The sequence below is a fragment of the Burkholderia sp. Ac-20365 genome (assembly GCF_017104715.1).
In the GTDB taxonomy this organism is placed as follows: Bacteria; Pseudomonadota; Gammaproteobacteria; order Burkholderiales; family Burkholderiaceae; genus Paraburkholderia.
Genome location: NZ_JAAGPI010000049.1, coordinates 1 through 57,238 on the forward strand (window position 1 = coordinate 1; position 57,238 = coordinate 57,238).

Sequence of the window (57,238 nt, forward strand, 5' to 3'; positions counted from 1 at the left end):
GACGGCGACCGGCTGCCCGTCGGCGCGCCGCGCGCGGGCGTGGGTTCCGGCTTTTCGCCCGATGCGCCCGAGTTCGGCGTGAAAGCGCCCGCCTGGTGCAAGTTCGTGCTGGTCGACGAACCGGTGCGGCGTGGACGTCATCCGTCGGGCGTCGCGTGGGCGCCGCCCATCCGCGTGCTGCCCGGCCCCGAGTACGACACCTTCACGGAAGACGCGCAGCAGACCTTCTGGAACGACGAGTGGCTCGTCACGCCGAACAGCAACCGGATGGGCTACCGGCTGTCGGGCAATCAGTTAAAGCGCACGCAAAAGCGCGATCTGCTGTCGCACGCAGTGATGCCGGGGACAATCCAGGTGCCGCCGAACGGCCAGCCGATCATCCTGATGAGCGACGCGCAGACCACGGGCGGCTATCCGAAGATCGGCGCGGTGATTCACGCCGACTTGTGGAAGCTCGCGCAGATCCGCCTGAACGGCGCGGTGCGCTTCATTCCGACCACGACCTACGAGGCGCGCCAGGCGCTGATCGAAGAACGCAAGTACCTGCGGCAGATCGATGCCGCAATCGGCATGCATGAAGAACGCTGCGCGCGGCTCGCCGCGTCCGCAGCGGTGTAAGACCAACGAGGAACATCATGGAAATCGATTTGAACGCCGATCTCGGCGAAGGATGCGGCTCCGACGAGGCGTTGCTCGATCTCGTCAGCTCGGCGAATATCGCGTGCGGCTGGCACGCAGGCGGGCCGAACGCGATGCGCGAATGCGTGCGCTGGGCGGTGGAGAAAGGCGTGTCGATCGGCGCGCATCCGAGCTTCAACGACCCGGAAAACTTCGGCCGCAAGGAAATGGATCTGCCCGCCGAAGAAATCTACGCAGGCGTGCTGTATCAGCTCGGCGCACTGTCGGCGATTGCGCAGGCCGAGGGCGGACGCATCGCGCACGTGAAACCGCACGGCGCGCTCTACAACCAGGCCGCGCGCGACGCGAAGATCGCCGATGCGATCGTCTCGGCCGTGCATGACTTCGATCCGTCCGTGGCGGTGTTCGCGCTTGCCAACAGCGGGCTGGTGACGGCCGCGCGCAACGTGGGCCTCGTTGCAATCGAAGAAGTGTTCGCCGACCGCGGCTATCGCGCGGACGGGTCGCTCGTGCCGCGCAAGGAACCGGGCGCGCTGCTCGAAGACGAGGACGAAGTGCTCGAGCGCACGCTGAAGATGGTGCGTGAGCAACGCGTGCAGGCCGTCACGGGGGAATGGGTGCCGCTCAACGCGCAGACCATCTGCCTGCACGGCGACGGCCCGCATGCGCTCGCGTTCGCACAGCGCATTCGCAAGGCGCTCGAAGCAGCGGGCATCGACGTGCATGCGGCCGGCGCGGCGCGTGTCTGATTCCGGCACCCGGCCCTGAAACACAGAAATCTCGCAGCAACGTACGCCCCGCTTTTCGCGGGGCATTTTCCAGGTGTTTCCAGGTATCTGGCGAAAAAGCAACATCGCCAGTTGCCAATGGATTTTTGAAGCTTCAGAAGTTCGGCAGTCACCGTAGCAGCACTAAAGCACTAAAGCACCACAGCAGTTCCCGCAGCAACGACAGGCAGTGCAGCCGATGCAGCCACCAAGAGCCGCACGGCAGGTAGGGAAACCGGGCCGCAAAGCATGGCCCGGCGCCATTAAAGTTCGCCGCCACGAGCGGTGTCCCAATGCAGGACCACCTCTGGAGATCTACATGCAGTCCACCGTCAATCTATGGCCGCTCATTGGCGTCGCGGTCATCATCGTCGGGTTTGTGTTGCGCTTCAATCCGATGCTGATCGTGGCCGCGGCCGCCGTCATCACCGCGATTGCCGCGCATTTCCCGCCCGACAAAATCCTCGCTGCCATCGGCAGCGGCTTCATCAAGACACGCAATATCCCGCTCATCATCCTGTTGCCGCTCGCGGTGATCGGCCTGCTCGAGCGGCACGGGCTGCGCGAACGCGCGCAGACGTGGATCGCCAGCATCAAGGCCGCCACGGCCGGGCGTCTGCTGATCGTCTATCTGCTCGTGCGCGAGCTGACGGCGGCGGTCGGCCTGACCGGCCTCGGCGGTCATCCGCAGATGGTGCGTCCGCTGATCGCGCCGATGGCGGAAGGCGCGACGGAAACGCGCTTCGGCAAGCTCACCGATAGCGTGCGCTACAAGCTGCGCGCATTCTCGGCCGCCACCGACAACGTGGGCCTCTTCTTCGGCGAGGACATCTTCGTCGCGTTCGGCGCGATCGTGCTGATGGTCACGTTCCTGAAGGAAGCGGGCATCACCGTCGAGCCGATCCACGTCGCCGTGTGGGGCATTCCGACTGCCATCTGCGCGTTCCTGATTCACGGCTTCCGGCTCTGGCTGCTCGATCGCAAGCTAGAACGCGAGTTGCGCGGCAACACCGCGGCGCAAACGGCGTCGAACCACCATAACAGCGCGACAGGCAAGCCTGCGACGCAATCGGCCACTGGGGACGAAGCATGACACTCACCATCAACTATCTGTTCTGGCTGCTCGGCATCGTGCTGCTGGTGATCGGCGGCATGATCGTCACCGATAAGGACCATCCGCGCCGCCTCACGGCGGGCGGTTTCTGGATCATCTACGCGCTGATCTTCCTGATCGGCGACAAATTGCCTGTCGAACTGGTCGGCGTGCTCGTGATCGCAATGGCGCTGATCGCCGGCTTTGGCGGCGTAACCGCCGGCAAGGCCAGGGTGCTCTCCGAAGAGGCCCGCAAGGCAAGCGCCGCGCGCCTCAACAACAAGCTGTTCGTTCCGGCGCTGACGATTCCGGTCGTCACGGTGATCATCACCTTGTCGGCGAGTCACCTCGTGTTCGGCGGCACGCCGCTGATCGAGCAGAAGAACGTCACGCTGATCGGCTTCGGCATCGGCTGCGTGATCGCGCTGGCGTTCGCCTGCGTGATGACGCGCGACACCGTCGGCCAGTCGATGAAGGAAGCGCGCCGTCTGGTCGATGCGCTGTCGTGGGCGGCCGTGCTGCCGCAGATGCTCGGCATGCTCGGCCTCGTGTTCTCGGACGCGGGCGTCGGCAAGGCAGTGGCGCACGTGACGACCGCGTACATCAGCCTCGACTACCGGCTGATCGCCGTGGCCGTCTACTGCATCGGCATGGCGCTCTTCACGATGGTGATGGGCAACGGCTTCGCCGCCTTCCCGGTGATGACGGGCGGCGTCGGCGTGCCGATCCTCGTCAATGTGTTCCACGGCAACCCGGCCGTGATGGTCGCGATCGGCATGTTTTCGGGCTACTGCGGCACGCTGATGACGCCGATGGCCGCGAACTTCAACATGGTGCCCGCCGCGCTGCTCGAACTGCCGGACAAGAACGCGGTGATCAAGGTGCAGATTCCGACCGCGCTCACGCTGCTCGTCGTGAACATCTTCCTGCTCAACTTCCTGATGTTCCTGTAACGCGTTTGTGTTGATCCAGACTGCGGGCGGCTTGCGATTCCTATTTCCAGGACCGGCGATCCGCCCGCGCGGCCGGTTTCACAAGGCGCATCACCCTTTTTAGGATGCTTCTGATAGTTCGGTCGAGGCCTCGAACCTAACCTGTGATGGTTCCATCGTTCACAGACCGGCGCATCGACAAAGATGCGCCGGCTTCTTCGAGAGTCTGGAGAGCATCGCCATGCAAACGCAATCCGCCGCCCCATCTTCCTCCTCAGCTTCCTCCGCCGATCACCTTTTCCCCGTCACCCTCGCGTTTGCGCTCGAAGCGCATCGCGCATGCCGTTTCACCGAAGCCGAAGCGCTGTACCGCGAAGCTCTCGATATCTGCCCCGAACAACCCGACGTGCTGCACTACTACGGCGTTCTGCTGCATCAGCGCGGCCAGCACGCAGAGGCACTCGAATACATCGATCTCTCGCTCGAACTCGAACCGGACAATGCGGAATGCTGGAACGACCGCGGCTTCGTTGCCGACGCGCTCGGTGAGAAAGCGCTCGCGCTGCGTTGCTATCGCGTGTCGCTGGCGCTCGATTCGCGCTCGCCCGATGCGCACAACAACATCGCCGTCGCGCTGGAATCCGAAGGCAAGCTCGGCGAAGCGGTGCATCACTATCGCGAGGCGCTGAAGATCGATCCGTTGCTGGCGGACGTGCATCTGAATCTCGGCTCCGCGCTCGACCGTCTTATGCAATTCGACGACGCTGACGAGCACTATCGCGCGCTGCTTTCGCTGAACGCGCGCACGGCCAATGTGTGTTTGAAGTCGGGCGAATCGGAAGACATACCGCTCGATGCGCTGGAAAATGCGCTGCATCTCGCGTCGCATGCCGGCCGTCTGCGTGTTGCCAACGTCGCAAGCGTCTGATCGCGCGGTAAGGCCGATCAGTAAGGTCGATCAATAAGGATCGACGACGAAGCCGCGCTGCCGCAGCAACTGCAGCACGCCCTTCTGCCCACCCAGATGCAGCGCGCCGATCGCGACGAACACCGGCTTGTTCGGCGCGGCAATCTGCAGCATCCGGGTGACGAAGCGCCGGTTGCGATCGAACACGATCTTGTTGTCGACCTGCGCGGAGACGCGCGGGTCGCGCGCCAGCTTCTCCGACTTCGCCGCTTCCCACGCGGCAATCGCGTCCGCATCGCCGACGCGCCATAGCCGGTGCAAGGTCTGCACATCAGCGACATTTTCGGCGGGCGTCTGCACCAGATCCTGCGCGAGCATTTCGCGCTGCTGCGCGAGCGTCAGCCCCGTGAAGGCGCGCATTTGCTCGCCGAGCGTCTCCAGCCCGACAATCTTCCCCCTCTGCCGCAGATACACGTTCTGCAGCTGCGCTTCCGTGCCGTATTCGGTTTGCAGGCCGGCGCTCAGCGAATCGTAGGTTTCGACCAGCAGTGACGCGAGCCACGGCCGCATCTTGCGGATTTCATCGAGCGCGGCGGGATTGCCGCGCAGACGCATCGCCAGCTTGTGCCACAGCGGCTCGGGTAACAGCTTCGGCAAGCATTCGTGCGCGCACACGCCGTACTTCGACACATCGTCCTGCGAGACGAGCAGATCGTCGGGCGACAGTTCGAGCGCAAGCGTCGGCGAGGCGGCCAGCGCGCCGAGAATCGGCGCCCGGAACGGATGGTTCGGCGGATAGTCGTTCGGATCGCCGACATGCAGCGTGCCGAGCAGATAAATCGTGGTTCTGCCGCGCGTCGCGACATAGAAAGGCATGCGCGCCGGTTGCGTGCGCACCGGGCCGCTCGCGGTCGTGCCGCTGGCGAAGGAAGGCGGTGGATTGAAACCGGGCAGCGTCGCGCGCGGTTGCGACGGCGTGTGCGGCACAGGAACGGCCGGGCGGCCGACCTGGTTGGCCTGCGCGGCCTGCACAGGCGTATTCGCCGATGCGCCCGCGGCATAGGCCGGGGCGATCACAGCGAACGGATGCGACGGCAACAAAGGGCATTGCGCCACCGCGACGAGCAGCGCGCCCAAAAGGACGCGCCTGATCCGCCGGCAGGACGATCCAACACGCGAAGACACAATGCGCGCGCCGCCTGCATGCTTCATGGATTGAACATGCAAACGACGCGCGTGACGGCGCGTAACATCACGCGCCGCCACCCCATCATGCATTCGTGTCGTCTCCCACCTCCTCGGCGCGGTGACACGAGACCTGGCGACCATCCACTTCACGCAGCTTTGGCTCTTCTTTGCGGCAACGCTCGATAGCATACGGGCAACGCTGGTGGAACGTACAGCCCGACGGCGGATTAAGCGGCGACGGCATCTCACCTTGCAGCTTGATCTGGATGCGGCGATCCGCTTCGAAGATCGACGGCGTCGCGGACATCAGCGCGCGCGTGTACGGATGACGCGGCTTGCTGAAGATGCGCTTCTTGTCGCCAAGCTCGGCGACACCGCCGAAGTACATCACCATCACGTCGTCCGCAATGTGCTCGACCACCGACAGATTGTGCGAGATGAATACATAGCTCGTCTTGAACTGATCCTGCAGGTCCATGAACAGGTTCAGGATCTGCGCCTGGATCGACACGTCGAGCGCGGAGACGGGTTCATCGGCGACGACGATCTGCGGATCGAGAATCATCGCGCGCGCAATGGCCACGCGCTGGCGCTGGCCGCCCGAGAACATATGCGGATAACGCTTCGCATGCTCGGGCCGCAGGCCGACGGTGCGCATCATGTGCGCGATGCGTTCGCTACGCTCGCTCGCGCTCAGTTGCGTGTTGATCGCGAGCGGCTCGTTCAGCGTCTGCTCGACGGTCTTGCGCGGATTGAGCGACGCAAACGGGTTCTGGAACACCATCTGCACGCGGCGGCGCAGTTGCGCGATCTTCTCGTGGCTCGCGCCAGCGACGTCTTCACCGTCGATCAGCAGACGTCCGGCCGAAGGCGCTTCGATCATCGTCAGCTGGCGCGCCAGCGTCGATTTGCCGCAGCCGGATTCGCCGACCACAGCAAGCGTCTTGCCGCGTTCCAGGTGAAACGATACGCCGTTGAGCGCCTTCACCGTGCCGTGGCCGAACATGCCGCGCTTCACGTCGTAGTAACGCGCGAGGTTGTCGGCGACCAGCACGTGGTCATTCGCGGTGCTGCCAGCGGAGCGCCGCGTTTCGGGTACTGCATTCATCGTGCGCCTCCGTGTTGAATGGCATCGCGAACCAGGTTCAGCGGCTTGATGCAGCGGACCTGGGCTGCTGCGTCGTGCTCCGTCAGTGCCGAAAGCGCCGGACGCGCCTTGTTGCAATCGTCCACGACGTATTTGCAGCGCGGCGCAAACAGGCATCCCTTCGGCCGGTCGTCACGCCCCGGCACCATGCCCGGCAGCGCGGACAACCGCACCGCGCCGACGTTGTGCTCGGGAATCGCCGCCAGCAGCGCTTCCGTGTACGGATGATGCGGCGCGGTGAAGATATCGGGCACGCGGTTCGTCTCGATCACTTCGCCCGCGTACATCACGGCCACGCGCTGCGCGACTTCCGACACCACGGCCAGATCGTGCGAGATCAGCACCAGCGCCATGCCGCGCTCTTTCTGCAACTGCACCAGCAGTTGCATGATCTGCGCCTGAATGGTCACGTCGAGCGCGGTGGTCGGCTCGTCGGCGATCAGCAGCTTCGGGTTGCAGGCCACCGCCATCGCGATCATCACGCGCTGGTTCATGCCGCCCGACATCTGATGCGGGAACGTGTTGATGCGGTTCTTCGCGTCCGGAATGCCGACCTGATCGAGCAGTTCGAGCGCGCGTTTGTTGAGCGCGTCGCCCTTCAGGCCTTCGTGCAGCTTCAGCACTTCCTTGATCTGATAGCCGACGGTGTAGCTCGGGTTCAGGCTCGTCAGCGCGTCCTGAAACACCATTGCCACGTCCTTGCCGATGATCTTGCGGCGCGCTTTCGGCGACGCGTTCAGCAGGTCCTTGCCGTCGAACGTGACTTCGTCGGCGGTGACCTTGCCGGGCGCGTCGATCAGGCCCATCAGCGCCATCATCGTCACGCTCTTGCCCGAGCCCGATTCACCGACGACGCCGACCACTTCGCCCGGCGCCACGTTCAGATTGATTCGATCGACAGCGGGCAGGCCGCTGAAGTTCACCGCCAGATTGCGGATTGTTAGCAGGTTACCGTTGCTCATGTCAGGCCAACCTTTTGAGTTTCGGGTCGAGTGCGTCGCGCAGCCCGTCGCCGAGCAGGTTGATCGTGAGCACCGAGATCAGGATGGCGAGACCGGGCATGGTGACGATCCACCATGCGCTGTCGATGTAGTCGCGTGCCGACGCGAGCATCGCGCCCCACTCCGCCGACGGCGGTTGCACGCCGAGGCCGAGGAAGCCGAGCGCGGCGGCATCGAGAATCGCCGACGAAAAGCCGAGCGTGGCCTGCACGATCAGCGGCGCGGTGCAGTTCGGCAGCACTTGCGAGAACATCAGGCGGAACGTGCTGGCGCCCGCGACGCGCGAGGCCATCACGTATTCCTTGTGCAACTCGCCGAGCGCCGACGCGCGCGTCAGACGCACGTAGCCAGGCAACGCGACGATGGCGATCGCCAGCATCGTGTTCACCAGACCCGGACCGATGATCGCAACCACCGCCACCGCAAGCAGCAGCGACGGCAGCGCGAGCAGCACGTCCATGATGCGCATGATCGGCGTGTCGGCCCATTTCTCGAAGAACGCGGCGATCAGACCGAGCACGATGCCGGGAATCAGCGCGAGGATCACCGAGACGAAGCCGATCCAGAACGACAGGCGCGCGCCGTACATCAGACGCGAGAGGATGTCGCGGCCCGCTTCGTCGGTGCCGAGCACGAACTTCCAGCTCCCGCCGTCGAGCCACGCGGGCGGAACCTTCACGGAATCGCGGTATTGCTCGATCGGGCTGTGCGGGGCGATCAGCGGCGCGAAGATCGCGATGAAGATCAGGATCAGCACGATAATCCCGGCGCCGACGGCGCCGCGATTGCGCGAGAAGTTGGACCAGAATTCACGGGCGGCGAGAACCCGGCCGCTGGGCGGTGTAACCGCCTGGGGGACTGTATTTTGGATGTCTGCCACGGTATTACCTCGTATGGCGAATGCGCGGATTAAGCACGCCGTACAGCAAGTCGACGACGAGGTTCACGACGATCACGAGTGTCGCGATCATCAGGATACCGCCCTGCACGACGGGATAGTCGCGCCGGCCGATCGCGTCGATCAGCCATTTGCCGATGCCCGGCCACGAGAACAAGGTCTCCGTCAGCACCGCGCCCGCGAGCAGCGTGCCGACCTGCAGGCCGATCACGGTCACGACGGGAATCAATGCGTTACGCAATGCATGCACGACGATCACGCGTCCCGGCGACAAACCCTTCGCCCGCGCGGTGCGGATGTAGTCTTCGCGCAGCACTTCGAGCATCGACGAACGCGTCATCCGCGCGACCACGGCGAGCGGAATCGTGCCGAGCACGATCGACGGCAGGATCAGGTGCGACAGCGCCGAGCGGAACGAGCCTTCGTCCGTGCCGGGCAGCAGCGAGTCGATCAGCAGGAAGCCGGTCACGTGCGGAATGTCGTATTCAACCGCGATGCGGCCCGACACAGGCGTCCAGCCGAGCTTCGCCGAGAAGAACATGATGAGGATCAAGCCCCACCAGAAGATCGGCATCGAGTAGCCGGTCAGCGCCGTGCCCATCACGCCGTGGTCGACGGCCGTGCCGCGCCGCAGTGCAGCGAACACACCCGCCGGCAGGCCGACGATCAATGCGAACAGCATCGCGCAGATCGACAGCTCGACGGTGGCGGGGAAACGGGCCGTGAATTCGCTCATCACGCTGGTATTGGTGATGATCGACGTGCCGAGGTTCCCCTGCAGCGCGTGACCCACGTAATGGAGGTACTGGATGGGCAGCGGTTCGTCGAGCCCCAGGCGCTGCATCGCGGCAGCGTGCATGGCCGGGTCGACGCCGCGCTCGCCCATCATCACTTCGATGGGGTCGCCCGGGATCAGGTGAATGAGCGCGAACGCGAGGATCGTGATACCGATGAAAGTCGGTATGACCATCCCGATGCGGCGCAAAACGAATCGGAACATGGTTCGTCCCTATGGTCTTGGTGAGAAAAAACGCAACCGGCGACGAGGGCTCGTGACCCCGGTCGCCGGACCATTTCGACCAGTCTTCTAACCGAACGAAAAGCGTACTGCGTATGGGATGCAGCAGGCAACGAAGCCCACCGCATCACGTGATTTACTTCATGCTGACGCCGTCGAAGCGCGCATAGCCGAGCGGCTCGATGCGCATGTCGACAACCTTCTTGCTGACCGGCTGATACACCGTCGAGTGAGCGATCGGCGAGAACGGCAGTTGCTGCGCGAAGATCTGCTGCGCCTGCACATACGCCTTCGTGCGATCTGCCTGAGCCGTCGTTTCACGGCCCTTCTTCACGAGATCGTCGAACGGCTTGTAGCACCACTTCGAGAAGTTGTTGCCGTTCACCGCGTCGCAGCCGAGCAGCGTGCCGAGCCAGTTGTCCGGGTCGCCGTTGTCGCCCGTCCAGCCGATCAGCATCGTGTCGTCTTCGCCTGCGTGAGCGCGCTTGATGTACTCACCCCATTCGTACGTGACGATCTTCGCCTTCACGCCGATCTTGGCCCAGTCGGCCTGGATCATTTCGGCCATCAGCTTGCCGTTCGGGTTGTATGCGCGCTGAACCGGCATTGCCCACAGCGTGATGTCGAAACCGTTCGGGAAGCCAGCCTTGGCGAGCAGCGCCTTGGCCTTTTCCGTATCGTATGCCGGCATCTTCAGGCTCTTGTCATACGACCATTGCGTAGGCGGCATCGGGTTCGTCGCGGCCTGGCCTGCACCTTGATAAACGGACTCGATGATCGCCTTCTTGTTGATCGCCATGTCGAGTGCCTGACGCACTTCGAGCTTGTCGACCGGCTTGTGCTGGACGTTGTACGACAGATAGCCCAGGTTGAAGCCCGGTTGCGACGGCATGTCGATGCTCGAATCGGCCTTCAGCGGCGCGATGTCGGCGGGACGCGGATAGCTCATCACCTGGCATTCGCCGGCCTTGAGCTTCTGCACGCGCACGCCGGCGTCCGGCGTGATCGAGAAGATCAGCTTCGAGATCTTGACGGTGTTCGGCTTCCAGTAGTCCGGATTGCCGTCGAAACGGATCGTCGCGTCCTTCGTGTAGCTGCGGAAGATGAACGGACCCGTGCCGACCGGCTTCTGGTTGATGTCGGCGGCATTGCCCGACTTCAGCAGCGAATCTGCATATTCAGCCGACAGAACCGACGCGTATTCCATTGCCAGATTCTGGATGAACGGCGCGTTGACTTCCTTCAGCGTGAACTTGACCGTGTACGGGTCGACCTTTTCGACCTTGTCGATCAGCTTGTCGAGACCCATGTCGGTGAAGTACGGGAACTGCACCGGGTAAGCCTTGCGGAACGGCTGGTTCGTATCCAGCATGCGCTGGAACGTGAACACGACGTCATCCGCGTTGAATTCGCGGGTCGGCTTGAACCATGACGTGGTGTGGAATTTGACGCCGTGGCGCAGATGGAACGTGTACGTCTTGCCGTCCGGCGAGACTTCCCACTTTTCTGCGAGGCCCGGCTCGACCTTCGTGCCGCCGCGTTCGAATTCGACGAGGCGGTTATAAACCGTGAACGTATTGGCCGTGAAATCCACGCCCGTGGTGTATTGCGCCGGATCAAAGCCCGCCGGACTGCCTTCCGAGCAGTACACGAGGGTTTTGTTCGGGATATCGGCGGCGTTCGCCAGTTGGGTCCCCGCCATCGATGCCGCTGCCGTCGCGACCAGCATCGTGAGCCGAGCCGCGCGCAACAGTTTGTTTTGCTTCATGTTTCCTCCAGGATCAGCGCCGGCAAAAACCAGCGTTGCGCGATATTACTCAGCTTTGCCAGGGGCCGCAATTGGAGGAAATTAACTTTGTTGACGATCGGAAACAGCTTCTGGAAGCGCTACCGCACCGGCTGCGGCAGCGCTTTTGAACTAGAGCGAAATTAGGTGCAAATGCCGAAAGTTGCTCACTTCAGGCCGACGTTCCAGAACTGGGTCGGACCGAACGGGTCGATTTTGAAGCCGGTGATCGCCTTCGACAGCGGTTGGTACACAGTAGAGTGTGCAATCGGAGTGAAAGGAACCTGATCCTTGAAGATTTTCTGGGCTTCCGTGTAGTCCTTGGTGCGCACTGACATGTCAGTTGTGCTGCGGGCGGCCTTGATCAGATCGTCGAACGGCTTGTAGCACCATTTGGAGAAATTGCTGCCGTTGACGGCGTCGCAACCGAGCAGCACGCCGAGCCAGTTGTCCGGGTCGCCGTAGTCGCCCGTCCAGCCGATCAGCATCGCTTCATGCTCGCCACTGTGTCCGCGGCGGATGTATTCGCCCCACTCGTAGGTGACGATTTTCGTCGTCACGCCGATCTTCGCCCAGTCCGCCTGCAGCATTTCGGCCATCAGGCGCGCGTTCGGGTTGTACGGACGCGAAACGGGCATCGCCCATAGCGTCAGGTCGAAGCCGTCGGGATAGCCCGCCTGCTTGAGCAGGTCCTTGGCCTTGTCGACGTCGTACGGTGCGTCTTTGAGGCTCTTGTCGTAACCCCATTGCGTGGGCGGCATCGGATTGGTCGCGGCCTGGCCGGCGCCCTGATAGACGGAATCGATGATCGCCTTCTTGTTGACGGCCATATCGAGTGCGCGGCGCACGAGCACGTTATCGAGCGGCTTTTTGGTCGTGTTGTACGCGATAAAACCCAGATTGAAGCCCACCTGATGCGGCAATGCGAGCGACGAATCCGACTGGATCTGCGGGATATCCGCGGGCTTCGGATAGCTCATCACCTGGCATTCGTTGCGCTTGAGCTTTTGCAGGCGCACGGAGGGATCGACGGTAATGGCGAAGATCAGCTTGCCCGCCTTTACGACGCCGGGCTTCCAGTAATCCGGATTGCCGTCGAAGCGGATCGACTCGTCCTTCGTATAGCTGCGGAAGATGAACGGCCCGGTGCCGACGGGGAACAGGTTGATATCGGACGCCTTGCCCGCTTTGAGCAGCTGGTCCGCATATTCGGCCGACAGGATCGACGCGAACGGCATTGCGATCTGCTGCAGGAACGGCGCGTCGACTTCCTTCAGTGTGAAACGGACGGTGTACGGATCGACCGCTTCGACCTTGGTGATGTTCTTGGCGAGGCCGAGATCGTTGAAGTACGGGAACGGCACGTTGTAGGCCTTGCGGAACGGCTGTTCGGGATCGAGCATGCGCGTGTACGTGAACACGACGTCGTCCGCGTTGAAGTCGCGCGTCGGCTTGAAGAACGACGTTGTCTGGAATTTCACGCCTTTGCGCAGGTGAAACGTGTATTGCAGGCCGTCGCTGGAGACATCCCATTTTTCGGCGAGGCCGGGCTCGATGTCGGTGCTGCCGTGGCCGAACTCTACTAGCCGGTTGTAGACGGTGTATGAGCCGGCGCTGAATTCGACGCTCGTCGTGTATTGGGCGGTGTCGAAGCCCGCCGGGCTGCCTTCTGAGCAGAAGACAACGGTTTTATCCGGCAAGGGTGCCGCAGTGCTTAGAGCAGGGATGGCTAGCGCCGCGAGGATTGTGATGGCTTTTCGAACTTTTCGAACTTTTCGAACTGCAGACAGCGTCGATGACATTGGCATGGCGTTCTCCGCAAGGCAGCTGGGTCGAGTGCCCTTGGATCATAGTCAGCCAATAATCAGGTTCAATATGGGTTTTCACTCTGCTTTCGGGTTTTGGGTTTGGTTTTGGTTTTGGGTTTGGTTTTTGTTTTGTCTTGCGACGCTGGGGTGGTTTGCTTGTGGTTTCGCTGGCATCCGCGATGTGATGTACCCCTTCACGCGTCGCCCCTGTGCGGGGCGGCACTTACTTTCTTTGCCGCCGCAAAGAAAGTAAGCAAAGAAAGCGGGCTAACACCGCCCGTTCCTGACCACCGCCTGAGGGCCCCCAACGGGTCCTCCACTTCACACGGCAACTTCCCGGTTACTGCCCGTTGCCAACGCCTCGAACAGGCGCCTCACCCACTTCAATCACCCGTAGCGCAGCTGGCAGCAGCGAATGGTTGATGCCGCCCAGGTGGCAAACTGTGTGTAGGCCGTAGTGCTCCACGCGTCAGCGCTCTTACGACACCGATCGTGCTTTCGCCGTGCCAGTGGTTTTCAGTCCGGAGTGATGTGCGTACGCCGCGAAAGCCGACACACAGTTTGCCGCTATAGAACGTGGGAGATGCGATCGCGCTTGTGGCGACGCGGGCGTGTGAAGCGGGTGAGGCGCCCGTTCAAGGCGCTGGCAACGGGCATCGACCAGCGAGGTTGCCGTGTGGAGGGGAGGAACCGTTGGGGGCCCTCAGGCGGGAACAAGAATTAGCGGTGTTCAGCGGCTTTCTTTTGCCTACTTTTCTTTGCCGCGGCAAAGAAAAGTAGGTGCCGCCCCGCACAGGGGCGACGCGTGAAGCGGTAAGTCACATCGCGGATGCCAGCGAAACGACAAGCAGACCAACTCAGCGTCGCAAGACAAAACCAAAAACCAAAACCAAAACAAAAACCAAAACCAAAACCAAAACCAAAACCAAAACCAAACCGTCAGCCCACAAGCCGCTCACAAATAGCCTTAGTAGCAGCCGAACCATTGAGGGTATAAAAATGCAGACCCGGCACTTTGGCATCGACGAGCCGTCGACAAAGATCCGTCACCACATCAAGCCCAAACGCACGAATCGACTCACGGTCATCGCCAAAACTTTCGAGCCTGCGCGCGACCCAGCGCGGCACTTCCGCCCCGCACATTTCGGAAAAGCGCATCAACTGCGAAAAGTTCGTGATCGGCATAATCCCCGGCACGATAGGTACATCGACGCCAAGTTTCTGCGCGTCATCGACAAACCGGAAATACGCGTCAGCATTAAAGAAATACTGCGTGATCGCCGAATTGGCACCCGCCTTCACCTTGCGAGCAAAGTTCTCGAGATCGTGCTTCGGCGAACGCGACTGCGGGTGATACTCGGGATATCCCGCCACTTCAATGCGGAACCAGTCGCCAAACTCGGCGCGAATAAAACTCACCAGTTCCGACGCATAGCGCAACTCGCCGACCTCGCCCATGCCCGACGGCAAATCGCCACGCAACGCGACGATATGCCGGATGCCGTGCGAGCGGTACTCGTTGAGTATCGCGCGCAGACTATCCTTCGACGAACCAATGCACGACAGGTGCGGCGCGGCTTCGAGGCCGTCCTTCGCCATGTCGAGCACGGTGTCGAGCGTGCCCTGCTGGGTCGAACCGCCGGCGCCGAACGTGACGGACACGAACTTGGGCTTGAGCGGCAGAAGCTGCTCGCGCGTCGCGCGCAGCTTCTCGAGCCCTTCCTGCGTCTTCGGCGGGAAAAATTCGAATGAAAGTTCGATGGGGTTCATGGTCTTGTTGGCAACCCGTCAGCCTATGCTGCGGTTGCCGAAGATAAGCGCGGACAACAGCCACGACACGATGCTGTACAGAATCGAGCCGAAAAACGCCGACCAGAAACCCGACACCTCGAAGCCCTTCAGCAGCGACGCGCACAGCCAGAAGCACAGCGCATTCACCACCAGAATGAAGAGCCCAAGCGTGAGTATCGTGACGGGCAAGGTCAGCAGAATCAGCACCGGCCGCAAGACGGTATTGATGAGCCCAAGCACCACCGCGACAATCAGCGCAGTGCCAAAACTGCGGATGTGAATCGACGGCACAAGGTAGGTGATGATCAAGAGCGCGAGCGCGTTGATCAACCAGGTCAGCAATACGGTCATGAACAGCTCCTGTGGGCGTGAAGTCCGGATTGAACTCGAAGGGCACGCGAGAAGCATCGGCCGATGCAATGCGTCGCATCAGCCATCCGCTTCGTCCGATGCAGCCGCCCGCCGAAACGCGCGGCTGCATCCGTCATGCCGCCAGGTGACTTAGTAACGGTAGTGGTTCGGCTTGAACGGACCGTTCTTGTCGACGCCGATGTAGCCAGCCTGTTCCGTCGACAGTTCCGTCAGGTTCGCGCCGATGCGCGCGAGGTGCAGGCGCGCGACCTTCTCGTCGAGCTGCTTCGGCAGAACATAAACCTTGTTCTCGTACTTCGCGCCGTCGACGAACAGTTCGATCTGCGCGAGCGTCTGGTTCGTGAACGAGTTCGACATCACGAACGACGGGTGGCCCGTTGCGCAACCCAGGTTCACGAGGCGGCCTTCAGCCAGCAGGATCACGCGCTTGCCGTCCGGGAAAATGATGTGGTCGACTTGCGGCTTGATGTTTTCCCACTGGTACTGGCGCGTCGACGCAACGTCGATTTCCGAGTCGAAGTGGCCGATGTTGCAGACGATCGCGTTGTTGCGCATCGCCTTCATGTGATCGTGGTTGATCACGTGGTAATTGCCCGTTGCCGTCACGAAGATGTCGGCGTGCGGCGCAGCGTATTCCATCGTCACGACGCGGTAGCCTTCCATCGCCGCCTGCAGTGCGCAGATCGGATCGATTTCCGTGACCCACACGGTGGCGCCCAGACCGCGCAGCGATTGCGCGCAGCCCTTGCCCACGTCGCCGTAGCCTGCAACAACCGCGATCTTGCCGGCGATCATCACGTCGGTTGCGCGCTTGATACCGTCGACGAGCGACTCACGGCAGCCGTACAGGTTGTCGAACTTCGACTTCGTGACGGAGTCGTTCACGTTGATCGCGGGGAACGGCAGACGGCCTTCCTTCTCCATCTGATACAGGCGATGCACGCCCGTCGTCGTTTCTTCCGTCACGCCCTTGATGTGCGCGAGGCGCGTCGAGTACCACGTCGGATCGATCTCGAGATGCTTTTCGATCGACTTGTACAGCGCGACTTCTTCTTCGTTGGTCGGCTTCGCGATCACCGAGCGATCCTTCTCGGCCTTCGAGCCGAGAATCAGCAGCAGCGTTGCGTCGCCGCCGTCGTCGAGAATCATGTTCGCGAATTCGCCATTCGGCCATTCGAAGATGCGGTGCGAGAACTCCCAGTATTCGTCGAGCGATTCGCCCTTGAATGCGAACACGGGCGTGCCGGCCTTCGCGATCGCAGCAGCTGCGTGATCCTGCGTCGAGAAGATGTTGCACGATGCCCAGCGAACGTCAGCGCCCAGTGCCGTCAGCGTTTCGATCAGCACGCCCGTCTGGATGGTCATGTGCAGCGAGCCAGCAACGCGCGCGCCTTTCAGCGGCTGCTGCGTCTTGTACTCTTCGCGGGTTTGCATGAGACCGGGCATTTCGGTCTCGGCGATGGTGAGTTCCTTGCGGCCCCAGTCGGCCAGCGACAGGTCGGCAACAACGAAATCTTGAGAATTTTGGGAATCCATAACTGCGGCGTTCATCACGCCCTCCTTTCTAAAAATGACTAGAAATTTGACGTGAGCGCCGTTCGATGCGGTTGGTTTGTAGGCGCGGCGCGCGTCCAATCCTTCCGATTGAAAGCCTTCGAGCCTGGCGGGCCGAGCCCGTCGCAACGCTCCTCGAAGACGAACGGCGATTGTAGCAAAACGAGATGGCTTGCGGTGTGACGAATCAGGCTATGCCGATTGATTCTGCGCGGATTCTGCGTTTGAACTCGCGGTCAGATGTGGCGCCAGTTCCGCGTTGCGCAATTCGCTGATCGCGGCATAAGCGTCGCGCACGTAGCGCCACGATGCGTCTCTGGTGGATGAAACGAGTTCGCCGCTTGCGTGCTGCATGCCAAGAGAAATGCGGAAATAGCGTTCGGCATGGATGTTCGGGTGATAGTGCATGCGCACGCGCTTGCAATCGTCGAGACGCAAGTTGCCGAAGATGTTCAGCAGCGCGAGCGACAACGCGCCGTCTTCGCCGCCGTGGCGACGGAATACATCGTCGAGCGGAAAGCCGCCTAGCGCGGCATACACGGAGCGGCGAATCACGAGACTGCTCGGTACGGTATTGCTCAGTATCGCCGCGTGTTTTTCGAATTCGGAATGACGCGTGATCTCTGCCGGAAAGCCGCAATAGTCGACGTCGAGGCGGATCGACGGCTGGCCGGGATGGGTTTGCAGGAAGGCGGCTGCCGCAGCGAGCGCGCCCGGCAGGTACTCGTCGTCTGCATCGATGAAGGCGAGCAGCGGGTGCCGCGCGTGCATCGCGCCCCAGTTCCGCGCGCGCGCCGCGCCGCCGTTTTGCGGCATGCGCAGCAGTTCGATCTGTGGATAGTGCTGCGCGTATCGCGTGGCGATATCCGCCGAAGCATCGCGTGAACCGTCGTCGATCACGATGATCTGCGCGGCTTCAGGCTGCGCGACGACGCTATCGAGCGTGCGGGCGAGTGTCAGTTCGGCGTTGTAGCAGGGAATGATGACGGAGATCGAAGACATCGCGTGAGACCGGCGGCGGCATTGAAAAATTGCCGCCGATCATACGGCGCACGCGCCGCCGCTCATCTCAAATTAGGTGCGGATCTGTTCGACGCGTCAAAGCGGCAGTATGCCGAACAGCGGCGCCAGCAGCACCATCACGACGCCCGCGATCATCATCGTCAGGCTTGCGACGACGCCTTCTTCGCTGCCGAGTTCACGCGCTTTCGCGGTGCCGACGCCGTGCGCCGCTGCGCCGAACAGCGCACCGCGTGCAAGCCGCGTGCGCAGCGGCACGAGCGCGAGCACAAGCTCACCGAACAGCATCCCGCACACACCCGTCGCGATCACGAACAGCGCGGTCAGATCCTTTGGCGCGTGAATCTTGTCGGACACCGCGAGCGCGAACGGCGTGGAAACCGAGCGCGTCATCAGGCTGCGTTGCAGTTCCGGCGACAGATGCAGCAGCTTCGACAGCGCCAGCGATCCGCCCACGGCCACAACGATGCCGACCGTTACGCCGACGGTGAGCGAAATCCAGTGCTTGCGCAGCAGATCGCGGTATTCATAGATAGGCACAGCGAACGCGACGGTAGCCGGGCCGAGCAGCCACATCAGCCAGCGTGTGTCCTGGAAGTAGACGGGATAAGGAATGCGCGCGACGACGACGATCACGGCCAGCACCACGGGCACAGCCAGCAGCGGCGTCAGCCACGGCGACCTGAATCGCGCGTAGATCGCCTTCGACGCGAAATAGAGCGCCACCGTCAGCACGAAGCAGCCGGCGGCGATCAGCCGGGATGCGTCGTCGGTGAAGAGGGACGTGTAGAAGGCGCTCATCGTCGGAAGGTTCCGGGCGTGAATTAGAGGAAGTTGCGGCTGGCCGCACGACGCTCGACGGGCGCGCGCTGAACCATCACACGACGCAGCGCGAGACGGCGTTCGAGACGCGCAGCCTGTTCGACGGCAAACGCGACGGCCACCATCACCATCAGCGTGCCCGCGATCACGACCAGCGCGAGGCGCCAACCGTCTTCGCGGAACAGGCCGCCGTACTGGACGGCCGCGACCGCGGCGGGAATGAAGAACAGCAGCATGTCCGACAGCAGCCAGTCGGCGCCGGCCTTCACCCAGCGCGGCGCGACGCCGCCGCAGAACAGCAGCGCGAGCAGCGCGACGAGACCGACCACGCCACCCGGCACGGGCAAACCGAAACGACGCACGACGAAATCAGCGGCGAACCAGACTCCGGCGATGCCGGCACTCTGCACGGCAATCCGGCCGATCTTCGCGACGGGCGACGTCGCATCGAGGCGGACAGAAGCGGCAAGACGGGCGATCAGCGGGGAGATCATGGCAAACCCTAGGTGACTTTTGGATGAGATTCAGTATAGGGTGCAGTGCAACATAAATATAATGACTTAGAATTATCAGAAGCATTCCAAATTGGAATTTCGAGGGCTATAGATATGGAACTGCGCGCGCTCCGCTATTTCGTCGAAGTCGTGAAGCAACAGAGCTTCACCGTCGCGGCCGAGCAGATGTTCGTCACGCAGCCGACCATCAGCAAGATGGTGAAGTCGCTGGAAGACGAAACGGGCTCGCCGCTGCTGCTGCGCGACGGCCGCCAGATGGTGCTGACCGATGCCGGGCGCATCGTCTATCAGCGCGGCCAGGAAGTGCTGGCCGCCTACGCGCAGTTGCAGGCCGAGCTGAACGATCTCGACAAGCTCGGGCGCGGCGAACTGACCATCGGCATCCCGCCGATGGGCGGATCGCTGTTCACGCCGGCTATCGCCGCGTTCCGGCAGCGCTATCCGAAAGTCGAATTGAAACTGTTCGAGCAGGGTTCGAAGGCCATCGAGGCCGCGCTGATTTCGGGTGAGCTGGAACTCGGTGGCGTGCTGCAACCCGTCGACGACCAGATCGACGTGCTGCCGATGACCCGTCAGGTGCTATGGCTCGTCGCGCGTCACGGCTCACGCTGGGATGCGTTGCAGGACGTGCCGCTCGCCGATCTCGCGCACGAACAGTTCGTGTTCTACGGCGAGAGCCTCGCACTCAATGACGTCGTGCTGACGGCGTGCCGTACGGCCGGTTTTGCGCCGACCATCGTTGGGCGCAGCGGACATTGGGATTTCATGGCGGCGCTGGTGCTGGCAGGTGTCGGCATCGCGCTGTTGCCCGCACCGTATTGCCGGCGGCTCGACGCGGCGCAGTTCACCTGCCGGCCCGTCGTCACGCCTGAGATTCCATGGGAAATGGCGATCGGCTGGCGGCGCAACGGCTACCTGTCACACGCGGCGCGCGCGTGGCTCGAGGTCGCGCGCGAGACGCTGCCGGGCCTGACCACCGACAACTTCACCCATCCGCCGACTTTCGACGTGCCCGCGCCCGCTCCGGATCGCGCGAAACCGGCGCTGAAATGAAAAATGCCGCCCGGTTTGCACCGGGCGGCATCGATTGCTGCTGGTTTGGCTCTTACTGCGCCTGAGCCTGCACTTCGCTGAATTCGATCCGTCGATTCGCGAAGCGCCCGCTTTCCGTAGCATTGCTCGCCGCGGGGCGCACGTTGCCGTAGCCCTGTGCGACGAGCGCATCGGCGGGTACGCCCGCCTTCACTAGATACGCGCGTACGGCGTCGGCGCGTTCCTTCGACAGTTCGAGATTCGCCGCTTCACTGCCGACATTGTCCGAGTAGCCCGCCACTTCGAGCTTCAGCGCATGGCCGCCCGTCGCGCACGACTTGAGCAGTTGCGCCGACTGGGTCAGATCGTCGAGTGCCGATTGCGGCACATGTGCATCGCTCGACGCGAAATTGACGACCTGCATGTTCAGCGTCTTGACGAGATCCGCGCTCGCGCACGACGTGCCCGGTGCGAGCAACGCTTTGGCCGCGTTCCTGAACGATTGCGCGGCGCTTGCCACGGCTTGCGCCGCATCGAATGCGCTCACCTGATACGGTGCGCCGAACAGCGACTTCAGGCGATCAACCCAGCCGGACTTCGCATCGGCGGCCGCGCCGCTCAGCTCGACGTGCGTGCCGTCGATCTTCAGTTCCGCGCCGGGCGTCGACAGCAGCGGCATCAGCGCGTCGATCTGCGCGAGCCAGTCAGCGGCCTTGCGGTTTTCATCGACGGTGATGTCGGCGTTGACATTGCCGGCGCCGAATTTCTTCGTCAGCGCGTTCAGCAGCGCCGATTTTTCGGCGGCGTTCTGTACGGTCGCCGTGATTGACGGCTTGCCGTTTTTGTCGACGGCCGCGATCAGTTGCGCGTCTTTTGCGACGGCGGGCGCTGCGTCGGTCGCGATCTTGCCCGATGCGCTGGCCGCGTCGTCGTGCGGCGCCTGAGCGGCTTGCGGCGCGATAGCCGTTTCCGAAGCTGCGGGCGTTTCGAGCGTCGCCGCGGCTGCATTGCGCCCGAGCAGACTGGTCGCGGCCGGGCACCAGGCCAATGCGACCCACGTCAGCATCGCAACGATCGCACCGATCAGCGCGGACAAGGCCGCCACGCCGAACCAGTGCTTCGCCTTCGGGCCGACATGGCCCACTTCGCGCGCGGGCTGAACAACTGAGGTCGCGGTGGGAGACAAAGTGGGTTCGACCGGACCGCTCACATGCACCGTCGCATGTGCGGGCGCCGCGGCAGGCTGATCGAAATGTGACGACACCGCGCGCACCTGCGAGCCGACCGTCTGCGTGAACGCCGCTGCGCCGCCGAGACCGAGCACCGTCGTGAGGCCATCGTTCAGAAACGGCGCGACGTGCGGCAACTGCTGGCCAAGCAACGCGGGCAACTGGCCGATATTGCCCCGATGCTCGAGGATGTGCCGCTTGAGCACGCCCATCAGAATGCTGCCCGTGATGCCCGATACCGCATGCGTCGCATGCGCGGGCACGCCCGTTTGCATCGACACGGCGTCGCTCAGTCCGTCGATACGGCGCTCGAACGAATGCTCGAGCAACTGGCGCCCGGTCGACGACAGCTGCGTGACGCCCGTCGTGCTCGCGATCAGGCGAGGCAGTTGTTCGGCGATATCCGCGTTGACTTCCTGGCCGAGGATCGTCGCGAACAGCGCACGCGCGCCATCGAGCGTTGCGCACTTGTTCATCAGGCCCGCGACGATCGCCGGCGTGGTGATGTCCACAACTTTTGCCGTTGCTTCGGATGGCAATCCGAGGCAGTTCGACAGCTGCCGAACCACCGCGTCCGGCAGTGCTGACCGGACCCGTTCAATCACATTGACATTCATCGATTCGTTTCCCTGAATTTCAAACGCGCGCCTGGGCGCCCTTCGTTGGGGCGCGATTATAGGAGCGGGAAAATCTCAGAATTGAACCGACGAACAAATTTGAAGCTTTATCGGAATTCTCTTATCTGGCCGGTTGGTCTATGTCACAAACGGGTGTCCGGGTTGCTGAAATCGGGCTGCCGCCAGCGCGGCGCGTGGCGGCGATGAAATCCGCGGCACGCTCACCGATCATCACCGTCGGCGCATTCGTGTTGCCGCCGATCAGCGTCGGCATCACGGAAGCATCGACCACGCGCAGGCCCGTCACGCCGCGCACACGCAGTTGCGGATCGACTACCGAGCGCTCGTCGCCGCCCATCCGGCAAGTTGCGACCGGGTGATAGATCGTATCGGCGTGCGCGGCGATCGTCGCGCGCAATTCGGCGTCCGTCTGGCCTTGCCGCGTATAGAGTTCGCGCCCGCCGCACAGCGCGAGCGACGGCGCATCGAGAATGCGCCGCGACAGATGCACGCCTTCGACCAGCAGATCGAGATCGCGCGGATCGCTGAGAAATGCGGGATCGATGATGGGTGCCTCGCGTGCATCGCTGCTCGCGAGCGTGACGGTTCCTCGGCTATGCGGACGCAGCACGCACACATGCAGCGAATAGCCGTGCCCCCAATGCATGTGACGGTTGTGATCGTCGACGAGCGCCGTGCAGAAATGCAGCTGCAGATCGGGACGGTCGAGTGTCGGCCGGCTTTTCAGAAAGCCGCCCGCCTCCGCGACGTTGCTCGTCAGCATGCCGCGCCCGTTGCGCAGATACGAGACGAAGCCGGGCACAATCTTCGCGAAGCCGCGCAGCGAGAAGCCGATGGTCTGCGCTGAGCGCACGCGCTTGTTGAGCGTGAAATCGACGTGATCGGTGAGATTGCGGCCAACTTCGGGCGCGTCGTGCACGACGGGAATGCCGAATGCGCGCAGATGTCCGGCGGGACCGATGCCCGAGCACATCAGCAGTTGCGGCGAGTTGAACGCGCCCGCCGATACGATCACTTCCGCGCGTGCCTCGATGGTTTCCTTCACGCCGCCACGCATCACTTCGATGCCCGTCGCGCGCTTGCCGTCGAACAGCACGCGCAGGACGGCGGCATCCGCAATGGTGTGCAGATTCGGGTGCGAGCGGCCATAGATGTACGCGCGCGCGACACTCCAGCGCTGCCCGTCGCGCTGCGTCACCTGGTAGAAGCCGACACCTTCCTGCATCGGCCCGTTGAAATCGTCGTTGCGCGGAAAGCCGGCTTCGACAGCAGCCTGCACGAAGCGATGCGAAAACGGATTCTGAAAACGCAGATTCGACACGCGAAGCGGACCGTCCGCACCATGCAGCGCATCGGCGCCGCGCTCGTTGCCTTCCGCGCGTCGGAAATACGGCAGCACGTCGTCGAATGACCAGCCGTCGCAGCCCATGCGGGCCCAGTCGTCGTAATCGAGCGGATGGCCGCGCGTGTAGACCATCGCGTTGATCGCGCTCGATCCACCGAAGCCGCGCCCGCGCGGCTGATAACCGCGCCTTCCGCCGAGGCCCGGTTGCGGCGTCGTCAGGTAGCCGTAGTTGGTCTTGAGCTTGAACGGCACGATAGCCGCAACGCCGAGCGGCATATTGACGAACAGATTGCGCTCCGTGTGCGGGCCGGCCTCGACGAGCGCGATGGTCGCATCGGGGCATTGATCCGCGAGACGCCCGGCAAGCGAACAGCCGCCCGAACCCGCGCCGACGATGACGTAGTCGTATTGCATCTCCGCTCCTCCTTGTGGACCTTCGCGCCGCACCGAATTGCTGGCGGCATCTGTCTCGTGCACACTTGTCTACGTGTGTTGGTCTGCGCATTGTAGGGAGCGCCGGGCGTCCGCGCGCCGATGGCGTCAGAGCGATCACTCTAAACGGAACGCCCCACGCGCCCCTATGATGAAAGATGCTGTCCGCGCCAAACGCTGCGCGCGGAAGGCGTTCAAACAAGGCCTCTCGCGCGCCGCCTCTTCTGCATCTGGCCTGGGCGCTCCAATCAAACAGCGCGCGCATGAGACCGGCGCGCGTGCATCGGACGGAGACATCAGATGGAACGGTTCGGCCCCGGCAACACGCATGAAGTAACCAACCAGGTTCCGCCGCTCGCGAACTACAACCTGTTCGCAAGCGATGCCGCGCTGGCCGCCGCTGTCGAGCGCGAAGGCGCGGCGTGGCATCGCGAGACGCTCTCGCGCGACGGCGCCGAGCTGACCACGCCCGATGTGCTCGCACTCGCCGATCTGGCCAACCGCCACACACCCGAACTGTCTGTTTTCAGCCCGCGCGGCGAGCGTATCGACGCGCTCGAGTTTCATCCATCGTGGCACACGCTGCTCGGTTTGCTGCGCCGCGAAGGACTGCACGCGTTGCCGTTTTCCGATCCGCAGGCGGGCGCGATGGTCGCGCGCTGCGCCGGCTATTTCCTGCACGCGCAACTCGAATCCGGCTCGCTCTGTCCGCTGACGATGACCTTCGCCAGCATCCCCGTGTTGCAACGCGAGCCCGCTCTGTTCGCCACGTTGCGCGACAAGCTTTATTCGCGCGAGCACGATCCGCGCGATGTCCCGCTCGACCAGAAGACATCGATGATGATCGGCATGGGCATGACCGAAAAACAGGGCGGCTCGGATGTGCGCAGCAACCGGACTCAGGCATTCGCAGCGGATGGCGGCGGCGGACGCGGCGCGGCATACCGGCTGGTCGGGCACAAATGGTTTTTCTCCGCGCCGCAGTGCGACGCGCATCTGGTGCTCGCGCGCACCGACGATCACGAAGGCCTGTCGTGCTTCTTCGTGCCGCGCTTCGCGCCCGACGGCAGCAAGAACGCCGTGCGCGTGCAGCGTCTGAAGGACAAGCTCGGCAACCGGTCGAACGCGAGCAGCGAAGTCGAATTCTTCGACGCACACGGCGTGATGATCGGCGACGAAGGACGCGGCGTGCCGACCATCATCGAAATGGCGAACTACACGCGGCTCGACTGCGTGATCGGCAGCGCGGCGCTGATGCGCGCGGCGCTCGTGCAGGCGATTCACCACGCGCGGCATCGCAGCGCGTTCGGCAGGCATCTCGCCGATCAACCGCTGATGCGCAACGTGCTCGCCGATCTTTCGCTCGAATCGGAAGCGGCGACGGTGCTGTTCATGCGCCTTGCGCGCGCATTCGAAGACACGACGAACGCGCCCGAAGAACGCGCATGGCGGCGCCTAGTCACGCCCGCCGCGAAATACTGGGTCTGCAAGCGCACGCTCGAATTCACGGGCGAGGCGATGGAAGTCTGGGGCGGCAACGGCTACGTCGAAGAAGGGCCGATGGCGCGCTTCTACCGCGAAGCGCCGGTGAATTCGATCTGGGAAGGCTCGGGCAACGTGATGTGCCTCGACGTGCTGCGCGCGATGGAGCGCGAGCCCGATGTTGCGCAGGCCTTGCTCGGCGCGTGGCGCGAAGCGGCACGAGCGCATCCCGCACTGAACGCGGCGCTTGAACGCCTGATGAAAGCGCTCACCTCGGCGCCCGAAGCACGCGAAGCATCCGCACGACGGATCGCGCAGCAACTCGTGCTGATCGCGCAAGCGGTGCTGCTGACGAAACACGCGCCTTCCTTCGTCGCCGATGCGTTTATCGCGACGCGTCTGGGCGACGGTTGCGGCGAAAGCGGCCGCGTCTACGGCACGCTACCGGCATCGTTCGATCACGCGGCTATCGTCGATCGCGCATTCACAGGCTGACGTCACGCGAAATACAACAACATAGGGAGAGACAACACAATGAAAAACGATCTGCCGGAAATCGCGGCACTGGACGCGCTTGTACGCGAACAACGCGCTGCGTATCTGAAGGCGCCGTATCCGTCATGGGATCAACGCGCCGCGCATCTGAAAGCATTGCGCGAAGTGCTGCTCGACAATCGCGACGCGCTCGCCGATGCCATGCACGCCGACTTCGGCAACCGCGCGAAAGAAGAAATCCTGCTGGCCGAATTTCTGCTCGTCAAAGAGGAAATCGACGGCGCGCTGCGTCACGGCAAGCGCTGGATGAAAACGCAGCGTCGCGCGACCAACAAGTGGCTCATGCCCGCGCGCGCAAAAGTGGTGCCGCAGCCGCTCGGCGTCGTGGGGATCATCGTGCCGTGGAATTACCCGGTGCTGCTCGCGGCCGGGCCGCTCATCAGCGCGCTCACGGCCGGCAACCGCGCGATCATCAAGATGTCGGAACTGACGCCGCGCACGTCGATGCTGTTCGAGCAACTGATCTCGCAGACCTTCGCGCGCGATCACGTCGCGGTCGTGAATGGCGACGCCGCGCTTGCCGCCGCTTTCAGCGCGCAGCCGTTCGATCATCTGCTGTTCACCGGATCGACGAAGGTCGGCCATGAAGTGATGCGCGCCGCCGCCGCGAATCTGACGCCCGTCACGCTGGAGCTTGGCGGCAAGTCGCCCGCGATCGTCGGGCCGCATGCGCGCTTCGACTACGCCGTAGACAGCATCGTCGCGGGAAAAACGCTCAACGCGGGGCAAACCTGCATCGCGCCGGACTACGTGCTGGTGCCGCGCGGCAAGGAACAGGCGTTCATCGAGCGCGCGCGCGTGCGCATGGCGCGCCTGTATCCGGATTTCGCGCGCAACACCGATTACACGTCGATCATTTCACCGCGCCATTTCGAACGCCTGCAACGTCTCGCCGACGAAGCGCGCGACCAGGGCGCGCAACTGCACGCGCTCACCGATGCCGCGCCCGACGCCGCCGCGCGCCGCTTCCCGCTTGTCGCCGTGACGCAGGCGCCTGATTCCACCCTGTTGATGCAGGAAGAGATTTTCGGGCCGCTGCTACCCGTGATTCCCTACGATTCGCTCGACGACGCCATCGCTTACATCAACGCGCGCCCGCGCCCCTTGTCGCTGTATCTGTACGACGACGACAAGACGACGATCTCGCGCGTCACGCACGAAACCATCGCGGGCGGCATGTCGGTCAACGAAACGCTGATGCATCTGGCGTGCGAAAGCCTGCCGTTCGGCGGCGTCGGTGCAAGCGGAATGGGCGCGTATCACGGATATGAAGGCTTCGTCACGTTCTCGAAAATGAAGCCGGTGCTGACGCAGGCGCGCTTCAACGGGCGCGGGTTGATCGCGCCGCCGTACGGCAAACGCGTGCGCGCGCTGCTCAGCCTGATGCTGCGGTTCTGACGCCCGGCGTCAAATCTCGCTGGCCGGATCTGAAGAAGGAGGAGAAGGCGCAGGCGAAGACGCGGCAACGACGACGTCGGTGACAGGCGGGAGATCCGCCGCCCCGCTTTCCAGCCGATGCAGCCACGCGAGCAGTTCCGCGACGGCCTGATACAGCCGCGGCGGAATGCGCGAATCGAGATCGACCTGCATCAGCAGCGACACCATCTCGGGCGACTGATGCACGTACAGCCCCGCTTCCTTCGCACGCTGCACGATCATGTCGGCGACGATTCCGTAGCCCTTCGCGACGACGCGCGGCGCCTCGTCGTGACCGTGCGAATCGTAGACCAGCGCCGCTGCGCTCTTGCGACTCGTGCGGCTCATTGCAGATCCCAATCAGAATCCCCGGCGTCGGTCCGCGTCGGCTTGTCCGCCGTCGAGCGCGCATACGCCGACGCCGCTGCGGCAGCCGCCGCCGCGCCGCCCGCCGGCATGCTTCCGCCGATCTCGCGAATCGACAGGCCGCTCAATTCGATGCCTGCATCGGCGAGACGCTGGCGGAAGGTGTCGCCCTGCGCCGCGAGCCGCGCTGCGCCGCCCGGACTCGCCTGCACACGCGCGACAAGCCGTGCGCCGGTCAGCGTGAGTTCGGCGTCGACGGTGCCGAGCGTCGGCAGCGACAGCGTGAGGCGCGTGCGCCACGGATATTCGTCGTCGGAGGAAGCGGCGCCGTTGCCGCTGCGCCGCCATTCGTCGCCGTCCTGCTCGATCGTCCAGTCGAGACGCGCGCCGGGCCACGCTTCGCCCGTCCAGCGGAATTGCCCCGTCGCGAGCAGGTCCAGCTGCTGGCGCACGAGCGGAATGGTCGCGGGATGCAACGCGTCCGTCATCGACTGCTGCTGGCGCGCATTGGCGTCGTCCAGGCCGGCTGCATGCGCTGCCGCCGCGTTCGGCGCGGTGCGCGCGGATTCGCCGGGCGTATCGATGAGTTCGTGTGTCGCGAGATCGAAGGTCGTGAAGCGCGCCGACTGCGTATGCGGCCCTTCCGGTGTGCCGCGCGCAGCGGCGACCGCGGCCGCGAACGCGGCGGCGCCCGTGTTGCCCGACGGCCGGCCTTGCGCCCATGAGTTGGGATCGTCGGCGTCGTGGGGCAGATCGAGCGGCAATTGCGAGGCCGCATTCGATAGCCGGTTCTGCGCCTCGTCCGCGAGCGATTCGACGGGCCGTTGCCCCGACAGCCATTGCGCGAGATGCGATTCGTAGAACAGTCCGCTTTCGTCGACGGTGCGCCGGAGCGCCGCCGCGAGTTCGGCCACGGGCAACGGCGCGGCGACGATATTCGACGCGGCAGCCGAACCCTGCGCGGCATTCGCGCCGCTCGCGCCCTGCGCCTGCGAGCCCGCTGCGGCGTTGCCCGCACCCGCCGCCTGCGACACGCCCGCGCCCGTGTCGAACAGCGGCAAAGGCCCAATGTCGATGGCCGGCGCGGCAGCCCACACCGGAGTCTGGCCAACCAGCGCCGGCGTCGCCTCGCCGCCGGAACGCGTAATTGCATCGAGCGTCAGCGCGACGACCGACAGCACCGTCTGCGCGGATGCCGGCAAAGCGGCAGGCGTCGCCGCAATGGGTGAAGCGGGTGGAGTCTTGACGTTGAGGGACGCGTCCGTCTGCGACGCCGTCGCACCGGCGCGCGAGCCGACGGCGAGCAGGCTGTCGATGCGGCTAGCCAGCAGCGAAGCCACCGCCGTGTCGATTCCGTTCATGCCCGCTTCCTCTCGCGCATTGACGCTGCGTGGCCGCTAGCGGCTCTATGGGACGTGATAAAGACGCTTAGCGCGCCTGGTAAAGTTCTTTCAGCACGATGGCCGGGCGGCTCGGCGCGAACAGCGCCTGCAGCTTGGCCATGCGCGGGTTCGCGAGATCGCGGACCGTCGCGTCGTTGGCGAGGATCTGGCGAATCAGGTCGAATTTGCGCGAGCGCTCGTCATCGGACAGGCGCACGCCGTCTTCCGCGTGTTTCAACGCGTCGACGAGATGCCGGTACTCGTCCTGCAACAGGACGAGATCGTTCCAGAGCGCGTCGCGCGCTGCCATCACCATCCGGACTGAAATCGCTGCAATCGCGTCGTAGCGGGCGAAATATTCTGCGTTCGAACTCATCTCATGCTTTCGGCGGACGACTGCATCGCCATCCGCGCAATCTCCGGTGCGATTCCGATCCAGGCTTCCTCGAGCGTGGCCAGCAACCCGTCGACTTCGACGAGCATCGCCTCGCTCTGTTTGAGGTTCGCCTCGAGCAGTCGCCGCGTCATATAGCCATAGAGCGCGTCGAGACGCTCCGCGATTTCACCGCCGGCTTCGATGTTCAGCGCCTGCTGCAACCCGTCGCCGATGATCTGGATAGCCTTGCCGATCGCCTCGCCGCGCGCCGGAACGTCGCCCTGCTGCAAATGCATGCGGGCCTGCGCGACGGCTTTGCGCGCTCCCTGGTAGAGCATCACGATCAGGCGATGCGGACTTGCGCCCATCGCCCCTGTCTCCACGCCAACGCGCGCGTAGGCACTGGCTCCAGAGTGTCCCGGGGAAAACATCGGCGCTCCTCCTGTATTGCAGATGACGATCAGACTGACAGCGGACGGCCCGCCGGAGCGTCGCGCGACCCTGTCGCATGTGTTCCGGCCTGCCCTTGTAACAAGGTTATCGGTTCGTACGAATAAAGCTTTAGCCCGCTGGAAGGAAGCGTCAGAAAACGCGCACGGCACCGCGCCGGGGTGCCGTGTTCACGCGCGGGGCTGCTACGAACCGCGAGCCGCCGCACCAGTGCGGTGCAGCGCAAAACCGCACGCCGCAGGTCGTCAGACGGCCATCTGCATGATGTCGTTGTAGGCCGACACGAGCTTGTTGCGCACCTGCAGACCGAACTGGAAGCCGACATTGGCCTTCTGCATGTCGACCATCACGTCGTTCAGCGACACGTTCGGCGCGCCGAGTTCGAACGCGTGCGCTTCGCCGATCGCGCTCGTCTGGTTGTTGCTGATCTTGTCGATCGAGGCCTTCAGGGCCGACGCGAAACCGCCTGCCGTTGCGGCACCGGATTCGTTCGCCACCGGGGCGCTGCCGCCCGTGGCCTGGGCTGCCATCTCCTGCATCTGCTGCAAGGCCGACTGAAGCGGATTGATGGGTGCAGTCATGTTCTCTCCAGGGTGAGATGCAGGCGAGCGTGCGCGCCATGCACCAATTGGACAGGAAGCATATCAGCGGGCCTTTCGCGAAAGCCGTGAAAGTAAGGGGGAAACTCCCCGCTATTCGGCGCATCGGGTTGCGTGACCATGCGGATAATCCCTAGCGTGAAAGTCTCTGTCGGCAGCCTTGGTAAGGCGCCGTAAGCCGCAGAACGCAAAAGCATTCCGGAGAAACCCGACGCATGGATTCGTCAGCCAACTCTTTGATCAACCCCGACGCCCGCATGGGCCTCGCCGGCGCGCAGCCGGGCGCAGCGGGAGCAGCCGCAGGCGGCGCAGGCATGGACCTGGGCGGCACGGGCGGTTTCGCCACGCGCTTCCCGGGCATCCCGACCTCGCTGTCGCAGATGCGCGGCAACCCGCGCGCGCCGCTGATCTTCGCCGTCGCGGTGCTGGTCGCCGTGATCGCCGGGCTGATCCTGTGGTCGCGTGCGCCTGACTACAAGGTGCTCTACAGCAACGTCTCCGATCAGGACGGCGGCGCAATCGTTGCCGCGCTCCAGCAGGCGAACGTGCCGTACAAGTTCTCGGACGCGGGCGGCGCCATCCTGATCCCGGCCGACCAGGTGCACGAAATGCGTCTGCGTCTGGCATCGCAGGGTCTGCCCAAGAGCGGCTCGGTCGGCTTCGAACTGATGGACAACCAGAAGTTCGGCATCAGCCAGTTCGCCGAGCAGATCAACTATCAGCGCGCGCTCGAAGGCGAGTTGCAGCGCACGATCGAATCCATCTCGACCGTCAAGACGGCGCGCGTCCATCTGGCGATTCCGAAGCCCACCGTGTTCGTGCGCGACCGCGAAGCGCCGTCGGCGTCGGTGCTGGTCAATCTGTACCCGGGCCGCGTACTCGATGAAGGCCAGGTCGTAGCCATTACGCATATGGTGTCGTCGGCGGTGCCCGACATGCCGGTGCGCAACGTGACGATCATCGATCAGGACGGCAACCTGCTGACGCAAGCAGGCGCCAACGGCAGCGGCCTCGACGCGACGCAGCTCAAGTATGTGCAGCAGATCGAGCGCAACACGCAGCAGCGCATCGACGCGATCCTCGGACCGCTGTTCGGCTCGGGCAATGCGCATTCGTCGGTGAGCGCGGATATCGATTTCTCGAAGGGCGAACAGACGTCGGAAGATTACGGCCCTAACAGCAACCCGCAGCAAACCGCGATCCGCAGCCAGCAGACCAGCACGGCAACCGAAATGTCGCAGAGCGGCGCCTCGGGCGTGCCGGGCGCGCTGTCGAACCAGCCGCCGCAACCGGCGTCCGCGCCGATCACCGCCAGCGCGAACGGCGCGAGCGGCGTGTCGACGACGCCCATCAGCGATCGCAAGGACGCAACCACCAACTACGAGCTGAACAAGACCGTGAGCCATACGGAAAAGGCGATTGGCGGCATCAAGCGTCTGTCGGTGGCGGTCGTGGTGAACTACATGCGCGTCGTCGATGCGAAGGGCCACGCGACGATGCAGCCCGTTCCCGCCGACAAGCTCGCGCAGGTCACGCAACTGGTGAAGGACGCGATGGGCTTCGACCAGTCCCGCGGCGACTCGGTCAACGTGGTGAACAGCGCGTTCACGCAGATCGTCGATCCGGATGCAGACCTGCCGTGGTGGCGCACCAAGGACATGATCGCGATGTACAAGCAGATCGCGACTTACGTGGGCATTGGCCTCGTCGCCCTGTTCCTGTACTTCGTGATGGTCAAGCCGGCGCTGCGCCGCGCGTTCCCGCCGCCGCCGGAGCCTGTCGCCGCGCTGCCGTCGCCCGACGAGCCGGTGCTGGATGGCCTGCCGCCGAGCGCAGCCGCGCTGGCCGCCGAAGAAGAAGTCGAAGGATCACTGGTCTCGCTGGAAAGCGACAAGGCCAAATATGAGCGGAACCTCGAATATGCGCGTCAGATCGCGCGTCAGGATCCGAAGATCGTTGCAACCGTCGTGAAGAGCTGGGTGTCCGATGAGCACTGAAGGCGTACTGAAGAGCGCGCTCCTGCTGATGTCGATCGGCGAGGAAGAAGCCGCGAGCGTATTCAAGTTTCTGGGTCCGCGCGAAGTCCAGAAGATCGGCGTCGCGATGGCGTCGCTGAAGAACATCACGCGTGAGCAGATCGACGAAGTGCTGCACGAGTTCGTCTCCGAGGCGGACAAGCACACTGCCCTGTCGCTCGATTCGAACGATTACATCCGTTCGGTCCTGACCAAGGCGCTCGGCGACGACAAGGCGGGCGCGATCATCGACCGTATCCTGCAAGGCAGCGATACGAGCGGTATCGAAGGTCTGAAGTGGATGGATTCGGCCGCCGTTGCCGAACTGATCAAGAACGAGCACCCGCAGATCATCGCGACGATTCTTGTGCACCTGGACCGCGATCAGGCGTCGGAAATCGTTGCCTGCTTCACGGAACGTCTGCGCAACGACGTGCTGCTGCGTATCGCGACGCTCGACGGTATCCAGCCGGCTGCGCTGCGCGAACTCGACGACGTGCTGACGGGCCTGCTCTCGGGCAGCGACAACCTGAAGCGCAGCCCGATGGGCGGCATCCGGACGGCGGCGGAAATTCTCAACTTCCTGCCGGGCAATCACGAAGAGTCGGTCATCGACAACGTCCGCCAGTACGACGCGGAACTCGCGCAGAAGATCATCGACCAGATGTTCGTGTTCGACAACCTGCTCGACCTGGAAGACCGCGCGATCCAGCTGCTGCTGAAGGAAGTCGAGTCGGAAACGCTGATCATCTCGCTGAAGGGCGCGCAGCCCGCACTGCGCCAGAAATTCCTGTCGAACATGTCGCAGCGCGCAGCCGAGCTGCTCGCGGAAGACCTCGACGCACGCGGCCCGGTTCGCGTGTCGGAAGTGGAAACGCAACAGCGCAAGATCCTGCAGGTCGTGCGCAATCTCGCCGAGTCCGGAGCTATCGTGATCGGCGGCAAGGCAGAAGATGCATATGTCTGAGCACGACTCCACGCGCAAGGAGAGCCTCTCGGCCTACCAGCGCTGGGAGATGGCCTCGTTCGATCCGGTGCCGGAGCAGCCCGAGCCGGAAGTCGACGACGGTGCGTTCGAAGCCGAGTTGCAGCGCCTGCGCGATGCCGCGCACGCGCAAGGCGTCGCGTCCGGCCATGTGGCCGGCCAGGCGCTCGGCTATCAGGCGGGCTACGAGCAGGGCCGCGCGCAAGGTTTCGAGCAGGGCCAGGCGGAAGCACGTGCCGAAGCCTCGCAGATCGCGGCGCTCGCCGAAACCTTCAAGGCCGCGCTCGACAACGCGCAGCATGAATTGTCGGAAACGATCGTCGCGCTCGCGCTCGACATCGCGCAACAAGTGGTTCGCCAGCACGTGCAACACGACCCGACGGCGCTGATCGCCGCCGCGCGTGAAGTGATGGCGACAGAACCGGCGCTGGTCGGCGCGCCCGCTCTGATCGTGAGCCCCGCCGATCTGCCCATCGTCGAAGCGTATCTGCTGGAAGAACTGCAGACGCGCGGCTGGACCGTACGCACCGACCCCGCGATCGAACGCGGCGGCTGCCGCGCGGTCTCGACGACGGGCGAGGTTGACGCCGGCATCGGCACGCGCTGGGAGCGCGTCGCCGCAGCGCTCGGCAAGGCGAGCACATGGTAAAGCCGACCATCGAAGACATCCAGCACAGCGACCTCACGCCGCTCGAGCGTGAACTGGCGCTGGCGTCGTTCGGCGCTGAAGCACTCACCGTCGCGCAGATGGAAGAGTCGCTCGCGGCGCTGGAATCCGCGATTTCGGAAGCCCACTCGGGCGGCGTCGACGGACAGTCTTCCACGGAATCCAGCGCGGGCGCACCGCATCCCGCTGCCGCGCCTGCGAGCCGTGAATCGGCGGCTCAGCCGAAGCGCGAGCCCGATCCCGCACTCGCCTCCAATCCGCATCTGCAGGCGTGGCGCAATCGTTTGAACGGTCTGCGCGAGCGCAACCAGATCGCCCGCCCGCTGCGTGCCTGTGGACGCCTGACGCGCGCCGCCGGTCTGGTGCTCGAAGCCGTGGGCTTGCGCCTCGCGGTCGGCGCCGAAGTGATGATCGAACTGCCGCCCGGCAGCACGCGCGCAATGGCGGAAGCCGAAGTGGTCGGCTTTCACGGCGACAAACTCTTTCTGATGCCGACGACGGAAGTCGCCGGCCTGCTACCCGGCGCGCGCGTCTATCCGCTCGAAGTCGCGCCGATCGCCGATCCGATGGCGGGCGCGAAGCGTCTGCCCGTGGGCTGGGAACTGCTCGGCCGCGTGGTCGATGCATCGGGCCGGCCGCTCGACGGCTTCGGCCCGCTCAACGCGCGCAACGACGCGCCGCTCACCGCGCCGACGATCAACCCGCTGCATCGCGAGCCGATTCACAAGGTGCTCGACGTCGGCGTGCGCGCGATCAACGCGCTGCTCACCGTCGGACGCGGCCAGCGCATGGGGCTGTTCGCGGGTTCGGGTGTCGGTAAATCGGTGCTGCTCGGCACGATGGCGCGCTACACCAGCGCGGAAGTGATCGTGATCGGCCTGATCGGCGAACGCGGCCGCGAAGTGAAGGAATTCATCGAGCAGATTCTCGGCGAGGAAGGTCTCGCGCGCTCGGTCGTGGTGGCCGCGCCCGCGGACGTCTCGCCGCTGCTGCGCATGCAGGCCGCCGCGTACACAACGTCGCTGGCCGAATATTTCCGCGATCAGGGCAAGCACGTGCTGCTGCTGATGGATTCGCTGACGCGTTACGCGATGGCGCAGCGCGAAATCGCGCTCGCGATCGGCGAGCCGCCCGCGACCAAGGGCTATCCGCCTTCCGTGTTCGCGAAGCTGCCTGCGCTCGTCGAGCGTACGGGCAACGGCCCCGAAGGCGGCGGCTCGATCACCGCGTTCTATACCGTGCTGACGGAAGGCGACGACCAGCAGGATCCCATCGCCGACTCGGCCCGCGCGATTCTCGACGGCCATATCGTGCTGTCGCGCGCGCTCGCCGAAGCCGGTCACTATCCTGCCATCGACATCGAAGCGTCGATCAGCCGCGCGATGACGTCGCTCATCAGCGACGCGCATCTCGACCGCACGCGCCAGTTCAAGCAGATGCTGTCGCGCTACCAGCGCAACCGCGACCTGATCAACGTCGGCGCGTATTCGGCGGGACGCGATGCCGTGCTCGACAAGGCGATCGCGCTGTATCCGCGGATGGAAGCGTTCCTGCAACAAGGTTTTCGCGAAAGCGCCGGGTTCGATATGAGCATCGCGCACCTCGACTCGCTGTTCGGCTAAGGAGAGAGACTCAATGAGCAAGCACTTTCCGATCAAGACGCTGATTGGCCTCGCACAGGACGACGTGGACGCCGCCGCGCGCAAGCTCGGCCGCGTGCAGCGCGAGCGCAACGACGTCGAAGCGCAGCTGAACTCGCTCGTCGAATACCGCGACGAGTATCACCGCCGCTTCACGGAAACGGCCAAGGCGGGCATGCCCGCCGGCAACATGCGCAATTTCCAGGCATTCATCGACACGCTCGATGCCGCGATCGAACAGCAGCGCCAGTTGCTGGCGACGGCAACCGCGCGCGTCGAAGCGGCCAAGCCGGAATGGCAGCGCAGCAAGCAGAAGCTCGGCTCTTACGAAGTACTGGAAGCACGCGGCGTCGCCGCCGAAGCAAAAGTCGCGGCTCGCCGCGAGCAACGGGACGCCGACGAGTTCGGCGCACGAATTCTCCGGATGCGTGCCGAAGGCGCTTGAAGACGCCTCACGCCGCGATGCAATGCGGCGCGCAACGGGACTGACACGACCACACGAGATCCAGCATGTCGCCTCTTTCACTGATCAATTCGCTGCTCGGCTCGACGAGCGGCTCTTCGGGCAGCAGCGCATCGAACAGCGCGAACGCCGGCAGCGCACTGCCGTTCTCGGCCACGCTGCAGCAAAGCATCAGCGCGCAGAACCAGGCAGCCCTCGCCCCTGCACCCGCGCCGGCACCTGCGCCCGCGCCGTCGCAGTCGGCATCGAACGGTTCGAGCGTGCACGACGTGCCGCCCGCCAAGGACCCTTCGGACAGCGCCAGCGCGTCCGACAGCTCGAACAACACCGACAGCACGAAGTCCGCGAGCCAGAGCGACGGCACGCAGCAGACTGACGCGTCGAACGGCGCGAATGGTACGAATGGCGCCAACGGCACGAGCGGCAAGGACAAGACCGACTCGGCGTCGAAACAGGACGACTCCGCGCCGACCACCAGCGCCGCTGCCGCCGAAACGGCCGCCGCCGCCGCGGCCGCAGCAGCCGCCGTGCAAGCTCAGGCGCAGGCAAGCAGTGCAGCCGATGCCGCCAACGCAGCGACGGCCGCCACCCAACCTGCGACCACCGATCCAACTGCTGTGGCCGGCAACACGACCACACCGGTGATCCAGACACCGTCGAAAAAGATCGCCTCGCTCGATCCGAAGACGACGCAAGACGCCCTGCAGGCCGCCTTTGCCGCGATGGCGAGCGGCCAGGGCGCAGCACCCGCAACCGGCGCCGCGGCATCCGCAAATGCGGGTGGATCGGCCTCGGGCGACGCAACGCTCGGCGGTCTTGGCTCGGGCGCTGGCAAGGGTCTCACCTTTGCCGACCTGCGCAACGCGAAGGGTGACGCAACGACGGGCAACGCCACGGCTGCGACGACGCAGGCCGCTGCCGCCGCCGTCCAGCCGAGCCCTGCTGAAACGCTCGCCGCCGCCAGCGCGAGCGTCGCGCAGTCTGCCCCTGTGGCAGGTGTGAGTGGCGATGCAAATGCCGCGCTCGCCGCGACCCAGGCCGCATCGGCGGCGGCGTCCGCGAGCGCTGCGACCACGGCGAGCCGCGGATCCGATCCGGCCCTGGCCGCGATGGCCAACACCGTTGCGCCGCAGGTCGGCGCGCACGACTGGGAAGACGCATTCAGCCAGAAAGTCGTGTTCCTCACCAATGCGCATCAGCAGACGGCGGAACTCACGCTCAATCCGCGCGACCTCGGCCCGCTACAGGTCGTCCTCCAGGTTGCCGATAACCATGCACATGCCCTTTTTGTTTCGCAGCATCAGCAGGTGCGCGACGCGGTCGAAGCCGCGTTGCCGAAACTGCGCGAAGCGATGGAGCAAGGCGGCATTGGGTTGGGAAGCGCGAGTGTCAGCGACGGGTTTGCGCGGCAGGCCAGCCAGCAGGACCAGCAGCAGAGCAGCGGCGGGCGCGGTGGCCGCGGTAGCCGTAGCGGCGCGGTTGGGATTGGTGATGTGGCCGACGGCGGCACGACGACGGTGAGCATGCCGGTGCGGCGCACGGTTGGTCTGGTTGATACGTTTGCTTGATCTGATGCTGTTTGTCTTGCGACGCTGGTTCGGTTTTTTCGGCTTTTTGCTGGCATCCGCGTGATGTTGTCGTGCTTCACACGTTGCCCCTGTGCGGGGCGGCAGTTACTTTCTTTGCCGCCGCAAAGAAAGTAACCAAAGAAAGCGGCTCACACCGAGCCGCTTGACCATCGCTGGGGAACAGGAACGGCCCAAGCTGCGGCAAACTGTGTGTAGGCCGTCTTGCCGCTGACGCTTGCACTCCGGACCAGGTCCGAAGTGATAGCGCGTAAGGCGAGAAAACCTGCACACAGTTTGCCGCAGATAGGGCGCGGGAAGTTCTGGGGCGATCGTCAAGCGGTTCGGTGTGAGCTGCTTTCTTTTGCCTACTTTTCTTTGCAGCAGCAAAGAAAAGTAGGTGCCGCCCCGCACAGGGGCAACGCGTGAAGAACCAATAACAAAACGCGGATGCCAGCGAACACATCAGCACCCCAGCGAAAGCACAAGCACCCGAGCCCAGCGTCGCAAGACAAAACCAAAAACCCGAGCTAACCCTGAATCTCCCTTCTTTTCGACCCATCGCAGCATCGTCAGACACCTGAAAATTCACCTACAGCATCGAGGCAATCAATTTCATGGCAACCACGACCGCAAACCAGCAAGCCAACGCGAAGCCCTCCTCTCCAGGGCTCGTCAAGCGCATTTTGGTGATCCTGCTGATCGTCCTGGTCGCGGCTGGCGCTGCCGGCGCCGCCACCTGGTTCTTCATGTCGAAGCGCGCGCCCGCCGCCGCGACGGCAGCAGCACCGGCTCCCGCGCCCGCACCCATCTTCTTCCCGCTCGAATCGATGACGGTGAACCTGCAGTCCGACGACGGCCAGCAGCACTATCTGCGCATCGGTCTGACGCTGAAGCTCACCGACCAGAAAGTGCAGGAACATCTGACCGAACACATGCCCGAGATCCGCAGCCGCGTGCTGCTCGCGCTGTCGAACAAGCATCCCGAAGAACTCGCGACGCTCGACGGCAAGAAAGCACTGGCGACGGAACTCGAAAAGCTGATCGAAGAGCCGACCGAAACGAACGGTCAGCCGGTGCACGTCTCCGACGTGCTGTTCACCGAATTCGTCGTCCAGTAATAGCGCGCTGCGCTGACTGACTTGATCTTCAACCGCGCCACCGAAGGGACGTACGAGGAATAGGAATGGGCCACGAAGAGTTCATGTCCCAGGAGGAGGTCGATGCCCTCCTCAAGGGCGTCACCGGCGAGTCCGACTCGTCATCCGATCAGTCCGATCGTGCCGGCGTCCGCCCGTACAACATCGCGACGCAGGAACGCATCGTTCGCGGCCGGATGCCCGGCCTCGAAATCATCAATGACCGGTTCGCGCGTCTGTTGCGCGTCGGCATTTTCAACTTCATGCGGCGCACGGCGGAAATTTCCGTCGGCCCGGTGAAGGTGCAGAAGTACAGCGAATTCACACGCAACCTGCCGATCCCGACGAACCTGAACCTCGTCCACGTGAAGCCGTTGCGCGGCACGTCGCTGTTCGTGTTCGATCCGAACCTCGTGTTCTTCGTGGTCGACAACCTGTTCGGCGGCGACGGCCGTTTCCACACACGAGTGGAAGGCCGCGACTTCACGCAGACCGAGCAGCGCATCATCAGCAAGCTGCTGGGTCTCGTGTTCGAGCACTACACGACGGCATGGAAGAGCGTGCGGCCGCTGCAGTTCGAATACGTGCGCTCGGAAATGCACACGCAGTTCGCAAACGTTGCCACGCCGAACGAAATCGTGATCGTCACGCAGTTCTCGATCGAATTCGGCCCGACGGGCGGCACGCTGCACATCTGCATGCCGTACTCGATGATCGAGCCGATCCGCGACGTGCTGTCCTCGCCGATCCAGGGCGAAGCGCTCGAAGTGGATCGCCGCTGGGTGCGCGTGCTGTCGCAGCAGGTGCAGGCAGCCGAAGTGGAACTGACGGCGGATCTCGCGCAGGTCCCCGTGACGTTCCAGGAAATTCTCAACATGAAGGCGGGCGACGTGCTGCCCATGAACATTCCCGAGCACATCACCGCGAAAGTCGACGGCGTGCCGGTGATGGAATGCGGCTACGGTATTTTCAATGGTCAATACGCATTGCGCGTGCAGAAGATGATCAGCGCAGCGGAACAGATGAAGGAAGCGGGATATGACTGAGCTGAACTCGACACCCGATATGGACATGCCGGAAGAGTCGAAGGTGAATGATCCGTTGCCCGGTTCGGGCGCAGAAGAAGCGGCGCTCGACGACTGGGCGAGTGCGCTCGCCGAGCAGAACGACAACACGGCCGTGAGCGCAACCACGGCAGGCGTGTTCCAGCCGCTGTCGAAGGTCGAGCCGACCACGACGCGCAACGACATCGACATGATCCTGGACATTCCCGTCCAGATGACCGTCGAACTCGGCCGCACGAAGATCGCAATCCGCAACCTGCTGCAGCTCGCGCAGGGTTCGGTGGTCGAACTGGACGGCCTCGCGGGCGAACCGATGGACGTGCTCGTGAACGGCTGCCTGATCGCGCAGGGCGAAGTGGTGGTCGTGAACGACAAGTTCGGTATTCGCCTGACCGACATCATTACGCCGTCCGAGCGTATCCGGAAACTGAACCGATGAAACACGCTGTACTTCGGGCCGCGACGCAACCAGGCGGCATGCCGCTTGCGCGCCGCGCCCGTTTCATGTCGACGGTGGCCGTGGCCGTGCTGATGCCCGGTGCGAGCGTCTTCAATCTCGCGCACGCCGCCGACATGAACGCCGTCAACAACGCCGCGCAGATCGCCTCGAGCGTCGGCGCGGGCACTGCGGTTCCGTCGCTCGGCGTCGGCGCCGTGTTGCAGACGATCGTCGGCCTTGCCGTCGTGATCGGTCTCGTGTTCGGCTTCGCCTGGCTCGCGCGGCGCTTTGGCCTGCAGCCTGGCGGACGCGGCGGAATCGTGAAGACGGTCGGCGGCACGTCGCTCGGTGGCAAGGAGCGCGTGGCCGTCGTCGAAATCGGCGATACCTGGCTCGTACTTGGTGCCGCGCCCGGCAACGTGCGCCTGTTGCATACGATGCCCGCCGGCTCCGTCACCGGCGATGCCCTCCCCACCGGCACATCCGCGGCGCCCCATGGCGGCCCGGCCCAGACTGACGGTACCTTCGGACAACGCTTTCGCGACGCGCTCAAACACGAAGCGGGCAAACGTTTCCAGCGACGCGCAAGCGGAGAACAGTAATGCAGTACGACCGATCCGACGCGCAGTGCGGCTGCGCTGTGACTTCCCACGTCCTGACCGAGCCTTCCACGCGGGCTTCCGCATCGATGAAAAAGCGCATCCTGAAGGGCGCCGCGCTGGTTGCGCCGCTCGCGGTTCCCGCACTGCTGCTCGCGCTGCCGACGCTGTCGCACGCACAGGCCAACGGCCTGCCCGCCTTCAACACGAGCCCCGGCCCGAACGGCGGCACGACCTACTCGCTGAGCGTGCAGACGATGCTGCTGCTCACGATGCTGTCGTTCCTGCCGGCGATGGTGCTGATGATGACGAGCTTCACGCGCATCATCATCGTGCTGTCGCTGCTGCGTCAGGCGATCGGCACGCCGACCACGCCGCCGAACCAGGTGATGGTCGGTCTCGCGCTGTTCCTCACGCTGTTCGTGATGACGCCCGTGCTCGACAAGGCGTACAACGACGGCTACAAGCCCTTCTCCGAAGGCACGATCCAGATGGACGAAGCGGTGAAGCGCGGCGTCGCGCCGTTCAAGGCGTTCATGCTGAAGCAGACGCGCGAGAGCGATCTCGCCCTGTTCGCGCGCATCTCGCATGCCGCGCCGATGCAGGGGCCGGAAGACGTGCCGCTGTCGCTGCTGGTGCCGTCGTTCGTGACGAGCGAATTGAAGACGGGCTTCCAGATCGGCTTCACTGTGTACATTCCGTTCGTGATCATCGACATGGTGGTGGCGAGCGTGCTGATGTCGATGGGCATGATGATGATTTCGCCCGCGACCATTTCGCTGCCGTTCAAGTTGATGCTGTTCGTGCTGGTCGATGGCTGGCAGCTGATCATTGGCTCGCTTGCGCAGAGCTTCGTCTAAAGTCGGTCCAGCCGGGAGAGTTACGCCATGACGCCGGAAACAGTCACCACCCTTGCGCACGAGGCGATGTATATCGCCTTGCTGCTGGCCGCGCCGCCGCTGTTCGTGGGGCTGGTGGTCGGCCTGATCGTGAGCCTTTTCCAGGCCGCGACGCAGATCAACGAAGCGACGCTGTCGTTCATTCCGAAGCTGTTCGCGATTGCCGTGACGCTGGTGCTGATCGGCCCGTGGATGCTCGCAAAGATGCTCGACTACATGCGCCACATGTTCACGAGCATTCCGACGTTCGCGAACTGAGCGCCCTTCTCTTTCCTTCTTTCGACGCTCGATGTTTTCCGTCACCTACGAACAGCTGAACGTCTGGCTCACTGCGTTCCTGTGGCCGTTCGTGCGGATACTCGCGTTGATGGCGACGGCGCCCGTATTCGGCGAGAAGTCGCTGCCCAATCGCGTGAAGCTCGGTCTCGCGGCATTCATCACGCTGATCGTCGCGCCGACTATCGGCGCGTTGCCGCATGTCACGGTGTTTTCCGCGCAGGGCGTGTGGATCATCGTCAACCAGTTCCTGATTGGTGTAGCGCTGGGCTTCACGATGCAGATCGTGTTCGGCGCGGTGCAGGCTGCGGGCGACATCATGGGTTTGAGCATGGGGCTCGGCTTTGCCACTTTCTTCGATCCGCATTCGGCGGGGTCGACGGATGTGATGTCGCGGTATGTGAACATGATTGCGCTGCTCACGTTTCTCGCGCTCGATGGGCATTTGCAGGTGTTGTCGGCGCTGATCCAGACGTTTCAGTCGGTGCCCATTTCAGCGAATGTGCTTGGGGCGAACGGGTGGCGGGTGCTGGCTGGCTGGGGTAGCACGGTGATCAGTGCAGCCATGCTGCTGTCGCTGCCGATTGTTACCGCGTTGCTGATTACTAACCTCGCGCTTGGGATTCTTAATCGGGCTGCGCCGCAGATTGGGGTTTTTCAGATTGGGTTGCCGGTGACGCTAATCACCGGGTTGCTTTTGATTCAGCTGATGCTGCCGAATATGATGCCGTTTTTTGCTCGTATCTTTGAAAGTGGGGTTGAGCAGATGGGGCGGGTTGCTGCTGGATTACGTTGAGGTTTTTTTGTTTTGTCTTGCGACGCTTTGTTTGGTTTGCTTGTGTTGTCGCTGGCATCCGCGTTTTGTTTTGCCTGCTTCACGCGTCGCCCCTGTGCGGGGCGGCACTTACTTTCTTTGCCGCCGCAAAGAAAGTAAGCAAAGAAAGCGGGCTAACACCGCCCGTTCTTGTTTCCGCCTGAGGGCCCCCAACGGGTCCTCCGCTTCAAACGGCAACCTGCCTTTCACTGCCCGTTGCCAACGCTCCTGTTGAGCGCCTCACCCACTTCACACGCCCGCGTCGCCACATGCGCGATCGCATCGCCCATGTTCTATAGCGGCAAACTGTGTGTCGGCTATCGCGGCATACGCACATCACTCCGTACTGAAAACCACGGTCACGGCCCGAAAACACGATCGGTGTCGTAAGAGCGCTGATGTGTGAAGCACTACGACCTACACACAGTTTGCCACCTGGGCGGCCGTAACCAGTCGCTGCCGTTCGCTGCGCTACGGGTGATTGAAGTGGGTGAGGCGCCTGTTCAAGGCGCTGGCAACGGGCAACGAATGGCAGATTGCCGTGTGAAGCGGAGGAACTGTTGGGGGCCCTCAGGCGGTGGTCAGGAACGGGCGGTGTTAGCCCGCTTTCTTTGCTTACTTTCTTTGCGGCGGCAAAGAAAGTAAGTGCCGCCCCGCACAGGGGCAACGCTTGAAGCGGGCAAAACATCACGCGGATGCGAGCGAGAACACAAGCAAACCACCCCAGCGTCGCAAGACAAAACCAAAACCAAAACCAAAACCAAAACCAAAACCAAACCAGAACCAAAAAACAAAAACGCCCAGCTCAAACCCAAAGAGCCAGGCGCCAGCCAGAGAAAAAAATCAAAACGACGGGCACCCAGCCCCGTCATCAATTCCCGATGTAATCGAACAAAGAAAGCTTCTGGATCATCGAGAACCCCTGCTGCGCTGCCTGCAGCGAGAACTGCGTCATCGTGTACTTGCTGATCACGGAAGTCAGATCGGTCTGCGTCAGATCGGCAAGATTGCTGGTGGTCTGCAGCGAGTTCGTCTGCGTCACCGTCTGCAACGCCTCGACTTCCTGCTCGCGACCGCCCACCGAGGTCTGCACCGTCGTCACGTTGTTCATCGTGTTGTGCAGCTGCGTCAGCGCCGTACCCAGCGAATTCGTCAGGTTCGCCGCGCCGTTCGTGCCCGCCACCGGCGTTTGCAGCGCTGCAATCACGCTGTCGAGGTTAGCGAACACATCCGTGCTCGATTGCGCCGCCGGCGTCACCGAGAACGAGTCGCCCGCGTTCGGCGCACCCGTAATCGTCACGCTCTGTCCACCGCCGCCCAGCGAGATCGACTGGCCCGATGCGAACGTCTGCGGCGCGGTCGTCGTCGACGCCGTGGTGTCGGTGATCGTGTAAGTGGTCGCCGATGTGAAGTTGATCGTGTACTTGTCCTGGTTCGTCGGATCGGTCGGATTGCTCACCGACACGTCGCCGATCGTGCCCGTACCCGTGTTGGCCGAATTGCCCGCCGTCACGGCCGTGCTGCCCGCAGGCGAGATGCCCAGGAACACCGAACGGCCCGTATCGCCGATCGCAATGGTACGGGTGCCCGTCACCTGCACGTACTGCACGCCGCTGTCGCCGTTGTACTGCACGGCGCCGCTCGCGTTGATCGAAAACGGCGGTGTCGATGCCTGGTAGCCGGCATACAGGTAGTTCCCCGAGCCGTCCGTACCGTTAGCCAGACCCATCAGCTGGTTGCGCAGACCCTGCAACTGCGTCGCGATCGCGCCGCGGTCGCTGTCGTTGAGCGAGCCGTCGCCCGCGCGCACGAGCTGCGTGTTGATCGACGTCAGCACGTTGTTGATGCTCGACAGCGAACCATCTTCCGATTGCAGCGCGGCAAGCGCGGTGTTCTGGTTGTCGGCGTACTGCGAGAGCGTCGCGCCCTGCATGCTGAGCTGCACTGCCTGCGCCGCGCCGACGGGGTTGTCCGACGGCGTCGCGAGACTCACGCCGCTCGACAGTTGCTGATACAGCTGCGCGAGCGTGGATTGCTGATCGTCCATCGTCTGGACGTTCATGCCGAAATATTGCGAAGTAGAGATGCGCATAGTCGTTCAACGCCTCAATTGAAAATGCCGAGGATCGTCTGGAACAGCGTCTGGGCCGTCTGGATGACCTTGCTGTTCGCCTGATACAGCTGCTGGTATTGCAACAGGTTGGCCGCTTCCTCGTTGATGTTCACGCCGGAAATCGCCTGCTGCGCAGTCGTGATCTGCGTGACCAGCGCGGATTGCGATTTGTTCGCCGCCTGTACCTGGTTCGTCTGGTTGCCGATGTTGTTCACGTAGTTCGCGTACGAGTCGGTCAGCGTCTGCGTGCCGTTGCTCAACGACTTCGCGGTCACCAGATTCGAGATCGACTGCGCGTTGCGGCCGTCCTTGCCGCCCGCCGGGTTCGGTGCGATCTGGAAGGTATCGCCGTTCGCGGGCGAGCCCGTGATCTGGAGCGACACGTTGTTGATCGTGCTGCCCGTGATCGTCATCGACGAACCCGTGGCCGGGTTGTACGGCACCGGCGTCGTCGTCGCGGTGATGTTGTACGAGGTCGGCGGCGTACCGTCGATCGTCACCGTCGAGCCGACCGGGAAGCCGGAGATGGAACCCGTCGTCGAGTCATACGTGAGCGTCGTCGTGGTATTCGGCAGCGTGTAGCCTGCCGACACCGTGCCCTGCGAGACCGACGCCGTACCCGTATTCGACGTGCCCTTCGTGACGAGCACGGGCGACGAAGCCGCGATGGCCGCGCCGTCGCTGGTAGTCAGCGCGAAGCCGTTGAGCGCGCCGCGCGTCGGTTCGACGGTGAACGAATCGCCGGGGTTCATCGAGCCCGTCAGCGAGAACTGCATGCCGCCGATGGGATTGGTCAGATTGGCGGCCTGGCCGACCACCTGGCCCGTCGAGCGGTCGGTGAGCGTGTAGTTCGTGCCGTCGTACGACAGCGAATAATCACCCGACACCGGCTGCGCCGGGTTGGTCTGCGTGGCGCCCAGCGTCGCACCGCCCGTGTTCTTCAGGTTCGCGTAGACGGTCGGATTGCCAACCGTGAAGAGCGCGCCGCCCTTGTTGCCGTTCAGGTCGATACCGAGCGCGTTTTGCGCGTTGACCTGGGCGGCGAAGCTCGTCGCGATCGCGCCGAGTTGCGCTTCGGCGGGGTCGAGCGTCTGGCTGCGGAACGTCATCAGCCCACCGATCTGCCCTCCCAGCGACGTGCTGTCGGGCAGGATTTGCGGCGTCGTCGTTCCGGCTTGACTCGCAAGACCCGCGTAGGCAACGGCCGTTTCCGTCGGGTCGGACGGCGACGTGACCGTCGTGAGATTGAAGCTGCGGTCGGCAACGACGAGCGGCTGGCCGTTGCTCATGAACAGGCTGTAGCCCGTATCGCTCTGCACGACCTGCACGCCGACGAGCTGCGACAGGTTCGACACAGCGAGGTCACGCTGGTCGAGCAGCTGGTTGGGCGGCTGACCTTGTGCGCTGAGCGCCTGGATCTGCGTATTCAGCTGTGCGATCTGGGCGCTGTACGTGTTGATCTGCTTGACGGTATCGCCGAGCTGCGTGTTGACGTTGGCGCGCAGCTGGTCGTACTGGTCGCCTGCCGCGTTGATCTGGTCCGCCAACGATTGCGCGGTACTGATAGCGCTTTGGCGCATTGCGGGATTCGACGCATCGTTCGCGACGTTCTGCATGCCCGTGAAATACGACGTGATCGCGCTGGAGATGCCCGAGGTCGGGCTGCCGACCATATTGTTGAGCTGCGCGATCAGGTTGTAGTACGAGTTAAGCGAGCCGGACTGCGACTGGGCGTTGTTGAGCTCGGTCGTCAGGTACTGGCTGTACTGGCGTTGAACGGTCGTCGTCGACACGCCGCTGCCGATAAAACCGGAGCCCGTGTACTGACCACTCGATTCCGAGTAGACGGGACGCTCGACGGAATAGCCGGGCGTCGCCTGATTGCTGATGTTCTGACCCGTCGTTGTCAGCCCCCATTGGGCTGCGTTGAGTCCACTGAGGCCGATGCTAAAGAGGTTGCTGGACATGCGTCATCCTGAAAGACGGCGTAAGGGGCGGAGGTTTTTCGGCTCCGCCAGGTTGACCGAACAGTTTGTATATCGGCTTTCCGGGCGGAAGATTGAGGGCTCGAAGGGGGTTTTATGCGCGGTACGCGCGGTTTTTTTTGGTTTTGGTTTTGGTTTTGGTTTTGGTTTTGCTGGCGCTGGTGCTGGCATCCGCGTGATGTTTTGCCCAGTTCACGCGTTGCCCCTGTGCGGGGCGGCACTTACTTTCTTTGCCGCCGCAAAGAAAGTAAGCAAAGAAAGCGGGCTAACACCGCCCGTGCTTGACCTCCGCCTGAGGGCCCCCAACCGGTCCTCCACTTCAAACGGCGTTCTGCCTTTCACTGCCCGTTGCCAACGCCTTAAATAGGCGCCTCACCCGCTTCAAGCACCCGTAGCGCAGCCAGCGGCAGCGACTGGTTACGGCCGCCCAGGTGGCAAACTGTGTGTAGGTCGTAGTACTCCACACCTCAGCGCCCTTACGACACCGATCGTGTTTTTCAGTCCGGAGTGAATGCGTGTACGGCGCGAAAGCCGACACACAGTTTGCCGCCATAGCACGTGGGCGATGCGATCGCGCGTGTGGTGACGCGGGAGTGTGAAGCGGGTGAGGCGCTCGATAAGAGCGTTGGCAACGGGCAGTGAAAGGCAGGTTGCCGTTTGAAGCGGAGGACCCGTTGGGGGCCCTCAGGCGGAAACAAGGATTAGCGGTGTTCAGCGGCTTTCTTTTGCCTACTTTTCTTTGCCGCGGCAAAGAAAAGTAGGTGCCGCCCCGCACAGGGGCGACGCGTGAAGAACCGATAACAAATCGCGGACGCCAGCAAAAACACAAGCAAACCACCCAAGCGTCGCAAGACAAAAAAACCTCAAGCCCTCGCAAGAGAACGGCGCTTCATCTCCAGCTGGGTAATCAACCGTTGCAGCGTATTCTCAGCATTCCCCGGCAGAGACAAGAAGCGAAACCCTAGCGTGTAACGCTGCGTCCCATTAGGCAAATCAATAGCCCGATTCGACATCAACTCAAGATCGAGCTGCAAGGTTCCAAGCGCACCAAGCGTCACTTCGGTATCAAGCAACTGCACACCATGCTCAAGCGTGGAAACACGCTCATCACTCGTGCGCATCGCAATCCCGCCAAGCGAAAGATCCTGCACTTCGAAACGGAAACCCTCGCCATCCGGCAGGCGCCCGCGGCAAGTGTAAGGATCCAGCAACGGCGCATCGACGCGGAAATACTCGCGCCGCTGCACGTAATACAAAACCTCGGGGAAGTTGGCCTCGAACGAAGGCCGTCCTTCGAAGGTCGTCTCACGCGGCGTCTGCGTGACGAAGTGCACCCGCACGCCATCCGGCGTCGCGTGGAAATGGCCCTCGGGCGATGACAGCAGGCCGCGGTTCTGCTCGGCCAGCGCGCCCCAGTCAAACGTGAAAGTACGCTCTCGCACGTCCACTTCAAGGATCTTCGTCACGAGCTGGCCGCCCTTGTACTGCACGGTCAGAAAATCGCCGCGATTGAGCAGGTTGCGCAGTTGCACACCGATCTCTAGCGGATTGCGCCGACCAAAGTCGACGCCTTCCGTATCGCGGTCATCACCATTCGACTGGGTGGTATTCATGGCCTTGCCAATTTCTCATCGTTCTTGCGTGCACGTCGCGCGAACACGTCAGATCAAGGCTCAGCCCTGCCTGCATGGGTCGCGAAACACGCGTGGGACCGGCTTTTTTTCCAGCATTCCGGTATCGGGTCTGTCTGTTTAGCGGCAGCGGCGGGTCAAAGTTTAGACTGCTTTACGAAATATTTTCCGCAAACGTTTGACACCGCAACGAAGACAGGATACGCGAAATCCCTTCACGGTCGAGAAATGACAAATGGCAAAAAGTCAGAAGAAAACGCGGCTCAAGCCAGCCGCCCAGGGCGGCCGGCCCGTCCGTCTGATTGTGCGAGATGGCCCCGTCGCCGGCATGATGCGGTTGAACCGCCGGGTGACTGCAAGACCGTGAGCGAAGCATCGACGTGCCTCGCTCACACACGTCACACCATTTTCTGCATGATCGAGATGAGCTTCTTCGCGTAGTGCGGATCGGTCGCGTAGCCGGCGCGCTGCATGCCCTGCGCGAAGCCGTTCACATCGCGCGACGAATTGTTGATGACCTGCGCATAACGCGGGTTCGACTTCAGGAAGCTCGCGTAGTCGGTCATCGCTTCCTCGTACGAATCGTACGCGCGGAATTTCTCGACCACGCGCTGCGGACGGCCGTTGATGTACTCCGTCGTCACCGTTGCAACCGTCTTGCCGTTCCAGTCGTCGGTGGCCTTGATGCCAAAAATGTTGTGGCTGGTCGAGCCGTCCGACTTCTTGATCTCGCGCTTGCCCCAGCCCGATTCGAGCGCGGCCTGACCGATGATGAAGCGCGCCGGAATGCCCGTCGCGGCGCTTGCAGCCTGCGCCGGCGCAGCGAGCTTGTCCACGAACGCATCGACCTTGTCCGATGAACCGTCGCCACGCACGGGCGGTGTCAGTGCGCTGTTGGCCGTATAGCCGCGGCCCGTCTTCAGCGCGCCGTTGTTGGCCGGATTCGCGTAGGCCTTGGCCAGCGCGTTCAGCGCGACGTTGTTGCCCGCGTTCGAATCGTCGGCGGACATGCCGGAGTTGCGCATCAACTGCTTGAGCATCGCATCGGCAACGCCGATGCCCTTCGACGACATCTGCTGCGACAGCTGCTGATCCATCATCGACGTGAACGTTGCCGTGTCGTGCGAATCGAACGGGCCGTCGGACGGCGTCGCGTCGCGCATGCTCTTCAACATCATCTGCGTGAAGACGGCGTCGAACTGCTTGGCCGCCGACTTCATCGCCTCGCGCGGATTCGCAGCCGCCTGGGCGCGCATCGCGTCGAAGCCCTGCGTGTCGAGGGCAAACCGGTTGGTCAGGTCGTTCGCGGCATTGCGCGTCGTGTCGGAGTTCATTCTTGTTGTTCCTTAGATGATCTCGAGATCGGCTCGCAGCGCACCCGCTGCCTTCATCGCCTGCAGGATCGACATCAGATCCGCGGGCGTCGCGCCAAGCGCATTGAGCGCCTTCACCACTTCGGCGAGATTCGCACCTGCATTCACCATCTTGAGCGCGCCGTTATCCTGCTTCAGCGCAATCTGCGATTGCTGCGCAACGACCGTCTGACCGTTCGAGAACGCGCCCGGCTGGCTCACCACCGGCTGCGTATTGACGATCACCGACAGATTGCCGTGCGCCACCGCGCAGGTCTGCAGCGTCACCATCTGGTTCATCACGATCGAGCCGGTGCGCGCGTTCAGGATCACCTTCGCGGCAGCCTGTGCCGGCTTCACGTCGAGGTTCTGCAACTGCGCCATGAACTGCACCTGCTGCGCCGGATCGGTCGGCGCGCGCAGCTGGATCGTGCGGCCGTCGAGCGCGACAGCCGTGCCGAAACCGAACGCGTTGTTGATCGCCGACGTGATGCGCTGCGTCGTGTCGTAATCCATGTCGTTCAGGTCGAGCTGCATCGTGCCCGCCTGCGAAATCGTGGTCGGCACCGAGCGCTCGACGATCGCGCCGCCCGTAATACGGCCCGCCGCCAGCTGGTTCACCTGCACCTTGCTGCCGTTCGCGCTCGCGCCTGCGCCGCCGACTGCCATGTTGCCCTGCGCCAGCGCATATACCTGGCCATCCGCGCCCTTGAGCGGCGTGAGCAGCAGCGTGCCGCCGCGCAGGCTCTTCGCATTGCCGAGCGACGACACCGTCACGTCGAGCGCTTCTCCGGGCCGCGCGAACGCGGGCAGCGACGCCGTCACCATCACGGCAGCGACGTTCTTCAGCTGCATGCTGGAGAGCGAACTCGTGCTCGAACTGCTCGAACCAGCCGTCTGGTTGTTGATCGAGATGCCGAGGTTCGCGAGCATGTTCGCGAGCGTCTGCGTCGTAAACGGCGTCTGCGTGGTCTGGTCGCCCGTGCCGTCGAGACCGACGACAAGGCCATAACCGATCAGCGGGTTGTCGCGCACGCCCTGGATCTGCACGAGATCCTTCAGGCGTTCCGCGTGCGCGACGTGCGTCGTCACGGGCAGCGCGGCGCATGCGAGCGCGACCACGGCGAAGGCGCGCGCGGCGAAACCGGCAACGGCGTTCAGGCGGAGAAAAGAGAACGTACCCATGATCAGAACGGCGAAACGTTGAGGAAGAAGCGTTGCAGCCAGCTCATGTCTTCGGCCTCGTTGATGTAACCCTTCGCCGAATATTCGATCTTCGCGTCCGCGACCTGGGTGGAGTACACCGCGTTCAGGTTGCTGATCGTGTTCGGATTGACGACACCCGAGAAGCGCACGAATTCGTTGCCCTGGTTGATCAGCATCTGCTTTTCGCCGCTCACGACGAGATTGCCGTTCGGCTGCACGCCGATCACCGTGACGGTGATCGTGCCGTTGAAGGTGTTCGACGCGTTCGCGCCGCCCGTCGCCTTGAACGCGTTGCTGCCCGTCGCGTCGAGATTCACCTTGCCGAACAGGCCGCCCATGAAGCCCGCCGTCGGCACGCCGAACTTGGTCTCGCCCGCACGGTTCGCATTCGAACCCGACGACTTCGTTGCGTTGACGTTTTCGGAGATGACAATGGTCAGGATGTCGCCGACATTACGCGGACGCTGGTCTTCGAACAGCGGCCGGCCAGCGTAACCGGGGTTGTAGATCGAGCCGGGCGCCTGCAGCGATGGCGGCGTCGGAGGCATCGCCGTCATCGGTTGCTGGGTGATCGGGTCCCGCGGCACGAGCGCGCAGCCGCCGAGCGCAGCGGCGAACACGCTCGCGCTGGCGAGCATGGAAACTGCCCGCGCGCCGCGCACAGTGATCTGGTTTCGAATGAAGTGCGACATCTTGATTACCGCCTGAATGTTTCTGACTATCAGCCTGCTTAAACGGGCATCTGGCTGAGCGTCTGCAGCATCTGGTCGGAAGTCGTCACGGCCTTGCTGTTGATTTCGTACGCGCGCTGGGTCTGGATCATGTTCACCAGTTCCTGCACGACGTTCACGTTCGACGCTTCGACATAGCCCTGATTCAGCGTGCCTGCGCCGTTCAGACCCGGCGTCGCGACGTTCGGCGTACCCGACGACGTGGTTTCAGCGAACAGGTTTTCGCCCTTCGCGTCGAGGCCGGTCGGGTTGATGAACGTGGCGACCTGCAGCGAGCCGATCTGCGTCGTCGCCGTCGAGCCGGCGGTGGTCACCGACACCACGCCGTCGCTGCCGATCGTGAGCGACGTCGCGTTCTGCGGAATCGTGATCGCGGGCAGCACCTGATAGCCGCTCGACGTGACGAGCTGGCCCTGTGCGTTGGTCTGGAACGAGCCGTCACGCGTGTACGCGGTCGTGCCGTCCGGCATCTGCACCTGGAAGAAGCCCTGGCCGTTGATCGCGACGTCCTTCGAGTTGCCCGTCTGCTGCAGGTTGCCCTGCGTGTACAGGCGTTCGGTCGCGACCTGTTGCACGCCTGTGCCGAGCTGGATGCCCGACGGCAGTTCCGTCTGCTGCGTCGAGTTCGCGCCAGGCTGGCGGATGGTCTGATACAGCAGGTCTTCGAACACGGCGCGCGAGCCCTTGAAGCCGTTCGTGCTGACGTTCGCGAGGTTGTTCGAAATCACGTCCATCTGCGCCTGTTGCGCATTCATGCCCGTGGCGGCGATATAGAGTGAGCGGTTCACTTGTTTCTCCGTGGAGCGCAGCGTCGTGCGTTCCGTTAAATCTGCGTCGGGATTAGCTGAAGTTCAGCAGCTTGTTGGCCGACTGTTCATTCTGGTCGGCGGACTCGATCATCTTGGTCTGCATCTGGAACTGACGGGCGTTGGTGATCATCGAGACCATCGCCGCCACGGGGTTCACGTTGCTGCCTTCGAGTGCGCCCGCCGCGACCTTGACGTTCGGATCGGCATCGGCGGGATTGCCGTCAGCCGTGTGATAGAGACCGTCGTCGCCATGCTTGAGCTCGCCAGGGGCGGGATTCACCAGCTTCAGCTGATCGACGAGCGCGATCGTCGTGGCGGGGTCGCCCGGCATCAGCGCCGAGATCGTTCCGTCGGTGCCGATCGTCACTTCCGCACCGGGCGGCACGGCCACGGGACCGCCGCCGCCTACCACCTGCATGTTGCTGGCCGTGACCAGCTGGCCGTTGGCGTCGACGTGCAGGTTGCCTGCGCGCGTGTACGCTTCCTGACCGTCGGGCGTGAGCACGGACAGCCAGCCCGGACCCTGGATTGCAACGTCGAGCGGGTTGCCCGTCTGCTGGATCGGGCCGGGTGTGTAGTCCGCGGTCGGGGTCGACGACAGCACGAAAGTGCGCGTGGTGTCGTCCTGAATCGTGGTGCCGTCGCCGAACGCCATCGGCACGGCGCGGAACGTCGCGAGCTGGGCCTTGAAGCCCGTGGTCGAGGTGTTCGCGAGGTTGTTCGCGACCACGGCCTGCTGTTCGAGCGCCTGAGTGGCGCCCGACATCGCGGTGTATATGAGCCGGTCCATGATGGTGTCGGGGCGTCAGCGATTAGATGTTGATCAGCGTCTGGTCGACGGCCTGCTGCGTCTTGATCGTCTGCGCGTTTGCCTGGTAATCGCGTTGCGCCGTGATCAGGTTCACCAGCTCGCTCGTCAGGTCGACGTTCGAGTTTTCCGTCGCGCCGCCCTGCAGCACGCCGTGGTTCGTCGAGCCCGGTGCCGCGATCACGGCCACGCCGGAAGCAGCCGTCGCCTGGAACTGGTTGTTGCCCAGGTTGACGAGGCCGTTCTGGTTCGCGAACGTCGCCAGCGCAACCTGGCCGAGCGCCATCGTCTGGTAGTTCGAGTAGTTGCCCGTGATGACGCCGTCGGCGCCGATCGTGAAGTTCGTCAGCTGGCCAGCCGGATAGCCGTCCTGCGTGAGCGCGTTCACACCGTCCTTGCTGCCGAACTGCGTCGTGCCGGCAATGCTCAGCGACAGGTTTTGCGGCGTCGCCGAACCGTCCGAATTCGGAATCGAGAAGTTGAAGGCGAACAGCGTCGAGGTGGCCGCGCCCGTGCTGTCGGTCGTGCTGACCAGGTTGCCCGACGTGTCGAAATTCGCCGTGCCGACCTTGGTGGTCGAGACGCTACCGTCCTTGCCGGCGTAGACGTCCCACGTGCCGGCTGCCGTCTTCACGAAGTACATGTCGACCTGCTGCTTGCCGCCCAGCGAGTCATAAACCGGCACCGACGTCGAGTACGTGTAGGTCGCGCTGTTGGTCGGGTCGAAGGCGGTGTGGTTCGGCGCAATCGTCACCGAGTCGCCGCTTGCCGGCGTGCCGGCGAGCGTGACGGTTTCACCGTTGCCGAGCTTGATCGGCGAGTTGGCCGAATAGGTGCCCGTCGAGGTCGTGCCGTCGCTGGACGTGATCGTGTAGGCCGTCGCGCTCGTGAACGCAATCGTATAGCTGTTGGCGTTCGTGCCTTGCGTCCCATCCGTGATCGTCGCGCCGTTGCTGGTCAGACTGCCCGTCGTGGTGACATTGACCGTCGGCGTGCCCAGCGCGAGGTTGTCCTGCGCGTTCAGGTTCAGGCCGGCCGTGATGGCCTTCGTCGCGACAGGCGGAATGTTCGTCGTCGGCACCTGCAGCGGCACCGTGCCCGCCGTGTTGATGATGCCGTTCGAGTTGGCTGCGTAGCCCATCAGCTTCAGGCCGTCGGCGTTGACGATGTAGCCGTTCTTGTCGAGCTGGAACACGCCGTTGCGCGAGTACGTCGCCGTACCGTTGTTCGACATCTGGAAGAAGCCGTTGCCGTTGATCGCGATGTGCAGCGCGATGTCGTCGCTCGTGATCGTGCCTTGCGAGAAGTTCTGCTCGACTTCCGACATGCGTGTGCCGATGCCGATCTGGTTGTTGACGGCCGTGGCGACCGAGTTCGCGTACATGTCGGCGAACTGCGCTGCGCCCTGCTTGAAGCCGACGGTGTTCGCGTTCGCGATGTTGTTGCCGATGACGTCGAGGTCGCTCGATGCGCCTGCCAGTCCGCTCAAACCCTGCTGGTAACCCATGACGGTCTCCGTATCTGGTGATGCTGAATGCGTTTAGATGATGGCGGCAACCGTCGAGAGGCCGACCGTCTTGCCATTCGAGAGAACGAGGCCCGGCGTGCCATCGGGCTGCTTGATGACGCCCTGCACGGTGGCTGCCGACAGCGTGGTCGGCGAGCCCGTGCCGTCCGCCGTCGTGCTCGACGCGGTGAACGTGTAGGTGCCGTCCGGCAGTGCGTTGCCCGACTTGTCGACAGGCGTCCAGCCGATAGGAATGGTGCCGGCCGGCTGCTTGCCGAGGTCGATCGTGTTGACGATCTGGCCGGCCGAGTTCTTGACGGTGATCTGCACGTCGGTTGCGTCGGCTGCGAGCGTGACGCCGAAGCCCGTCGCCTTGCCCGATGCCACCGAGAAGTCGCTGCCCGGGGCGAGCACCGTCGAGCTGATCAGGTTCGCGGCCTGGGTCGACTGGTTGGTCGTCAGTTGCGTGGCGAGCGAGGTCAGCGACGTGTTCAACTGGCCGATGCCCGTCACCGTGTTGATCTGGGCGAGCTGCGAGGTCATCTGCGAGCTGTCCATCGGGCTGGTCGGATCCTGGTTCTTCATCTGCGCGATCAGCAGCTGAAGGAACGTGTTCTGCAGGTCGTTGCCCGAGGTCGCGCTGGACGTCGAGCTCGAAGAGGACGACGACGAGCTGCTGGTGCCGTTCATCGTGTCGAGCAACGTCTGCGACACCGTCGCGCCGTTGTTGCCAATAGTTGTACTGGTAGTCAAGGAAACTCTCCTCAGGTTCCGATCGTGAGCGTCTTCAGCATCAGCTGTTTCGCGGTGTTGAGCGTTTCGACGTTGGCCTGATAAGAGCGCGAGGCCGAAATCATGTTGACCATTTCCTGCACCGGGTCGACGTTCGGCATCTGGACGTAACCGTTTGCGTCGGCGGCCGGGTTGCCGGGGTCGTAGGACGTTTTCATCGGCGTCGGGTCGTCGATGACACCCGTCACCTGCACGCCGCCGACCTGCTGGCCCGAGCCCGTACGCGCGCCGCCGATCGGGTTGACGGCGAACACGACCTGCTTCGCCTTGTACGGCTTGCCGTCGGGGCCCGTCGTACTGTCGGCGTTCGCGAGGTTCGACGCGGTCACGTTCAGGCGTTGCGACTGCGCGGACATCGCTGAACCCGCGACGTTGAAAATGTTCATCAGGGATGGCATGGCTTTTCGACCTCTCTTGCCGGCGCACCGGCGACTAATCCCGTAGCGTTAGTTTTTAGCGTTGATCCAGCGCGCGGCTATCTATATGGATAACCGCGCCATTTCATTAACCGTTCGACGTGATCGCCGACAGCATCGACTTGATCTGCTGCGACAGCACCGTCATGCCGGACTCGAAGTGCAGCGAGTTGTCGGCGAACTGCACACGCTCGGCGTCCAGATCGACCGTGTTGCCGTCGAGCGAAGGCTGCGTTGGATTGCGGTAGGCGACCTTGCCGAAGTCGTCGGTCGGTCCGCCCGTCGGAATCAGGCGCGCCGTGCCGGTCATATGGCCCGGCTCCGTCGACACCATCGACATGCCTTGCGACACGCCGGCGGGTTGCGTCATCGCGAGCGGCGCGTTGTTCGACGCGCCCGCCGTCGAGCCGCCGCTTTTCTTCAGCGCGCCCGCCAGCGACGAAGCGAAATCGATATCGCGGGCCTTGTAGCCAGGCGTATCGGAGTTCGCGATGTTCGACGACAGCAGTTCCTGCCGATAGGCGCGCACATCGAGCGCCTGGCGGCCAAAGGCAAATTCGCGATCGAGTTTGTCCAGCATTGGGTTCTCCGTGGAACGGTCCGAGGCTTCCCGCTTCGCGCCATCGATTCGCCTTGTTCGGCAAGAAGCGTTTCGAAGGTGTTGACCGGGATGGCCTTTTTGCATGTGGTGCATTGTGCGGGCGGTGCGCAAGTCTTAATCGGACGAATAGCCGGGGAAGGATGCCTCTATTCACCGTTTGCA

General features: G+C 63.5%; 52 protein-coding genes, 1 pseudogene and 1 riboswitch. Of the genes and pseudogenes, 21 read left to right on the forward strand and 32 right to left on the reverse strand.

Features of this window, described 5'->3' with window-relative positions; all coding sequences use genetic code 11:
- The 5 genes and pseudogenes from G3O01_RS40205 to G3O01_RS40225 form a co-directional block, all read left to right on the forward strand.
- A pseudogene (locus G3O01_RS40205) lies at positions 1–618 on the forward strand (allophanate hydrolase); the annotation flags it as partial.
- Between the two features lie 17 nt (positions 619–635).
- Positions 636–1,388, forward strand: a complete 753-nt coding sequence (gene pxpA / locus G3O01_RS40210) for a 5-oxoprolinase subunit PxpA (RefSeq protein ID WP_205813039.1) — start codon at positions 636–638, stop codon at positions 1,386–1,388.
- A 337-nt stretch (positions 1,389–1,725) separates the two neighbouring features.
- A complete protein-coding gene (locus G3O01_RS40215) occupies positions 1,726–2,499 on the forward strand; it encodes a DUF969 domain-containing protein (protein WP_205813040.1) in 774 nt (257 codons plus the stop codon).
- Complete coding sequence (locus G3O01_RS40220) at positions 2,496–3,452, forward strand: DUF979 domain-containing protein (RefSeq protein ID WP_205813041.1); 957 nt, start codon at positions 2,496–2,498, stop codon at positions 3,450–3,452. Before G3O01_RS40215 ends, G3O01_RS40220 begins: the two co-directional genes overlap by 4 nt.
- Before the next feature lie 220 nt (positions 3,453–3,672).
- Positions 3,673–4,359 carry a tetratricopeptide repeat protein gene (locus G3O01_RS40225; RefSeq protein WP_205813042.1) on the forward strand — a complete coding sequence of 229 codons (687 nt, stop codon included), beginning with the start codon at positions 3,673–3,675 and terminating at the stop codon, positions 4,357–4,359.
- A gap of 30 nt (positions 4,360–4,389) precedes the next feature.
- Here the strand turns inward: G3O01_RS40225 and G3O01_RS40230 are convergent, their stop codons facing one another.
- The 13 genes from G3O01_RS40230 to G3O01_RS40290 form a co-directional block, all read right to left on the reverse strand.
- Positions 4,390–5,550 (reverse strand): TraB/GumN family protein, encoded by a 1,161-nt coding sequence (locus G3O01_RS40230; protein ID WP_241024672.1) that lies wholly within the window; start codon positions 5,548–5,550, stop codon positions 4,390–4,392.
- A gap of 58 nt (positions 5,551–5,608) precedes the next feature.
- Entirely contained in the window at positions 5,609–6,634 is a 1,026-nt protein-coding gene (locus tag G3O01_RS40235) for a peptide ABC transporter ATP-binding protein (RefSeq protein ID WP_205813044.1), read from the reverse strand.
- Positions 6,631–7,635: an ABC transporter ATP-binding protein gene (locus G3O01_RS40240; RefSeq protein WP_205813045.1), complete on the reverse strand. Its 1,005-nt coding sequence runs from the start codon at positions 7,633–7,635 to the stop codon at positions 6,631–6,633. Before G3O01_RS40240 ends, G3O01_RS40235 begins: the two co-directional genes overlap by 4 nt.
- Before the next feature lies 1 nt (position 7,636).
- Positions 7,637–8,554, reverse strand: a complete 918-nt coding sequence (locus tag G3O01_RS40245; protein WP_205813046.1) for an ABC transporter permease subunit — start codon at positions 8,552–8,554, stop codon at positions 7,637–7,639.
- Between the two features lie 4 nt (positions 8,555–8,558).
- Positions 8,559–9,572, reverse strand: coding sequence for an ABC transporter permease subunit (locus tag G3O01_RS40250; protein WP_205813047.1), 1,014 nt, complete (start codon positions 9,570–9,572; stop codon positions 8,559–8,561).
- Between the two features lie 154 nt (positions 9,573–9,726).
- Positions 9,727–11,358: an ABC transporter substrate-binding protein gene (locus G3O01_RS40255; RefSeq protein ID WP_205813048.1), complete on the reverse strand. Its 1,632-nt coding sequence runs from the start codon at positions 11,356–11,358 to the stop codon at positions 9,727–9,729.
- A 185-nt stretch (positions 11,359–11,543) separates the two neighbouring features.
- Positions 11,544–13,184 (reverse strand): ABC transporter substrate-binding protein, encoded by a 1,641-nt coding sequence (locus tag G3O01_RS40260; protein ID WP_205813049.1) that lies wholly within the window; start codon positions 13,182–13,184, stop codon positions 11,544–11,546.
- A 939-nt stretch (positions 13,185–14,123) separates the two neighbouring features.
- Positions 14,124–14,954 (reverse strand): methylenetetrahydrofolate reductase [NAD(P)H], encoded by an 831-nt coding sequence (gene metF, locus G3O01_RS40265; RefSeq protein WP_205813050.1) that lies wholly within the window; start codon positions 14,952–14,954, stop codon positions 14,124–14,126.
- Between the two features lie 18 nt (positions 14,955–14,972).
- Positions 14,973–15,326 carry a phage holin family protein gene (locus G3O01_RS40270; protein WP_205813051.1) on the reverse strand — a complete coding sequence of 118 codons (354 nt, stop codon included), beginning with the start codon at positions 15,324–15,326 and terminating at the stop codon, positions 14,973–14,975.
- 150 nt (positions 15,327–15,476) lie between these two features.
- Complete coding sequence (gene ahcY / locus G3O01_RS40275; protein ID WP_205813052.1) at positions 15,477–16,898, reverse strand: adenosylhomocysteinase; 1,422 nt, start codon at positions 16,896–16,898, stop codon at positions 15,477–15,479.
- Positions 16,899–16,929: 31 nt separating this feature from the next.
- Positions 16,930–17,044: riboswitch (S-adenosyl-L-homocysteine riboswitch) on the reverse strand.
- A 49-nt stretch (positions 17,045–17,093) separates the two neighbouring features.
- Positions 17,094–17,903, reverse strand: coding sequence for a glycosyltransferase family 2 protein (locus G3O01_RS40280; protein ID WP_205813053.1), 810 nt, complete (start codon positions 17,901–17,903; stop codon positions 17,094–17,096).
- A gap of 96 nt (positions 17,904–17,999) precedes the next feature.
- Entirely contained in the window at positions 18,000–18,722 is a 723-nt protein-coding gene (locus G3O01_RS40285; RefSeq protein ID WP_205813054.1) for an LrgB family protein, read from the reverse strand.
- Positions 18,723–18,745: 23 nt separating this feature from the next.
- Positions 18,746–19,237 carry a CidA/LrgA family protein gene (locus tag G3O01_RS40290; protein ID WP_205813055.1) on the reverse strand — a complete coding sequence of 164 codons (492 nt, stop codon included), beginning with the start codon at positions 19,235–19,237 and terminating at the stop codon, positions 18,746–18,748.
- A gap of 114 nt (positions 19,238–19,351) precedes the next feature.
- Between G3O01_RS40290 and G3O01_RS40295 the strand changes: the two genes are divergently transcribed.
- Positions 19,352–20,311: a LysR family transcriptional regulator gene (locus G3O01_RS40295; RefSeq protein WP_205813056.1), complete on the forward strand. Its 960-nt coding sequence runs from the start codon at positions 19,352–19,354 to the stop codon at positions 20,309–20,311.
- 52 nt (positions 20,312–20,363) lie between these two features.
- On the opposite strand, the gene G3O01_RS40300 is transcribed toward G3O01_RS40295, so the two are convergent.
- On the reverse strand, positions 20,364–22,136 hold the full coding sequence (locus G3O01_RS40300; protein ID WP_205813057.1) for an OmpA family protein: 1,773 nt from the start codon (positions 22,134–22,136) through the stop codon (positions 20,364–20,366).
- Positions 22,137–22,257: 121 nt separating this feature from the next.
- The gene (locus G3O01_RS40305) at positions 22,258–23,916 is read right to left on the reverse strand and encodes a GMC family oxidoreductase N-terminal domain-containing protein (protein ID WP_205813058.1); all 1,659 of its coding nucleotides are present in this window, start codon (positions 23,914–23,916) and stop codon (positions 22,258–22,260) included.
- A 318-nt stretch (positions 23,917–24,234) separates the two neighbouring features.
- Between G3O01_RS40305 and G3O01_RS40310 the strand changes: the two genes are divergently transcribed.
- Together G3O01_RS40310 and G3O01_RS40315 are read left to right on the forward strand one after the other, a co-directional pair.
- The gene (locus tag G3O01_RS40310) at positions 24,235–25,911 is read left to right on the forward strand and encodes an isovaleryl-CoA dehydrogenase (RefSeq protein ID WP_205813059.1); all 1,677 of its coding nucleotides are present in this window, start codon (positions 24,235–24,237) and stop codon (positions 25,909–25,911) included.
- A 39-nt stretch (positions 25,912–25,950) separates the two neighbouring features.
- Positions 25,951–27,369 carry a coniferyl aldehyde dehydrogenase gene (locus G3O01_RS40315; RefSeq protein WP_205813060.1) on the forward strand — a complete coding sequence of 473 codons (1,419 nt, stop codon included), beginning with the start codon at positions 25,951–25,953 and terminating at the stop codon, positions 27,367–27,369.
- A 9-nt stretch (positions 27,370–27,378) separates the two neighbouring features.
- On the opposite strand, the gene G3O01_RS40320 is transcribed toward G3O01_RS40315, so the two are convergent.
- From G3O01_RS40320 to fliE, 5 genes are all read right to left on the reverse strand, one after another.
- Positions 27,379–27,735: an EscU/YscU/HrcU family type III secretion system export apparatus switch protein gene (locus tag G3O01_RS40320; RefSeq protein WP_205813061.1), complete on the reverse strand. Its 357-nt coding sequence runs from the start codon at positions 27,733–27,735 to the stop codon at positions 27,379–27,381.
- Complete coding sequence (locus tag G3O01_RS40325; protein ID WP_205813062.1) at positions 27,732–29,114, reverse strand: flagellar hook-length control protein FliK; 1,383 nt, start codon at positions 29,112–29,114, stop codon at positions 27,732–27,734. Before G3O01_RS40325 ends, G3O01_RS40320 begins: the two co-directional genes overlap by 4 nt.
- A 67-nt stretch (positions 29,115–29,181) precedes the next feature.
- Positions 29,182–29,511: a flagellar protein FliT gene (locus G3O01_RS40330; RefSeq protein WP_205813063.1), complete on the reverse strand. Its 330-nt coding sequence runs from the start codon at positions 29,509–29,511 to the stop codon at positions 29,182–29,184.
- A complete protein-coding gene (fliS, locus tag G3O01_RS40335; protein ID WP_205813064.1) occupies positions 29,508–29,942 on the reverse strand; it encodes a flagellar export chaperone FliS in 435 nt (144 codons plus the stop codon). Before fliS ends, G3O01_RS40330 begins: the two co-directional genes overlap by 4 nt.
- 264 nt (positions 29,943–30,206) lie before the next feature.
- On the reverse strand, positions 30,207–30,542 hold the full coding sequence (gene fliE / locus G3O01_RS40340) for a flagellar hook-basal body complex protein FliE (RefSeq protein WP_205813065.1): 336 nt from the start codon (positions 30,540–30,542) through the stop codon (positions 30,207–30,209).
- Between the two features lie 233 nt (positions 30,543–30,775).
- Between fliE and fliF the strand changes: the two genes are divergently transcribed.
- The 13 genes from fliF (at position 30,776) to fliR (ending at position 43,107) form a co-directional block, all read left to right on the forward strand.
- Complete coding sequence (gene fliF, locus G3O01_RS40345; RefSeq protein ID WP_205813066.1) at positions 30,776–32,557, forward strand: flagellar basal-body MS-ring/collar protein FliF; 1,782 nt, start codon at positions 30,776–30,778, stop codon at positions 32,555–32,557.
- Entirely contained in the window at positions 32,547–33,542 is a 996-nt protein-coding gene (gene fliG, locus G3O01_RS40350) for a flagellar motor switch protein FliG (RefSeq protein WP_205813067.1), read from the forward strand. Before fliF ends, fliG begins: the two co-directional genes overlap by 11 nt.
- Positions 33,529–34,209, forward strand: a complete 681-nt coding sequence (gene fliH, locus G3O01_RS40355; protein WP_205813068.1) for a flagellar assembly protein FliH — start codon at positions 33,529–33,531, stop codon at positions 34,207–34,209. The genes fliG and fliH overlap by 14 nt, the downstream gene beginning before the upstream one ends.
- Complete coding sequence (gene fliI / locus G3O01_RS40360; RefSeq protein ID WP_205813069.1) at positions 34,203–35,849, forward strand: flagellar protein export ATPase FliI; 1,647 nt, start codon at positions 34,203–34,205, stop codon at positions 35,847–35,849. The genes fliH and fliI overlap by 7 nt, the downstream gene beginning before the upstream one ends.
- A gap of 13 nt (positions 35,850–35,862) precedes the next feature.
- Positions 35,863–36,312 carry a flagellar export protein FliJ gene (gene fliJ / locus G3O01_RS40365; protein WP_205813070.1) on the forward strand — a complete coding sequence of 150 codons (450 nt, stop codon included), beginning with the start codon at positions 35,863–35,865 and terminating at the stop codon, positions 36,310–36,312.
- Positions 36,313–36,377: 65 nt separating this feature from the next.
- Positions 36,378–37,898 carry a flagellar hook-length control protein FliK gene (locus tag G3O01_RS40370; protein WP_205813071.1) on the forward strand — a complete coding sequence of 507 codons (1,521 nt, stop codon included), beginning with the start codon at positions 36,378–36,380 and terminating at the stop codon, positions 37,896–37,898.
- A 614-nt stretch (positions 37,899–38,512) separates the two neighbouring features.
- Entirely contained in the window at positions 38,513–39,016 is a 504-nt protein-coding gene (gene fliL, locus G3O01_RS40375; RefSeq protein WP_205813072.1) for a flagellar basal body-associated protein FliL, read from the forward strand.
- 65 nt (positions 39,017–39,081) lie between these two features.
- A complete protein-coding gene (fliM, locus tag G3O01_RS40380) occupies positions 39,082–40,080 on the forward strand; it encodes a flagellar motor switch protein FliM (protein ID WP_205813073.1) in 999 nt (332 codons plus the stop codon).
- The gene (gene fliN / locus G3O01_RS40385) at positions 40,073–40,537 is read left to right on the forward strand and encodes a flagellar motor switch protein FliN (RefSeq protein ID WP_205813074.1); all 465 of its coding nucleotides are present in this window, start codon (positions 40,073–40,075) and stop codon (positions 40,535–40,537) included. Before fliM ends, fliN begins: the two co-directional genes overlap by 8 nt.
- A 65-nt stretch (positions 40,538–40,602) precedes the next feature.
- The gene (fliO, locus tag G3O01_RS40390) at positions 40,603–41,139 is read left to right on the forward strand and encodes a flagellar biosynthetic protein FliO (protein WP_241024674.1); all 537 of its coding nucleotides are present in this window, start codon (positions 40,603–40,605) and stop codon (positions 41,137–41,139) included.
- An 86-nt stretch (positions 41,140–41,225) separates the two neighbouring features.
- Positions 41,226–41,996, forward strand: coding sequence for a flagellar type III secretion system pore protein FliP (gene fliP, locus G3O01_RS40395; protein ID WP_205813091.1), 771 nt, complete (start codon positions 41,226–41,228; stop codon positions 41,994–41,996).
- A 27-nt stretch (positions 41,997–42,023) separates the two neighbouring features.
- A complete protein-coding gene (gene fliQ, locus G3O01_RS40400) occupies positions 42,024–42,293 on the forward strand; it encodes a flagellar biosynthesis protein FliQ (RefSeq protein WP_205813076.1) in 270 nt (89 codons plus the stop codon).
- A gap of 31 nt (positions 42,294–42,324) precedes the next feature.
- Positions 42,325–43,107, forward strand: a complete 783-nt coding sequence (fliR, locus tag G3O01_RS40405) for a flagellar biosynthetic protein FliR (protein ID WP_205813077.1) — start codon at positions 42,325–42,327, stop codon at positions 43,105–43,107.
- Between the two features lie 889 nt (positions 43,108–43,996).
- Here the strand turns inward: fliR and flgL are convergent.
- From flgL to G3O01_RS40465, 12 genes are all read right to left on the reverse strand, one after another.
- Positions 43,997–45,217, reverse strand: coding sequence for a flagellar hook-associated protein FlgL (flgL, locus tag G3O01_RS40410; protein WP_205813078.1), 1,221 nt, complete (start codon positions 45,215–45,217; stop codon positions 43,997–43,999).
- Positions 45,218–45,231: 14 nt separating this feature from the next.
- Complete coding sequence (gene flgK / locus G3O01_RS40415; protein ID WP_205813079.1) at positions 45,232–47,205, reverse strand: flagellar hook-associated protein FlgK; 1,974 nt, start codon at positions 47,203–47,205, stop codon at positions 45,232–45,234.
- 881 nt (positions 47,206–48,086) lie between these two features.
- Positions 48,087–48,836 (reverse strand): flagellar brake protein, encoded by a 750-nt coding sequence (locus G3O01_RS40420; RefSeq protein WP_205813080.1) that lies wholly within the window; start codon positions 48,834–48,836, stop codon positions 48,087–48,089.
- A gap of 416 nt (positions 48,837–49,252) precedes the next feature.
- Positions 49,253–50,188: a flagellar assembly peptidoglycan hydrolase FlgJ gene (gene flgJ, locus G3O01_RS40425; protein WP_205813081.1), complete on the reverse strand. Its 936-nt coding sequence runs from the start codon at positions 50,186–50,188 to the stop codon at positions 49,253–49,255.
- Positions 50,189–50,200: 12 nt separating this feature from the next.
- On the reverse strand, positions 50,201–51,391 hold the full coding sequence (locus G3O01_RS40430; protein ID WP_241024673.1) for a flagellar basal body P-ring protein FlgI: 1,191 nt from the start codon (positions 51,389–51,391) through the stop codon (positions 50,201–50,203).
- Between the two features lie 2 nt (positions 51,392–51,393).
- Positions 51,394–52,104 (reverse strand): flagellar basal body L-ring protein FlgH, encoded by a 711-nt coding sequence (gene flgH / locus G3O01_RS40435; RefSeq protein WP_205813082.1) that lies wholly within the window; start codon positions 52,102–52,104, stop codon positions 51,394–51,396.
- A 38-nt stretch (positions 52,105–52,142) separates the two neighbouring features.
- Positions 52,143–52,931, reverse strand: a complete 789-nt coding sequence (gene flgG / locus G3O01_RS40440) for a flagellar basal-body rod protein FlgG (protein WP_205813083.1) — start codon at positions 52,929–52,931, stop codon at positions 52,143–52,145.
- Between the two features lie 52 nt (positions 52,932–52,983).
- Entirely contained in the window at positions 52,984–53,742 is a 759-nt protein-coding gene (flgF, locus tag G3O01_RS40445) for a flagellar basal-body rod protein FlgF (RefSeq protein WP_205813084.1), read from the reverse strand.
- 22 nt (positions 53,743–53,764) lie between these two features.
- Positions 53,765–55,267, reverse strand: coding sequence for a flagellar hook protein FlgE (locus tag G3O01_RS40450; RefSeq protein WP_205813085.1), 1,503 nt, complete (start codon positions 55,265–55,267; stop codon positions 53,765–53,767).
- A gap of 33 nt (positions 55,268–55,300) precedes the next feature.
- A complete protein-coding gene (locus G3O01_RS40455; RefSeq protein ID WP_205813086.1) occupies positions 55,301–56,020 on the reverse strand; it encodes a flagellar hook assembly protein FlgD in 720 nt (239 codons plus the stop codon).
- 11 nt (positions 56,021–56,031) lie between these two features.
- Positions 56,032–56,457: a flagellar basal body rod protein FlgC gene (gene flgC / locus G3O01_RS40460; RefSeq protein ID WP_109483761.1), complete on the reverse strand. Its 426-nt coding sequence runs from the start codon at positions 56,455–56,457 to the stop codon at positions 56,032–56,034.
- A 106-nt stretch (positions 56,458–56,563) separates the two neighbouring features.
- On the reverse strand, positions 56,564–57,055 hold the full coding sequence (locus tag G3O01_RS40465) for a flagellar basal body rod protein FlgB (protein WP_205813087.1): 492 nt from the start codon (positions 57,053–57,055) through the stop codon (positions 56,564–56,566).
- Between the last annotated feature and the right edge of the window lie 183 nt (positions 57,056–57,238).

Bases quoted from the DNA above. Each gene is read 5' to 3' on its own strand.
- pxpA (WP_205813039.1), top strand. From the start codon at position 636: ATGGAAATCGATTTGAACGCCGATCTCGGCGAAGGATGCGGCTCCGAC.
- G3O01_RS40215 (WP_205813040.1), top strand. From the start codon at position 1,726: ATGCAGTCCACCGTCAATCTATGGCCGCTCATTGGCGTCGCGGTCATC.
- G3O01_RS40220 (WP_205813041.1), top strand. From the start codon at position 2,496: ATGACACTCACCATCAACTATCTGTTCTGGCTGCTCGGCATCGTGCTG.
- G3O01_RS40225 (WP_205813042.1), top strand. From the start codon at position 3,673: ATGCAAACGCAATCCGCCGCCCCATCTTCCTCCTCAGCTTCCTCCGCC.
- G3O01_RS40230 (WP_241024672.1), bottom strand. From the start codon at position 5,550: ATGAAGCATGCAGGCGGCGCGCGCATTGTGTCTTCGCGTGTTGGATCG.
- G3O01_RS40235 (WP_205813044.1), bottom strand. From the start codon at position 6,634: ATGAATGCAGTACCCGAAACGCGGCGCTCCGCTGGCAGCACCGCGAAT.
- G3O01_RS40240 (WP_205813045.1), bottom strand. From the start codon at position 7,635: ATGAGCAACGGTAACCTGCTAACAATCCGCAATCTGGCGGTGAACTTC.
- G3O01_RS40250 (WP_205813047.1), bottom strand. From the start codon at position 9,572: ATGTTCCGATTCGTTTTGCGCCGCATCGGGATGGTCATACCGACTTTC.
- G3O01_RS40255 (WP_205813048.1), bottom strand. From the start codon at position 11,358: ATGAAGCAAAACAAACTGTTGCGCGCGGCTCGGCTCACGATGCTGGTC.
- G3O01_RS40260 (WP_205813049.1), bottom strand. From the start codon at position 13,184: ATGCCAATGTCATCGACGCTGTCTGCAGTTCGAAAAGTTCGAAAAGTT.
- metF (WP_205813050.1), bottom strand. From the start codon at position 14,954: ATGAACCCCATCGAACTTTCATTCGAATTTTTCCCGCCGAAGACGCAG.
- G3O01_RS40270 (WP_205813051.1), bottom strand. From the start codon at position 15,326: ATGACCGTATTGCTGACCTGGTTGATCAACGCGCTCGCGCTCTTGATC.
- ahcY (WP_205813052.1), bottom strand. From the start codon at position 16,898: ATGAACGCCGCAGTTATGGATTCCCAAAATTCTCAAGATTTCGTTGTT.
- G3O01_RS40280 (WP_205813053.1), bottom strand. From the start codon at position 17,903: ATGTCTTCGATCTCCGTCATCATTCCCTGCTACAACGCCGAACTGACA.
- G3O01_RS40285 (WP_205813054.1), bottom strand. From the start codon at position 18,722: ATGAGCGCCTTCTACACGTCCCTCTTCACCGACGACGCATCCCGGCTG.
- G3O01_RS40290 (WP_205813055.1), bottom strand. From the start codon at position 19,237: ATGATCTCCCCGCTGATCGCCCGTCTTGCCGCTTCTGTCCGCCTCGAT.
- G3O01_RS40295 (WP_205813056.1), top strand. From the start codon at position 19,352: ATGGAACTGCGCGCGCTCCGCTATTTCGTCGAAGTCGTGAAGCAACAG.
- G3O01_RS40300 (WP_205813057.1), bottom strand. From the start codon at position 22,136: ATGAATGTCAATGTGATTGAACGGGTCCGGTCAGCACTGCCGGACGCG.
- G3O01_RS40305 (WP_205813058.1), bottom strand. From the start codon at position 23,916: ATGCAATACGACTACGTCATCGTCGGCGCGGGTTCGGGCGGCTGTTCG.
- G3O01_RS40310 (WP_205813059.1), top strand. From the start codon at position 24,235: ATGGAACGGTTCGGCCCCGGCAACACGCATGAAGTAACCAACCAGGTT.
- G3O01_RS40315 (WP_205813060.1), top strand. From the start codon at position 25,951: ATGAAAAACGATCTGCCGGAAATCGCGGCACTGGACGCGCTTGTACGC.
- G3O01_RS40320 (WP_205813061.1), bottom strand. From the start codon at position 27,735: ATGAGCCGCACGAGTCGCAAGAGCGCAGCGGCGCTGGTCTACGATTCG.
- G3O01_RS40325 (WP_205813062.1), bottom strand. From the start codon at position 29,114: ATGAACGGAATCGACACGGCGGTGGCTTCGCTGCTGGCTAGCCGCATC.
- G3O01_RS40330 (WP_205813063.1), bottom strand. From the start codon at position 29,511: ATGAGTTCGAACGCAGAATATTTCGCCCGCTACGACGCGATTGCAGCG.
- fliS (WP_205813064.1), bottom strand. From the start codon at position 29,942: ATGTTTTCCCCGGGACACTCTGGAGCCAGTGCCTACGCGCGCGTTGGC.
- fliE (WP_205813065.1), bottom strand. From the start codon at position 30,542: ATGACTGCACCCATCAATCCGCTTCAGTCGGCCTTGCAGCAGATGCAG.
- fliF (WP_205813066.1), top strand. From the start codon at position 30,776: ATGGATTCGTCAGCCAACTCTTTGATCAACCCCGACGCCCGCATGGGC.
- fliG (WP_205813067.1), top strand. From the start codon at position 32,547: ATGAGCACTGAAGGCGTACTGAAGAGCGCGCTCCTGCTGATGTCGATC.
- fliH (WP_205813068.1), top strand. From the start codon at position 33,529: ATGCATATGTCTGAGCACGACTCCACGCGCAAGGAGAGCCTCTCGGCC.
- fliI (WP_205813069.1), top strand. From the start codon at position 34,203: ATGGTAAAGCCGACCATCGAAGACATCCAGCACAGCGACCTCACGCCG.
- fliJ (WP_205813070.1), top strand. From the start codon at position 35,863: ATGAGCAAGCACTTTCCGATCAAGACGCTGATTGGCCTCGCACAGGAC.
- G3O01_RS40370 (WP_205813071.1), top strand. From the start codon at position 36,378: ATGTCGCCTCTTTCACTGATCAATTCGCTGCTCGGCTCGACGAGCGGC.
- fliL (WP_205813072.1), top strand. From the start codon at position 38,513: ATGGCAACCACGACCGCAAACCAGCAAGCCAACGCGAAGCCCTCCTCT.
- fliM (WP_205813073.1), top strand. From the start codon at position 39,082: ATGGGCCACGAAGAGTTCATGTCCCAGGAGGAGGTCGATGCCCTCCTC.
- fliN (WP_205813074.1), top strand. From the start codon at position 40,073: ATGACTGAGCTGAACTCGACACCCGATATGGACATGCCGGAAGAGTCG.
- fliO (WP_241024674.1), top strand. From the start codon at position 40,603: ATGTCGACGGTGGCCGTGGCCGTGCTGATGCCCGGTGCGAGCGTCTTC.
- fliP (WP_205813091.1), top strand. From the start codon at position 41,226: ATGAAAAAGCGCATCCTGAAGGGCGCCGCGCTGGTTGCGCCGCTCGCG.
- fliQ (WP_205813076.1), top strand. From the start codon at position 42,024: ATGACGCCGGAAACAGTCACCACCCTTGCGCACGAGGCGATGTATATC.
- fliR (WP_205813077.1), top strand. From the start codon at position 42,325: ATGTTTTCCGTCACCTACGAACAGCTGAACGTCTGGCTCACTGCGTTC.
- flgL (WP_205813078.1), bottom strand. From the start codon at position 45,217: ATGCGCATCTCTACTTCGCAATATTTCGGCATGAACGTCCAGACGATG.
- flgK (WP_205813079.1), bottom strand. From the start codon at position 47,205: ATGTCCAGCAACCTCTTTAGCATCGGCCTCAGTGGACTCAACGCAGCC.
- G3O01_RS40420 (WP_205813080.1), bottom strand. From the start codon at position 48,836: ATGAATACCACCCAGTCGAATGGTGATGACCGCGATACGGAAGGCGTC.
- flgJ (WP_205813081.1), bottom strand. From the start codon at position 50,188: ATGAACTCCGACACGACGCGCAATGCCGCGAACGACCTGACCAACCGG.
- G3O01_RS40430 (WP_241024673.1), bottom strand. From the start codon at position 51,391: ATGGGTACGTTCTCTTTTCTCCGCCTGAACGCCGTTGCCGGTTTCGCC.
- flgH (WP_205813082.1), bottom strand. From the start codon at position 52,104: ATGTCGCACTTCATTCGAAACCAGATCACTGTGCGCGGCGCGCGGGCA.
- flgF (WP_205813084.1), bottom strand. From the start codon at position 53,742: ATGGACCGGCTCATATACACCGCGATGTCGGGCGCCACTCAGGCGCTC.
- G3O01_RS40450 (WP_205813085.1), bottom strand. From the start codon at position 55,267: ATGGGTTACCAGCAGGGTTTGAGCGGACTGGCAGGCGCATCGAGCGAC.
- flgC (WP_109483761.1), bottom strand. From the start codon at position 56,457: ATGCCATCCCTGATGAACATTTTCAACGTCGCGGGTTCAGCGATGTCC.
- G3O01_RS40465 (WP_205813087.1), bottom strand. From the start codon at position 57,055: ATGCTGGACAAACTCGATCGCGAATTTGCCTTTGGCCGCCAGGCGCTC.